The organism is Azospirillum sp. TSH20 (genome assembly GCF_003115935.1).
Lineage (GTDB): Bacteria > Pseudomonadota > Alphaproteobacteria > Azospirillales > Azospirillaceae > Azospirillum.
Map to the genome: position 1 here is coordinate 1 of NZ_LGQU01000070.1, position 54,079 is coordinate 54,079.

Sequence of the window (54,079 nt, forward strand, 5' to 3'; positions counted from 1 at the left end):
GGAGGCGTCGAGCATCGCCCACCGCGTCGAGGCCCTGCCGCCCCGGACCCGCCTTGTGATCGAGGGGTTGTTGGCCGGGAAGACCAACAAGGAACAGGCGCGGGCGTTGGGGATTGCGCCGGAGACGGTGCGCACCATGGCGAGGACCGGGCTCGCCCGCATGGGTGTCCCGAACCGGCGGGAACTGATGGCCGGCGCGCTGAAGCTGCCCGAAGATCTGAAGGTGCCGGGCGATCCGGTCGATCTGGCGATTGTGCGCCGGACGGCGGCCGGCATGACGGACGAGCAGATCGGCGCCGAGCTGGGCCTGTCGAGAACCACGATTGAGAACCGCGCCAAGAAGCTGCGCCTTCGGATGGGGGCGCGCAACAGGCTGCACATGATCATCCTTTTGAGCACGGGAGCACAGCATGCAGACCTCATTGAATGAGGCCGGCCGCGATGTCATCACGCCGACACCGCCCAAGCGGGAGCTGGCCGGGCGCATGGACGAGTGCGCTGTCCGGGCCGCCGCCGGCAAGTCCAACAAGGTGATTGCCAAGGAACTCGGCCTGACGGAGGCAACCGTGAAGGTGCACCTCAAGCATGTGTTCCTGCGGCTGGGGGTCCGTCACCGGAGCGAGCTGGTGCGGCGGTATCCGGTCAGCCTGTATGAGGAGCCGATGCCCGAGCTGGGCGGTCGGGTAACCGATCCCGATCAGCTCAGCCCCACCGACGTGGTGGTGTTCGAATGCATCAGCCGCGGCATGACCAACAAGGAGATCGCCGCGAAGCTGGGGATCGCGGAAGGCACGGTGCGGCAGAAAGTCCGGCACGCGCTGAGCGCGGTGGGAATCGACAACCGGGTGGTGGGTGCGCGCTGGTGGGTGATGGTATGCGGACGCTGACCAAGTGGGACCGTCGGTTTCTGGAGCTGGCGCTGCTGGTGGCGAGCTGGTCCAAGGATCCGTCAACGAAGGTGGGCTGCGTGCTGGTGGCGCCAGACCGACGCATCGTGGCGACGGGATACAATGGCTTCGCCATGGGGGTGGTGGATGATCAGGCCGCCCTGGACGACAGAGACGGCCGACTGAAAAGGACGCTGCACGCAGAGTTGAATGCCCTGCTGACGGCAGGCCGGCATGGGGCGAGTGTTGAAGGCTGCACCGCGTATGTCACGCGGCACCCTTGTGCGAACTGCGCGGCTGCTTTGATCCAGGCCGGGGTGAACGCCATCGTCTTTGTGCAGTCGGATCCAGCATTTGCAGAGCGTTGGGCCGCCGATATCGCCGTTGCGCAGGAGATGCTTGCGCAGGTGAGGGTAACCCATATTGGTTGCGACCCCGACGCGCTCCGGTGTATGCAGGGTCAGACGGGCGATGCGCGCCCACAGGCAACTTTGGAGACGGGGCAGCATGAGGAAGCGGCGCGTGGATGACCCTACCAGCAACGCGGTGCGGCTGCCCACCTGCGGCTGCCCCTACTGTGGGGCCACGCTGAGCGGTGCTACCGAAGTCACCGGCAAGCGGGTGCAGCCCAAGGCCGGCGACTTCACGCTCTGCGCCTACTGCGGCGCGCTCTGCGTCTTCAAAGAGAACGGCACGGTGCGGCGGCCGGTGCGATCGGAGCAGAGGGAGGCCGACCGCGACCCCCTGCTGGTCCGGGCGCGGCAGGCGTTCGCCAGACACCCACTCGAATTGGGCGGCAAGGGCCGCCTGCACTGAAAGGATGCACCATGAAAAGCCAGTTGCCGGAGGGCATCAAGCTGCCCGAAGGGACGCGCCAGGGTGATGACCGCGCCCTGTGCATCGTGCCGGGGCACATTGTCGTCAGCGTCCGGGTGAACGGCGACACCCTGCTGGAGGTGGCGGTTTGCGAGGAGGCCTTCGACAGCGCCATGCAGGCGGCGCTGGGGCTGGCCGCCGACTTCGGGCGCACGCTGGAGCCGCCGCTCGGTGCCCTGGACCTGTCCAGCCTGACGCTGCTGGAGGCCTACGAGCGGGGCGTGGACCAGGAGGACGAGGCCGAGAAGGCGCAGATCGCCATATCGGCCATGGTGCTGATTGACCATGGATCGGAGGCATCGAAATTCCTGGCGCAGGGTGCGCGGCATCTGGCGCTGGACCTGAAGAGTGGCAACGGCAAGGGCTTCCATCTTGTCGTCAGCGCCGGCTGGCCAGCCGAGGACGGGCCGCATTGACAGAGCTGGGGGACAGGGCGCGCACCATCATGGAGGTGCACGCCAAGGCCGTGACCGCCTCGCTGGTGGGCGACATGGCCTTTGCCCTGGAACACCATGCCCGCCTGCTGGCGGACGAACAGGTTCAAGACTACCGGGTCCGCGTGCAGCACATGCTGCTGGACCACCGCGACGCACAGCCCACCGGCTCCATCTTGTGGCGGCTCCACGACGAGTTGGCGAAGGAGCTGGGGGCGCTGCCGCGGCGGGAGCAGAAGACGGTCGCGCCGTCGGCGCCGGCCGAAGCCAAGCTGCGCAGGATCGGCCAACTGAGGCTGAGCGCATGAAAAGCATACACGACCTACCGCAGGCCGAAGAACAGGCCCACATCGAACACCTGTTCCGCTCGGCCTATCGCTGGGCACAGAGCATCCTGTTACTGCCGAGCGGGCAGACACCGAGCGGATTGTTGGGAGTGGTGGCGGCGAGCTGGAGAAGCATTGACGAAGACATACAGGCGGTGACCAAGGCCAACACCAACGTCACGCCGGCCTGCAAGATAGGGTGCTCCACCTGCTGCGTGCAGGACGTTCAGGTCAGCACGCCGGAGCTGCTGCTGCTGGGCATGGAGCTGCATGACAACCCGCACCACGTCATCGTCCGGGACCGGGCGCGGCGGATCGTGGAGCTGAGACAGGCGGGGCGGCTGAGCCCGGCGCAACGGTATGCCGGTGGGATCGCCTGCCCGCTGCTGATCAATCGCCAGTGTTCCAGTTACGACCAGCGGCCGACGCCGTGCCGCGGCTACTTCAGCGCCGACCTGGGCGCGTGCAAGGCCGATTGGGCGCAGAGGAAGAACCCCGAGAAGAAGGCCGGCGTGCCGATCATCGCCTCCGTGGCGTGGCGCGCGGCCACCATCAGGATGGCGGTGGACGCGGCGATGCTGGACGTCGGGCTGGAGGTGGAGCGGGTGGAGCTGAGCGCCGGGCTGCATGCCCTGGACGCCGCCGAGCCCGACATCATCGAGCGCTGGGCGCGGGGCGAGCCCGTGTTCAAAGGGCAGTGCGATTTCACCGGGGACTACCCGGCGATCCTGCGCCAGTCGACCAAAAACTTGGGGGTGTGATCATGGCCGCCAATCCGATTGAACGACAGCTTGCCGAACAGTACCGGGCGCTCGGGATCACGAGCGTGATGGTCACGGTGGAGGGCCGCCGGCAGAACATGAAGCGGATGACGTGCAGTTGCTGCGGGGCACGCGATCAGGTGAAGCTGTCCGTGCACATGCCGCCACCGCAGGCCGCGCGCCGGTTCACGAATGCCGGCTGGCAGGTTGGGCCGGAGCCGGTGTGCCCGGACTGCGTGGAGCGCAAGCGCGAGAAGCGGGGCGAGGCGGCGGAGCTGCGCCAGCAGATCGTCACGCTGGAGCGCGAGGCGCATGGGCTGAAGGAAATGATCCAGGAGCTGGAGGCTGCGGCGCACACGTTGCGCTCGCGCGTGGACGCCCTGGTCTAGGAACGTAGGGCCGGGGATCGCATCCCCCCGTCTCTCGTCGGTGCCGGCCTCACGATATGACCGGCCTCCTCAAGGCAGGGGAAGGCACCGCAAACTGAAAGGGGGACCGCGAGGCCCCCCTTTTTTTCGTCCTGGCGCCGGCGGTCAGCGGGATTGCGCCTTCAGGATGATCGCCAGCAGGCCGGCGCCGGCCGCGATGAAGTCGGACGCGGCGGTGAAGACTTCCGGCTTGATGCCGAAGAGGACGGCCAGCACGCCGAGGCCGGCATAGGTGGCGGGGTCCTTCAGGGTGGTGACGATGCGGTCCATGGGAATCCTCACAGTGGCTTGGTGATGAGGCCAAGGGCGGATTGGGCGGCGCGGCCATAGGCCTGCGTCGGATACCAGTCAGCCGGGTGGGTGGAGGGGGCGCGGCCATTTTCAAAAGCCACGATGGCCTTGGCGAAGGACACCAGCATGTCGGGCTCGGTCAGATTGATCCGGCCATCAATGGCGACGCCGAGACGGCGGGCGACGAAGGCGGCATAGGCCGACGTGGGGTTCTTATCCGACGGCGGGGCAAACTCCGCCATCAGCTTCTCCACCGTGTCGAAGCCCTTCTTCTTGTAGTCGTTCACCAAGTCCTTCATGCCGGCGCGCAGGCCGTTCTCGGGCTTGTCGAACACGCACATGCCCTTGCCGTCGTTGCCGACCAAGCCGTTCCAGTCGATCCCGAAGTCCTTCAGGTTCATCGGGTTATTGTTGCGGATGCCGCGGGGCAGCGCCTTGCTCATGGTCACTCCTTGCACGGGCAGGGCGCGCGGTAATCGCGCCACGCCTTGGCGATGCGAAGGCCGATCAGGATCAGGCCGCCGAGCACGAACAGGACATGCGCCACGCCGTCGAAGTGGGGGAGCCACCAGTACGCGCTGACCGCCCCGGTTGCAGTCGCAGCGTCGATAACTGCCGTATCTGCGTCCATGATGGGCCTCTTGTGATGGGGGTCACGGCCCAAAGTTGCATCCTGGGACATGGTGCGGTCGTCCTTTCCGGGGGCCGATCAGCTCGGCGGTTGGTCGTAGAGGGCGTCGAGGGCGCGCGCCTTTAGTGCCATCGCCGGGCGCGAGGCATAGACCGGCTTGGTCGGATCGCGGTAGGCCCAGTCTTTGAGATCGGGCAGCATCGGCAGGGGGTGTTGCGGCGGCGTCAGGAACAGCCGGGCCTCTGCGCGGCGGCGCGCGGTCAGGCCCTTGCCGACGTTGCAGTCCGTGCGGTTCCAGCGCGGGATCTGCTCGGCCGCCTCACGGTGCAGGCCGGCGTTCAGCAGCGACAGCACGGTGGAGCAGGCGAAGGGACCGAGCCCCAGGTCTGAGGCGAAGCTGACCAGCGCATCGAACTCGTAGCGGTTGAGGGGCACGGTCACGAGCTGATCGACGCCGGCCTCCACCGGGGCCAGCCGCTCCAACATGTCGGCCTCGGCTTGTTCGATGGTCCATTCCAGGCCGGGGGATTTCTCCACCTCTTCCCACGAGAGCACGCGCCCGTAGCCGATGACGTAGACGCCATTGGGGCGCCACGAGGGCGTCAGGAACAGGCCGTTGAAATACCGCAAGATCGACCAGCAGCCAGGACCAGAGCGACGCCGGGAGGCAGCCGGCGCCGGCAGCTCCAGGAGGGTGGCCGGATCGCCCTGGTGATCGCCCAGCGGCATCGCGTGGTACTGCAAGAGGGGCTTCATGGGCAGGGTCGGCGCTTCAGTTGGGTGCAGGGGCGACGCGGGTTCGCGCGTGAGCGCGAAAACCCGCGTGTCCTGGGAGCCTAAAGCCGGCCTATGAAGAGGGTCGTCCGTCGCGAAGTCATAGCGTCATGGGGTACTGGTCACTTCACCGGGTAACCGCGCCCCTGCGCCCACGCGCGGTAGAGCTTGATCCAGTCCTTGGCCCGCATCACGACCAGACTGTCCTCGGTCGTCATGTTGTTGCGCCGTGAGAAGACGACGGGCGTGTCCGGGCAGCGGCTCGCCGTCTTGCCCCGCTCTGCCTGCGCCATGGCGGCATGGGCGGCGAAGCTCTCCGTGCGCTTGGCCTCGGGCCAGAAGCCGGGCAGGCCGGTCAGGTCGGACCCGCCGGCACCGCAGAAGGTGCGACCGCCACCGGACAAGATGGCGCGGGACACATCCAGCCCCAGCTCCCCCGAGAGGTAAGCCGCCAGCTCCCGCTCGTATTTGTCGCCCTTCTGCTTGGACCCGCGGGGCGAGACGCGCCGCTTGGCCTTCTTCACCAAGTCGTCCTTGGTCGGTTCAGTAGATGTCACGCGCTCGCTCCAGGCAGGGATTGCATCGGAACTGCATCCGGGGGCGCGTGACGTTTTTTCCGCAACAGAGGCAGGGCCGGCTCCACATGGCGGGCTTTGGCCGGGTGCCGCCGGAGACTTGATACTTGGCGGCATAGTGCGCGCCGTTGATCAGGTTCAGCCGGATCATGATCCGCAACGCGGTGTCACGATGGATCGACAGCCGGGCCGCCAGATCGTTCGGCCGGCGGGGTTCCGCGTTCAGCCACGACAGATCGTCCGGGGTCAGCTCAGTCACGCGCGGCATGGCGCCCTCCCGCAATGCTCGTTCGTAGAGGAACATCGCCATAGAGCGCAGGGTTGCAAGAAGGTTGCTAGAAAAGATGCATGGCGGTGGGGAAACAGGGGATGCGGCTGTAAGGGTATTGACCACCCGGTTTCAGCCGGTCATCCTGCCCCTAGGGCGATGGGGCGAAAGGTGCTGCTCCTCGGCCTACGGCCGGTCGCAGCCACCCTAAGCGCCCTACGGAATCCCTAGGGTGTGCGCGCGCGCGATGCGGATTTTCCCGGCGCCAGCACGACCGTCCCGCCGAACTCCCACAGATACCAGCGCATCGCCGGCCAGCCTCGCGAGGTCCGGGTGAAGCGCACGGCCACCGGGCCGACGGGCTCCCCCTCAAACTCGTGCGTTCCGTCGAGCGACCGGCCCACGAACATGCCGAGCCGCCACCAGCTCCCCAGCACCATCCATCCACGCGGCGGCATCATTCCCCCTCCCCTTCGGTCTGGCCGCTCTCCGGCGGTTCCTCGTCCTCGTTCAGCCCCAGCGCGTCGGCCGCGTCGAAGGCCGGCTGCGGCATGTCGATGCTTGGCACCGCCTCCATCTGCGTCCGCACGACGCTGAGCGCGTCGGCCACCTGCGCGATGGTGATCCGGCCCTGGCGCAGGGCGTCCTGAATTTCGGGGCTCTGGCGCACGTCCTCCGGCGACCGGCCGGCCTTCAGCTCGTCCGCGATCCACACCCGCAAGGTGCGGGGCTTGCCGCCCAGGAAGACGATGGGACCGAACCCGTAGTCGGTCTGCGTCCAGCCCATGTAAATCGGCTCGAAGTCCACGGGGCACTCGCGCACTTTGCCGAAATCCATCTTGATCGCATGGACCAAACGGGCGCCGCGGCGCGCGGCTTCTGCCGTCAGGAGCGCCCATTTCTCCGGCTCGCAAAGAAAACCCTTGTCGATGCAGCGCTGTTTGTCATGGTGCACGCCCATGATCTTCACCTGCGTCTCGATCACGGTGAGCTGGTTGGAGCTGCCGGCCTCGCGCCCCAGCGTGCCGTCCTGCGTCGGCTTGTTGGTGTGATGGACCACGACCACGGTCAGGCCGGCGTTGCGCAGGCGCAGCAGCAGCTCGTTGATCATCGACCAGCTCTCGGCCTTGTTCTCCTCCAGGCCGGTGAAGGCGGTGCGCACGGTGTCGATCACCACGACATCAGGCTTATGGTGGTACAGCATGGCCTCCAGCAGCGCCCGCCCCTCGTCGGTGCGGAGGTTCAAGGTGAACTCGCCCCAGGATGAGGCCTGCATGGCGAAGTCCTCGCCGGGGTCACCGAACATTTGCAGCAGCGACGGCAGGCGGTTGTGCAGCGTCGCCCGCCCGTTCTCCAGGTCGATGTAGAGCACGCGGGCCTTGGCCTTGATCAGGTACGGCCCCAGGCTCTTGCCCATCGCCAGCAGCCACATCAGGCACGACAGCCACAGCGATTTGCCAGATCCGGTGTAGCTGACCACCTGGACGATGGAGCGCTCCGGCAGCCACGGATGGATGAACACCCGCTGTTCCGCCACCCGCTTCGCCAGCTCCCCCAGGTCGCGGGCGTAGAGGGGCCGCGGCACCTTGCCCCTGGCTTCCTGCGTCTTCACCTCGGCCACCTGCGCGTCGGCCTCGCGCCGGGCCTCCACCCGTAGGGCGTCCCGCTTGGCGAGGATCTTGGACACCGCGCGTTCCACCGACCGCTCGTCCAGCTCCTCGGCAAACCAGTCGCTCTGGTACTTCTGAACGCCCGCCTCCAGCTCGGCGCCGTCCAGGCCGGCGGCCACCAGCTCGCGGATGCGGGCCATCAGCAGCCGGTTGCGGCCGCAGCCATCCTCCAGCAGCACGCCATGCCGGCGCTCCACCGCCAGCCGCGCCCGCTCGTCGGCGCTCAGCAGCAGCTCGGGATCGGGCAGCGGAATGTGAGTGAGGTCGAGGCGCGCGAAATCCCACTCCTCCGGGCGATCAGGCGCGCCGGGCCACGTCGGCAGCTCGTCCCAATCGAGATCCATCACCAGCTCGTAGCGGAACGGGTTGGCCGGGTCCGCCTCGTTGATGCTGGGCGGCATGACGACATAGCCGCCGTCGCCGCGCAGATCGAGGTGCTGGCCGCCGATCTTCGCGCGGTTGCGCGTCTCCACGCCGGGGTGCCCGAAGTAGCGGTGCTCGCCGCGCCGCGTCTTGACCCGCACCGGAGAGCGCAGGCCGTGCGCGTCGGCCCACGCCATGGCGGCCTCGTCGTCGCAATCCAGCACGATCACGCCCGACACGGCGCCCGTGGCGATCCCCAGGTTGGCCGGCTTGCGCCCGTCGTCGGGCCACCAGTCGATCACCTCCTCCTCCGTGGGCAGGCGCGACTGGTAGTCCTTCCACTTGATCACGGGCGTCTTGCTGTCCTGGTCGGCGCTGATCGTGTGGAAGATCGGGATCACGGAGAAACCCTGATCGAGATAGCGCAACGCGGCGTCCAGGAGCGCCCGGCGCTGGTCCTGTTCCGTCATGTCCTGTCGATCCATAAAAGTTGCTTCCCGAAGGTACGGGCTCGCTTGACAGCCGTCCAGCCTCGACGCATCCTAGAGGCAACTTTTATGCATCGACGGGACAAGACATGACCAAACGGGACAATTGGACCTGGGACACCTGGGCGAAGCCCGAAGCCACCCCCGAGAGCGACGCGCTGACCGAAACCGCCGAGCGGCTGCTGGCGCTGAAGGCGAGCAAGGAAGCCATTGAGACGCAGATCGACCAGTGCGAGGGCGTGTTGGCGGCGGCTTTTCCCGAGGAGCTGGGCACCTTCAGCCACCAGTTCGGCTCCGCGGTGGTGACCGTGAAGCGTGGCGAGAAGTGGGAATGGGACCAGACCGCGCTGGAGAAGAAGTTTGCCGGCGTGCCCGTCCCCGATTTCGTCGCCGTGAAGTACGGCATCAAGAAGACGGAGTTCCTGAAGCTGCCGCCGGAGGAACAGGCGGCGCTCGCGGACGCGCTCAACAAAAAGATGGGCTCGCCCTCTGTCTCCGTGTCGCCCGCGCACAAGGCGGTGACGCCGTGAAGGTCATGAACACGGGCAACGATGAGGTTGCCGAAGCGCAGAAGGCGCTGATCATTGGCGACCCCGGCGCCGGCAAGACGTCCATTGCGAAGCACTATGCCGCCCGCTTCGGCAAGGGCCTGATCCTGTCGATGGAATCGGGCCTGTCGTCGGTGCGCTCCGCCGGCCTGGACTATGTGCCGATCACGAGCTGGGACGGCACCCACGCCCCGGACGATGGGGTCTATTCGTTCAAGGGCGTGTGCCGCTTCGTCGCGTCACCAGAGTTCAAGGCCGCCGGCTACCGCTGGGTGATGGTCGATAGCCTGACCGAGCTGTCTGACCTCTGCTGGGAACCGATCGAGGCCGACGCCAAGGCCAAGGCCGCGCTGAAGAACAAGGACCCCGACGGCTTCAAGGTCTGGAACGATTACGCGGCTGCCTTCGTGGGCGGGTGCAAGTGGCTCCGGGACCGCGGCTGCCACGTCATCATGACGGCGCTCGCCAAGTCCAAGGACGACGACAACGGCGAGCCGCAGGTTCTGCCGCATGTCCGGGGCAACGCTGTGGCCGCGCAGGTATGCGGGCTCTACGACTATGTGTTCGGGCTCGTGCGTGTGTCGGTGCCGGCGAGCGAGGGCCAGGAAGCCCGCGTTGACCGCTATCTGATCACGGGCGCCTACAAGGGCTGGGCCTGCAAGGCGCGCGACGAGCACGGCCGGCTGAAGCTGGTGGAGAAGACCAGCGACGTGGCCGAGCTGATCACCCGCGTCACCATGACGCCGGAGGAGTTCGCCGCCCAACGCTGGGCCAACCCGCTGGCCGGTGACGAATGAGCCCGGCCGACATCGCTGCCGGCCGGTGGGAGTGCATCGTCAACGGCCCCGGCCCGGTGGCCACCGTCCGGGTTTTCGAAAGCCTGACGGATCGGCGCATCGCCCGCTTTGAAACCCATCCCCATGACGGCGCGGCTCCGCGCGTCGAGTTCCGCGTGGTCGGCATCGACCATGATTTCCCCACCGTCGGCGCCGCGTGCGCCGCGATCAACGTGAGTGCAGCCCATGTCTGATTGGTCCTTCCGCAACCTCGATCTCTCTGGCGTCGACATGGCTTCGGGCGCGACCGTGCTCAAGCCGGGCCGCTGGGTCTGCAAGGCCACCGAGGTGGAGCTGGACATGAACTCCGGCAAGACCGGCCGGATCCTGAAGGTGAAGCTGGTCGAGGTGAACGGCCAGGGCGTCATCACCGCGAAGCTCAACGTGCAGCACCAGAACGCCGACGCGCAGCGCATCGGCCTGGGCGAGCTGAAGGCTTTGCTGACGCACGGCGGCCACCCGAACCCGGAGAAGCCGGGCGACATCAAGTCGGTGAAGGGTCTGGTGACCGGCGTCACCGTCACCCACGACAGCTCCACCTACGTGGACAACAAGGGCAAGACGCGCGAGCGCGGTTCCCAGGTGTCGGGCTACTTCGATCCGGCCGAGGCGGGCTATGTCCGCGGCGCCGGCTCGGCCGGCGGCGGCTCGGGCGACGGCGCAGACATTCCGTTCTGAGGGTGATAGCGTGACCGCAGCCCCGCCTCCTTTCCCTGGTGCCCAGCAGTCGGGTCAGGAAAAAACGGACGCTCACGAAGCGGGGGTTCCTTCGGGTGCAGGGATGGGCGTCAACGCTGCGCAGGAGGCCGGGGGTAACACCCCGGCCTTTCCGCTCACGCTGGACGAACAGGTCACGCTCGGCTACGCCAGCCTGCCCCAGCGCACCCCGCGCGCCTACATCGGCGCCTCCATCGTCGGTGATCCGTGCGAGGCCCTGCTGGCGCTGAGCCTGCGGGGATTCCCCGACGACCCGCCCGCCGGCCGTCAGCTCCGCATCTTCCGTGACGGCCACCGGATCGAGGACGACGTTCTGTTCGATCTGCGCCTCGCCGGCATCCCGGTGCAGGCCGTCGATCCCGCCACCGGGGAGCAGTGGGAATGGAAGCTCTACGGCGGCCATGTCGTCTCCCATGCCGACGGCAAGGTGGAGTGGGAGGAGCGGCTGCGGGTTCTTGAGGTCAAGTCGATGAACAAGGACCGCGCACGCCGGGCCGAGAGCAAGGGCGTGCGGGTGTCCGATCCCAAGTATTACGCGCAGATGCAGTTCCTGATGGGCATGAGCGGGATACCGTCCTGCCTGTTCGTCGTCTACTGCAAGGACAATAGCCGCTACAACCCCGCCGAAGTGGTCGAGTTCGATCCCTTCTTTTACGCCGCGCTGCTGGCGAAGGTGGAGCGGGCGCTGAGCAATGAGGCCGTGCGGCTCGGCGCCACGCCGGAGGCCTGGACGTGCGAGCTGTGCTTCAAGCGCTCGTCCTGCTGGACCCCGCCCGCCATCGCACCCGACTGCGCCAAGTGCGCCGATGCGGTCCCGGTGGTCGATGGGGACCGGCAGTGGTGGTGCAACCGACACGACCGCGAGGCGGTGAAGCCTTGCGAGGCCTGGACCCTCTATCGACCGAGGAACCGGACATGAGCGAGCAAACCGATTTGGAGGGCTGGCTGGCCGAGCGCGCGATCTACGGCTGGCTCGGCAAGCTGCCGGAGGAGCTGGTGGACGCGCCGCCCGATCTGATCAAGCGGTGGAAGGCGCTCAGCCGGCGGGCCAAGGCGGTGGCCGAGAAGCGCTTCAGCCCGCGCAAGGTGGACGAGGCCAAGGCCGTGGAGCGCGACCGCGCAGCAATCATTCAAGAGGCCAAGGACCGAAAGCGATGACGAAGCTCACCCCCATGCCCCTGGCTGACCACATTGTCGAGCTGCGCAAGCGGGCCGCCGATCTGGCCGAGCGGATCGAGGTGGATGAGAGCGAGTGCAACAGCCTGCGCCGCCGCCTCCAGCTCCTCGCCCGCTACCCCAACCTGGAAGACGAGCGCAACGCCTGCGACACCAAGCTCCGCGCCACGGAGGCGGAGGTCGCCGGCATGCGGCGGCGCCGGGAATACATGCTGGCCGAGCTGGAAGGCGCCCGCATGACCTGGAAGGAAGTCAGCCGATGATGGACGATCAGGAGCTTGGCACCCTGAAGGCCGGCCCCGGCGGCACCGTGCTGGTGGAGCATGAGCCCACCGAGCTGAAGCACGACGCCGGCAAGGATCCGTGGCACCTGCTGCCGTTCGACGCGATCCGCTGCGCGGTGAAGGTGCTGGCCTTCGGCCGGGCGAAATATGGCAGCCGGTCGTGGGAGCGCGGGATGGAGTGGAGCCGGGTCTATGACGCGGCGCTGCGCCACCTGACCGCGTGGCACGAGCGGGAGGAAGCCGATCCCGAAACCGGCTTCTCCCACCTGTGGCATCTTCTGGCCTGCGTCCTGTTCTTGACGGCCTACGAGCTGCGGGGCAAGGGGACCGACGACCGGCCCCCTCGCGATGAGCTGGTGGGGGGTTAACTCCCCCACCCGCCTCCCCAGCCGTTGCTCCAGCCGGCACCCCAGCCGCCGGCCGTCTTCTTCCGGCCCTGCTTCTCGCCGGCCAGTGCGTCGACAATCCCCTCTCGCCATCCGGCCTGCTGGCCGACGAAGGGGATACGGGCCACCGCAGACCGCGCGCCCGTCCGTTCCTTGCCGTTGCTGCCGTCGCCCATCAGGGCCTGCTGAAGGCCTGCCGCGACATTGACCCCATCGTTGAAGATCAGCGAATAGGTCGGGCCGAGGAAGGTGCCGGCGATCCGCTGCTGGCCGAACGCGCCGTTGTCCATCTGGTCGGCCGTGTTCCACAGGGCGTCCGACACGAGGCCAAGCCCGCCCAGGTGGATGATGCTCTCCAGCCACCAGCCCGCCATCTTGTCGTAGGGCGTATTCGGATCCAGCCCGTCGATCCCGAACTTCTCCGCGATCTTCGCCAAGCTGCGCTCGCGCGGCGAACGGGCCGGCGTCTTGCCGTCCTCCTCATAGCCGCGCGACTGCGCCACGTCCTTGATGGTCGCCGCCGCTGCGCCGCCGGCCGCACCCACCGTCCCGAGATACAGCAGCGGCCATGGGTTGCCGTCGCCCGTCGGCCGGCGCAGCGGCCCCCAGGCGTGGCGCCCGTCGCCCGGCAGCGCGTCGTAGGCGTCCACCAGAATGTCGCGCATGGTGCGGCCCATCAGCAGCGGGTAGGATTTGAGTTGGAACAGGAGCCCGCCCCACCACGTCTGCGCCCACATCGGGATCTGGTCGCTGTTCGGCTCGAAGATCGTGTTGTTGGAGAACTTGATGAGCGCCCGCTGCACGGTCGGATCACCGAACGCATCCTCCAGCGAGGCGTTGCCGGTAACGAAATCCTCCAGGCCGTAGTCGCGCAGGAAGCGCATCGACTGCCGGAAGGCGCGGTTCTGCTGAACCTGTCCCGGCACGTAGTTGCCGCGCGCCCGCCGCACCTCCGCCTTCATCGCCTCCCATCCCACGATGGCCGAGATTTCCCGGTTCATGCGGGTCCACTGGTTCAGGCCGGTGGCGTTCATGAAGGCCTGCTGGACCTTGTGGGCCAAGGCGCCGCCGGGCTCCGATCCGCCCATGCCCTCGATCTGCGAGCGGACCAGCTCGCTGATGCTCACGCCGATGTTGCGCATCGCCACGCGCTGTTCGGTGTCCTGGCCAATGTGGCGGATGCCGGCAAGCCACGCCCGCATGTTGCCCGAGCGGATCAGCGGCATGACCAGATCGGACAGCGAGGTCAGGGTGGTGTAGCTCAGCAGCGTGATGGAGTTGATGGTCTTCACCGCTTGCGCGCCCTGGCGCAGGGTCCGGTTGTCGCCCATCACCGGCCGGCCGGCCGCCCGCTGCGCCGCCGCCAGAATGTGATCGGCCTCCACCGGGGGCAGGCCGTGCGGCTCGCCATCGAAATCGCGCAGCGCCGCGGCGATGGCTTCGGCCCGCTTGGTGAAGGTCGGGGTGGGGTCGTCGGCCTCGCGCACGATCAGGTCGCGCGCGGCCTCCATGCCGTTGGTGCGCACCTCCTGCATCGCACGGGTGATCAGGTCGATGGCCTTGGGCCGCACCATCGGCGCCGCCAACACCTCGGTCGTCTCCTCCGTCTCGATCCCGTTGGCCGTGATGTAGCGGGTGGCGTGACGCATGCGCCGGCCCGTCTCCAGCAGCTCAATCGCCGCCTGCGGCCCGAGCTGGGCCACGCGCAGGTAGTCGTCAACCGCGTGGCTGTTGATACCGAAGCGCTTGGCATTCTCTACGCGGAGAGTGGAGTTGCGGGCGTAGCGCGTCACGGTCCCCATCAGGTGCGGGTTCATGAACCGCTCCAGCTCGTCCAGGTTCGCCTGGAACCGGGGGTCCTGAAGGCGCAGCATGCGCTGGAACTCATGGTCGGCACGCGCGCGGTTGGTGCGCGCCGGCCCCGGCAGGTAGACGCCCTCCTGGTCGATCAGCTTGGTCACCAGATTGCGGGCGCTCAGCAGCGCCTCATCCGGGGTCAGGCTGCCGCGACGGTAGGGGTCCAGGCTGGCCTCCGCCATGAAGTAGTTGGCGAAGCCCTGCGCCGCCCCTTCCGGGTCGCGCGCCAGCAGCTCCGGCCCCCACACCTGCGGGAAGTAGTGCTCTCCAGCATCGCCCACGGCCAAGCCCGCCTCACGCTGGCGGGTCAGCTCGTCCCGGAAGAACTGGCGCACGTCCTGTGCGACGGCCCGCTCCTGCGCCGACAGCTCGTTCCAGGCCGCGGCGTCGCCCGGCCGGCGCAGCGCCCGGACGATCCGCGCGTGGCTGGCCGGCTGCGCCGACGGCGAGGTGATGGAGTTGAAGTAGCGCCGCATGACGCCCGGCGCGTCGGGCAGCTTGATGGCGGCGTTCCACAGCGGCATGATCTTGCGCGCCACGCCATTGTCGACCGCCTCATAGATCCCGGTGCCCTCCACGGGCGAGATCATGTCGGCCATCCAGTTGGCCCCGAAGCGACGCATGCGCTCCGATCCGCTCAGCAGCAGCCGGCGGCCGAAGGCGCGCACGGCATTGACGTCCGCCTCGCTGGCCGTCCCGCGCGCCGCGCGCAGAGCGGCCCGGACCATGGGAGCGTCGGCGCCCACCTGCTCCAGCGCGCCGATCATCGACAAGGCCGAGTTGACGGACAGCTTGTCGCCGGCCTCGGCCATCGCCTCCAGCGCGCCGCCGGTCAGCGTCGGGGCGGGAATGTTGGCGCGCACCTCGGCCTTGGAACGGTCGAAAGCCTTGGCCTCCACATGCTTGATATGCTCGGGCTTGAAGATCACCACCTCGTCGGGGTGGATCGCCCGGCTCACCTCCGATCCGGTGTCGGTCGAGGTCGCGACCAAGCCGTGATAGCCCAGCTCCGACAGGGCCTCGTTCAGCGCCGCGCGCGCCTGCACGTTGTCCGGGTCGCTGCCGTACTGGCGGGCGAAGGCGGATACCAGTTCGGTATAGACGCGCCCGCCGGAGAACTCGTCGCCATCCTCCAGCAGCCGCCCGGCCAGGGCGTTGACTTCCTCGGGGTCGAGGATCTGGTGCCCCTCCAGCTCGTTCAGCAGGCGGGCCACCGCGCCGTCCTCGTCGGCGCCGTAAAGCGTTTGCTCGCGGAAGTCCATGTAGCGGGACATGCGGACATAGACCGGCATGACGTAGGGCTCGGGCGTCACCTTGAAGCGGCGCTCCAGCTCCTCCGCCAGATAGTCCCGGCGCCGGGTCAGGCGCTCGGCGCCGGCACTGCCGGCCTTGGCCTTCCCCATGCGATCGGTGGTCGCCAGATAGTCGGCCATCATGTCGGCCGCCTCGCGCACCGCCTCCTCGCCGCCTTGGGCGCGCAGGCGCGCGGTGTCGGACGGCGACAGGGCGCCGCGGCGCGAGTAGGCGGTGGCGAGGCTTTCACTGGTGGTCAGGTAGATGCCCGGCCCCAGCTCCCCGGTTTCGGAAGGCTGGAACGCGAAGTCGTTGCGCGACAGGATGCCGCCGTTGGGGCTGCCATGGTAGAGCACCTTGGGCTTGCGCCCGTCCCACCCATAGCCGCGGTCGGTGAACACCTCGATCAGCTTGCGCCGCGCCGGGTTGACGGCAGCCGACACCTGCTCGGCCACGGCCGCCGCCTCGCTCGCCGGCACCCGCGCCCGCTCGCCCACGCTGTCCGCCGCACGCCGGCCGCCGCCGATCATGTCGCCGTAGAGGGTCAGCGAGCGGTAGACCTGACGCATGCTCTTGCGCCCGATCAGGCCGTTGGTGAGATAGGCCACGCGCTGCACCACGTCGTCCAGCAGCCGGGAGAGCCGGCCGCGGACAGCCAGGTCGAAGTCGCCGCCGCTGTTGCGCTTGGCGAACACGTCATCCTTGACCACCCGCTCCTGAAGCCAGCCGGCCATGCCTTCGGAGAACCATTCCTCCGCCCGGCCCATGTGGTCGAGGTTGCTGTATTCCCGCTGGATGCGGGTCGCCGTGGCGTCGCCGTTGGCAACCGCCTGCCGGTAGGCGTCGCGCACGAACACCCGGTCCTCGTCCGACAGGGTGCGCATCGCCAGATGCCCAACCTCGTGGATCGCGTCGCCGGCCGTCGCGACGCCACGGGTCAGGCCGATGGCGGTGTCCGCGAGGCCCTTGCCCACCCGCCCCAGCTTGCGGCGGATCGCCGCCACGGCCGGATCGGTCAGGTCGAGGAAGGCGGCCGTGACGCCGGCCGGCGGGGTCTGGCCGGCCAGCCGGTAGACGGTGGACGCGCTCATCACCAGCGAGCCGTCCAGCTCCCGCCGCATCTGCTGAGACAGCAGGTTCAGCGCGCGGTAGATGATGGTGCGCTGCGTCGCCTGCACCCTCGGGTCGCTGTGGGTGATGAAGTCGGCCAGCACCTGCATGGAGGCCGGCGCGCCGCCGGGGATGCCGTCCATGGTGGCGCCGTCGCCACGGTGGCCGCGCTCGCGGATCGCCGCCTTTGCGACCGGCCCACCGGCCGGCGGCTGCATCGGCAGATCCTCGCCGCGGCTCCAGATCGCATAGCTCACCTCGTCGATCCGCTTGCTGTCGGCCGCCCGGATCGCGCGGCTCAGCTCGCGGACCAGCTCGGGGCCGGTCATCTGCGTAGTTTCCCAATCGAGGCGAACCGCCTTGATTTCCGGCTTGGCGAGCTGGCGCCGGTACAGCTCGGCCGCGGTGTTGCGGTAGCCCTCCGATCCCGGCTGCGCGGTCAGCAGGCGCTCGCGCAGTTGCGCCTCGTTGGCGTCGATGTCGGGCAGGCGGGTTACCGGCAGCTCGCGCTCCGGCGCCGGCTTGCTCGGGCGCGGACGGGTCGTCTCGGCCGCGGCGTCTTCGGTCGCCTGCCTGACCGCCTGCTTGGCCTTGCGCTCCACGACCTTGGTCACGGTCTGCGCGGTCTGGCTCGGCCGCACGGTCGCCAGATCGAAGGCCGGCTTGACCTTCGCCATGCCACGGGCCGCCCGCTCCAGGGCGCTCTCCGTGACGTTCAGCAGCTCGGCCGCCCGGCCGGCGAGGTCGATGATCCGGTCCTCGCGCGCCACGGCGTCGTCGGTCGCCAGCGACCGCTGAAGCCGCTCGGCCATCACGTCCCAGGTGCCCAGGTCGCCGTTGTCGTCAATGTGCCGGGCGATGGCCTCCTCGTCGTCGGCCGAGCCGATATGGCCCAGCTCGCCGTCGTCCATGGCCTGCTCGCGCTCCAGGAACTCCAGCTCGGCGTTCCGGTCCATCTTGGTGTCGGCCGGCTTCTCGCCGCGCAGCTCGGGCAGGGCGTCGTGGATTTCGCGCGAGAGCCCGAACGCCAGCCGGCGGATCGTGTCGCCGCGGCGCAGCGAGCCGTCGGCCGCCTTGGTGGTGAACTGGCCGTCGGGCACCTTGCCGCGCAGGACGCCCAGCTTGGAAATCATGTCCAGGCGGACCTTGATGCTGTCGCCGCTGGCGCCGATCAGCTCGTCCAGCACGTCGTCGGCGGAGAGCTGGCCGGCGGCATAGCCGCGCAGCTTGTCCTCCAGCCGCTCACGGTCGGCGCCGATCCGCTTCGCCAGACCCTCGGTGCCGGCCGCCATTTCCCGGCCCACCCGCGCCGGCTTCACGGCAGGCGCCACCGCCGGCACGTCCTCGCCGCGGATCGCCGCGAAGGACATGCGGGCCTCGTCGCCAAAGGCGCCGTCCTTCACGGTGCCCTGGACGAAGCGCTCCATCGGGCTCCTGCCCGCCAGCCGCGCGTAGGCGGCCTGCGCGTCGGGCGCCTCGGCGTGGGCCTTGTTGGACAGGACGCGCAGGGTCTGCGTCTGCTTGTCGAGCAGCGCGAACCGCTGGCCTACCGGCGCAGGGCCGGCCGGCAGTACATCGCCGCCAGCAGCAGCAGGACGAGCGGCAGGTGCAGGGTCAGCAGCAGGGCGCGCAGCAGCAGCGACCGGCTGGGCAGCGGGTCGAGCGGGGGCGCCGGCCGGCGCACTGGCCGGCTGAGCGCGGGGCTCGGATCGGGAAACAGCGGCATTGATCTCCTCCCGCAGCTTGATCGGATCCTGGTGCGTCTTGAAGCGCTCGTAGGCCTGCTCGATCAGCGTCTTGCGGTCGGGCAGCGAGCCGACGGCGGCCTGGGTGTCGGGGGTGATTTCACCGCGGCCGGCGCGTTGGGCCAGCGTGTCGGCAAGCGCCTTGCCCTCCAGCGCCGGGGCAGCCTCGCCGGCACGCGCGGCGGCGGCGACGTTCTGCCCGTGCTCGGCCAGGGCGGTGGAGACGCCGGCCGTCTTGCCGCGGCCGATGGCCTCCGCGACCTGACGGTTGTAGTAGGTCTTCGTCATCGAGCTGGGCACGAAGCGGGGGCCGTCCTTGCCCTCGATCTCCGTGCCGAGCACGTAGACGGTTTCGCCCTTCTTCACCCGCACCCCGTCCTGGGAGACGTGGCGCTTGGCAGCCGTCACCTCGCGAACGACGCGCACCTGCGGCTTCGCGATCCGAGCGGCGTTCTTCTCCGCCTTGCCCGCATCCTCCCGCCCCTTGTCGCGGCGCAGGATGCCGCGCTCGTCGCCGGCCGCGTCGGTGAACGTGAAGTCAGACGGCTTGACGATGTTGGAGACGGCTTCACCGGAATCGGTGTCCGGGACATAGCCGTTTTCCAGCATCTGCGCGGAAGTGCGCGGCTGCCCCTTCACGCTGGCGCGCTCGGCCTCGGCCGTCGCCAAGTCGATCCGCTGCATCGCCTCGGCAATGCGCATGCCGGTGGCGCGCTCTGCGAGCTGGCGCTTGACGGCCGGGGAGACGGTGGCGCCCTTGATGTTGCCGAGAGCCCGCACCAGCTCGGCCCGCAGCTCGGCCTTGATCGGGTGATCCGGGACGTTCTTGATCAGCTCGTCCACGTCGGCGCCCAGCGGGTCCTCGCTGGCACCGGCCCGCTTGTTGGCCTTCACCGGCCCATCGGCCGGGGGCTCGTTGGACAGGATCCGGTCGAAGATCTGGCGCATCGGCCCGCCGTTGCCGCGCTCCAGCAGCGCGTCATCCAACACGCGGGTGGCGCCCGGCGCCGGCTGGCCCGGCTCCGGCATGGGCGACGCCAGACGGTTGGCGTCCACCTCCTGGCCCATGGTGGTGGCGCCGATGGGCTCGCCCTTGGCGGCGGCCGGCGGGTTGGCCTGAAGCTCGTCCAGCGCCCGCGCCATGGGGCCGGGCTCCTTCGGCGCCGCCGTCGGGGCTCCGACGCCAAGGGCCTCGGCCTGGGCCAGCTCGTCGGCATACTTGGCGCGCACAACGTCGTGCAGCGCGTCGATCACGTTGGGGTCGTCTACGTCGGGCGGCAGGAGGTCCAGCACCTCCCGCTCAATTTCGGCCTCGATCTGTTCGACGCTGCGGCCGGCCGGCGCCGGGGTGGCCTCTGCCGGAGCCGCCGGCCCCGGGCTCGCACCTGCCGGTGCGTCGGCAGGCGCGGCGTTCTCCGCAGGCGCATCCCCCGTGGTGCGGCTGCCGGCGCCGCCAAGACGTTGGCGCAGCTCCTCGTCACCCATCGTCATGAGACGGCGCTGCTCGTCCTTCATGGCGATGATCTGCAATTCCAGCTCGGCCGCCTCGCCGGGCTGCGCCTTGGCCTTGCGCTCCTCCAACGCCGCAATGGCGTCGGGCATGCGGCGGGCGGCTTCCACCTGCGCCTTCAGGCCGGCCAGATCGTCGCGCCGGGCCAGCAGCTCCTCGTTGGCCGGATCGTCGCGGAGCTGGTCGAGAATGTCATTGCGCTCGCGCTCAATCTCCAGGGACATGGAGCCGTAGCGGTCGCGCGCGAGGTCCACCGCGGCGGTGTCCGGGGCCTGGGGCGCCGCGGAACGGAGAGCGTCTTCCTCGTAGGCGCGGTCACGGATGCCGGCCTCGCGCGTGGTGTCGGCGGCCAGGGCCTCCTCGTGCAGGGCGGTTCGGCTCGGCGCCTCGCCAATCCCCTCGGTGTTGGTGCGCAGCAGGCCCACGCGCTCGGGATCGACGGACGCAATGTCGGCGTCGCTCCAGCCGCGGGCGCGGAGGTCAGACGCCAGACGGGAGGCGTTGCGGGCGCCAATGCCGCCGGCCGCCCCGCCCAGCACGCCGCCGACCACGCCGCCGAAGATGCCGCCGGCCACCGCATTGCCCGCGGCCTCGGTCAGATTGGTTTCCGACCGCAGGCCCAGCTCCTTGTCGCGCTGCTGCTGCAACAGGCTGGCGACGCCGCCGGCACCCGCGTTGATCGCCGCATCGGTGGCGGCGCCGCGCTTCATCGCCTGCCACGCCGCCTGCCCGACGGTGCGGCCAGCCATGCCGGCGCGCGCGCCGACCTTCAGGCCGGCCGAGCCGGGGATGAGGTTGGTGGGGTCGAGCAGGCCGGCGGCCACGTTGTCCAGGACCGATTCCGACAGGGGCCGGCCGCCGGGCTCGCCGGCATCGGGCATGCGCTCCCACACCCGCTGCAACACGGCCAGACGGGCGGCGTCCTGGTCGCCCATGGTGTTCTTGTCGTAGATGTCGCGGCCGATGGACCAGATATTGCCGTTGCGCCAGCGGCGGTCGCGCGCGAACTCGCGGCGCACCTCTTCGTCGTCCGAGAGATTGATGCCGTCGCGGCGCTGGTAGAAGGTGCGCAGCGTGTCGAGGACGCGCTGGTCGTTCAGCAATTCCTGCGGAGCGATGTTGTCGATGTCGGCCAGCGACATGGGTTTGCCATGCTGGGCGTCAGCATCGGCTGCGGCGGCGTTCATGATTTCGACGATGCTGCGCACGGCGGACCATCCTTGGATCAGGGATGGCCCACCGTGCCGCCAGATCAGGGACGGGTCGTCCCTCGCGTCACTGTCCGCGCAGGAAGGCGGCGAGCTGCTGCGGCGAGACGCCCACCCGCGCCGCCTCTTCGGCCAGCACCTTGGCGGCGCCGGCCGTGTCCCTCGGCTGGAGGTCGCCCATGCGCATCTGCGCGCGCGTGGCCGCCTGTGCCAGCGGGTTGCCGGCCGCAGACGGGAGCCCGCCCATCATCGGCAGGGTCGACACGGTGTTGCGCGGCACCCCGAAGTCTTGCGACGTGACCGGCGCCGGCTCGGGGTAGCTCCCCGTGGCTCCGGTATAGGTCAGCGCGTCGAGGCGGCCCTTCAGCGCGTTGACCGCCTCCATCGCCTTGGCGAGCTTGTTCTCGTCCACGATGACGCGGCTGCCCGCCGCATGCTCGCGGTAGCTCTGCAACTCCGCCTCGGCCGTCCTGATTTCCGCGCGCAGCTTGTTCTTGAAGCTCTCCAGGAACTCGCTCGGCGTGGCCTTCTCCGGCTCCTTGAACCCCTCAACGCTGCCGCGCATCAGGGCAAGGGCGACGTTGGGCGGCTGCTGCGCCAGACGATCCACCGTGTCGAGGGTGGCGGCGGTTTCGTTGAGCCAGGACAGCCTCTTTTCCACCTCCGGGGTGGCGAAGGGTGGCGGCAGCTTCATGCGGGCGTTCAGTTCCGTGCGGTAGGCGTCGCTCGCTGGGGTGAGATCCTTCACGTTCTGGAGCACGTAGGCCTGAATGTCCTTCGGCGTCTTCTTGCCCTGGCGCAGGGCGTCCTGGATCGCCGGCACGATCTGGCTTGCCATGTGCGGCGCGGTCTGGCCGAAGCCGGCGGCGACGGAGAGCGCGGCGGAGCGGGCCTGCGGATCCGTGGTGGCCCCTTCAAGGATCGAAGCGGCACCCTTGGTCAGGTATTCCTCCCCGAACTTGACGTCCTTCGCCCACTGCTGATCGAAGCTCTTGGACCGCGCTTCCTGCCAAGCCTGCTGGTTGGCGACGACGCCGAGCGGGCCGGTCATGGAGGTGGCGCTGATGATCTGATCGGGGGTGATCTTCGTCTGGTACTGGCTGTTCACCAAGTCGATCACGCCCTTCAGCGCCTGCGCCTTCTGGTCCGGCGGCAGGGCGGCGGTGGACGGATCGGTCAGCAGCTTGGCGGCCGGGCTGTTCAGCACCGCGGTGGTGGCGGCCAGCTCGCGGCTCATGCGCCGCTCCTCCTCACGCTCGCGCGCAGCCCGCTCGCGCTCGGCCCGGCGCTCGGCCATGTCGGCAATCCGCATGCGCTTGTCGAACTCGCGCAGCTCCCAATCCTGGGCATTCTTTGCGACGTGGGCCTGGATCGCCTGCCGGGCAATCTCGGCCGAGCGCGGCGACAGCTTCGACAGCATCGGCTCGGCCGCTGCCATGTCGCGGGCGCCCGGCGCCATCGCCATGAAGTCGGTGGCGGCGGTGCGGGCTTCCGCGCGCGCCAGATCGTCGCGCTTGCGGTCGAGGCGCGGCAGATACTTCTCGTCCCAATAGCCGCGCAGGGTGGGGTTGAGGTTCTTGACCGCCTCGGCCGCGATGGCGGAGGTGTCGTCATTCGACAGCAGCTTGTCCTTCAAGAGCTGGTCGATGTAGGCCTCGCGCTGGGCGTCGGCTTGGTAGCCGGTCATTTCGCGCTGGAGCTGTTCGTCGGCCAGCTTGGCGGCGTTCTCGTCCGCGATGCGGCCAAGCATCTGTTCCGCCGGCAGCCCGCCCCGGAAGTAGTTCTGGCCGTCGGACAGCTTGTCGGCCATGCCGCGCAGATCGTCCAGCGTGGCGTGAGGATTGTTCTTCCTGAACTCCTCCCACACCCGCATGTTCTCAATGCGCCGGTTGCGCGAGCGCGTGTCGTTGTCATCCATGCCCTGAAGGAATGCGGGCGCAAACATAGCGAGGCCCATGGCTCAGCTCCCCAGCATGGATTGCGAATTGCCCGACATCATCCAGGTGTCGGTGTACGGACTGCCGGCGGCATACTGGTTGGTCATCCCGCCGCTATCGCTCAGCGAGCCGAACCACTTGTCCATGCTCGGCCCCAGCTCCTTCATCAGCGCATCGAACCGGCCGCCGGCATAGCCCACCGCGGCGTCGGCGCGCTTGGTCATGTTGGACGCATAGTCGCCGTAATAACCGAGCGACCGGGAGCTGGCCTGATCGCCCGAGAAATCCAGGCTCGGCATGCTGGTGTCCAGCCGCGCGATCCCGAGATAGGGGTTGGTCGGCAGGCCGGGCAGGCGCGGGCTTTGGGCCATGGAGAGGTTGGGCGCGGAGACGGTGGGCACATAGCGCATGCTCTCCGGCTCGATCTGCGCCTTGGGTGCGATGGTCGGCTTGCGGTCGCCCATCATCTTCAGCATCGCCTCCATGGAGGCGCCCTGCCCGGCCGTGGCCTCGCGCACCACCCGGCCGCGGTCGTCCACCCGCGCGCCTCGGTTGGCGAGGTAGGACTGCTGCTGGCCGGTGATCAGCGCCAGAGCCTCCTGCGCCGCGCGCATGCGGGCGTCCTGATAGGCCTTGGCCCCGGTGGCGGCCAGATCACGCTCCCGCTCCACCTCCAGCGTGGACCGATCGAGGCCCTTGCGGATCATGTCGGCCGCGCCCGTGGAGCCCGCCCGTTCCAGCGCGCGGTCCACGTCGGCCTGATAGGCGGCGGTGCGGCTGGCCGTCTCGCCCTGAAGCGAGGAGAGGAAGTCCGGGATATCCTCCATCTGGCCCAGCGCCGCCATCACCTCGTCAATGGTGCCGCCGTACCGGGTCGCCATGTCCAAGAGGTTGGCGCGCAGCTCCATGTCCTGATTGATGCGCGCCTGCTCGCTCGCATAGACCGAGCCGAGATAGCCCCGATCCTGCGCGTAGCCCGCATTGCGCAGCGCCCGGTCGGCGCCGCGCTCGTCGTAGAACAGATCCTGGTTCTGCTGCTGGTCCTGGTAGACATCGCGCTGGTAGCCGCGCACCTCTTCCGCGAGCTGTTGGGACATATCCCGGTCCTGGACGGCCCACCCGCGCTGCGTCAGGTAGTCGTCCATGCCCTTGGCGAAGAGGTCCTTGTTCGTCGCGATCTGCTTGTCCCGCAGGTCGGACATGAAGGCGTTCTCGGCCAGCTTCGCCTGCATTTCGTCGCGGTAGCGCTTCTCCGCGAACTCCTGCTGGCGCTGCCCGAGCTGGTACTGCCGGGCGGCGGCGGCGCCCGCCTGGGCGTTCGCGCGGTTGGCCGCCGACGCCGACATGGCGCCGGAGGCCAGGGACACACCCGCCGCAATGACCATCGGCCAAATCATCCCGCCCCTCCCCTTAGAACAGCGACTGCCACCCGCGCTGCGACTGCGTGGTGGCGTTGTTGGTGGACGCACCGGCCGCGGCGGCGCCGCCGAGCGAGGCGCTGAAGGCGGCGTTGCCGTTGACCGAAGTCCCGCCGGTCCCGGTGCCCGTCACGCTGCCGCCGCCGCTCGGCGTGGCCGCCGAATAGCCGGAGCTGGTCGGGCCAAGGATCGGCCCCTTGATCACAGATCCCACGGAACCGGCCGCCGCGTCGTCCGCCGCCTTCTTGGTCGCGGCGTCGTTCGTGATGCGGCCCCGCTGCTGGTCGAGATAGGCCTTGATCTGCGCCACCTCGTCGGAGGCCTGCGTCGCGCGATACTTGTCGATGTCCCCGAACATGGAAGCGTAGCCGTTGGCGATGTTGTCGATGTCGGCCGCGGTGTAGAAGTCCGTGCGCTTCCGCAGCTCGCCATAGGCGTTGCGCGCGTCCAATTCGAACTGGTTGCGGCTGTTGTTCAGGGCAGTGCGCCGGCCCTGCACTTGGTTCAGCAGATCCTGGATCGCGGCGGTCGAGCCGCTGTCGGCCGCGTCCCCGAGCTGACCGAACAGCGAGCTGGCCGAGCTGGCGATCTGGTTGAACACGTCCTCATCCCAGGCATTGGCACCCTGGAGCTGGGAGAGGTAGCTGTCCTTCTGACCGAGCACGCGGGTGCGCGTGGCGCTAAGCTGCTCCTGCCGCCTGCGCTCCGCCTCCGCCGCGGCGGCCTGCTGGCGGGCCAGCTCCTCCTGCCGCAGTCGCTCCTCGCGCTCCCACTGCGCCTGCTGGGCAGCCTCGCGCGCCCGGCGATCCGCCTCGGCCTGCGCCGCCTGCTGCTCCATCCACTGCTGCTCCCACGTTTTTGTCGGCGTGGTGGGCTGCGGCTGGGGCTGGGGCTGGGGTTGCGGCTGGGGTTGCGGCTGGGGCTGGGGCTGGGGTTGCGGGCCGTTGCCGAGCGCACGCTGCCCGTTCGCCACCTCGGCCGCGCCGTGGTTGGTGTACCAAGCGCGCAGATCGAAGCCGGGGTTGGCCTGCCGGGCGGCAAGAATGTCGGGCTGCGAGCCGAAGTAGTATTCCAGGTCGGCGTCGGAGTAGTTCTGGACCGGGGACTGCTGCCAGTTGCCGGTCCCGGTCTGGCTGCCGCCAAGGCCGGGGTTGGCGGCGGTGTACTGCTGGAAAGCCTGCCCGTACTGCTGATTGAAGCGGTTCTGGTCCCACAGGTTCTGTTCGTTCCCGAGATATTCCCACGGGCTGAGCGGCTGCCCGCCGTTGTCGGGAACCCAAACCCCCTGCTGCTGGAGGAAGTTGCGCTGGGCCGGCGTCAGGTCGTCGATCCAATTGCGGTCTTGCCACGGCATATCGGTTCCCCCCTCAGAACAAGCTGGACCAACCCACCTGCTTGGTGGGGTTCTTGGCATTGACGGCTCCGCCGAGCGAAGCGCTGAAGGCGTTGGCGCCGACGGCCGGCGCGCCGCCGGCCACGTTGGTGCCGACGGCCGCGGTCGGCGTGGTGGTGGCGATCTGGTTGGGGTCGACCAACTTCACCTGCGTGCCGGCGGCGGCGGCGTCGGCCGCGGCCTGCGCCTTCTTGGCGTCCGCCTCCGACTGCAAGCGGGTGCGGTTCTTATCCAGGAAGGCCTTGATGCTGGTGATTTCGTCGTCCGCGTTCGTGGCCTTGTACTTGCCCGCGTCATCGAACAGCGATGCATACTGTGCTGCGATCTGATCCACCATGTCTAGCGAGGTGATATCGTTCCGCTTGCTCAGCAGCTCGTAGTTGGTGCGGGCCTGCCGTTCCAGATCATCGCGGGTCCGGTTGAGCGCGATCATGCGCTGCGTCGCCGCGTTGTTCAGGTCCGTGATCGCGGAATAGGCCGTGTTGTCGGTGCTCTCCCCGAGCTGGCCGTAGAGGCTGGAGGCGGCCATGGCGATCTGGTTGAAGATGTCCTCGTCCCAGGCGTTGGCCGCGTCGAGCTGCGTGCGCAGCGCGCCGGCTTGCCCGGTGGCGCGCAGCATCTGCGCCTGGAGCTTCTTTTCGGACAGCGCGTCGGCCGCGGCCTTGGCGGCGTCCTGGCGCGCCCGCTCCTCGGCCGCCAGCCGGTCGGCCCGCTCCTGTGCGGCGGCCTGCTGCTGAGCCTGCCACTCCCGCTCCGTCCGCGCCTGCGTGTCGGCCTGCGTGAGCTGCATGAGCTGGAACTGGCGCTGCTGCTCGGCCGCCTGCCGCTCGCGCTCGGCCGCCGCCGCGGCTGCCGCCTGCTGCGCCTCAAACTGGCGCTGCTGAAGGGCCAGCTCCTCCTTGCGCATCCGTTCTTCGGACGCGATTTGCGCCGCCGACTTCTCAGGGACGCTCTGCGATCCGCCGCCACCGCACATCTCAAACCTCCATCCGCAGCTTGTAGATCGAGCCGGTGCGCTTGAAGCGGAGCCGTTCCAGCACGCCACCCACCGGCCCGTCGATGTCCATTCCCGTGGTGATGCCAACGCAGATCTCGGCCACGCCCTGATCCTCCGCCCAGGCGGCGAAGTCGATCAGCATGCGCACGGCGACGGAGGACCCGCGCCGCTCCGGCGTCACGTACCAAAAGAGCTGTTCGGCCAGCAGCGCGTCCCCGAAGATGAAGGGCGTTGTGTGGCCCAGCAGCATTCCGACGATCCAGCCGTCCTCTTCCGCCACCCGGAAATAGCACTCCGGTTGCGTGGCGTAGCGGGCGGCCAGCGTGCGCAGCTTCTCCTCGTTCACGGGCAGGCCGGCATAGGCGCTCTCGCCCGCGAACCGGGCGGCCATGTCCACGCACACCAGCGTGTCCAGTGGCGTGACCGGCCGGATCTTCACGGCAGCACCGAATAGGTGATGCCGATTTCCAGGTCGGTGGCGGAGGCCTGATTGGCGACCGCATAGCCCACCGTCAGCGAGGCCTGCGTGGCGTCCAGCTCGATCTGCGAGGGGAACTTCACCGCGCCCACGGACACGCCCGCGGTGTAGGTGGCGCCCTGCGTCGTGCCGTTGATCTGGAGGCTCACGTCGCACTGGCCGGTGCCGGTGCGGTAGGTCATGGCTTCGATCCGCACCCGCATGTTGAACACGCGCTGGATCAGGAAAGAGCCGTTCGCCACCGCGCCCGCGATCCTGTGCCAGAAGACGCCCTTCGACACGGCCGGGAGCTGGCCCACCGGCACCTTGCCGTTGGTGTCCAGCGTCGCCACGCCGTCGGCAATCCCCATCTTCTCCTTCGCAATGAGCGTCGAGTAGTCGGGATCGGCGTAGATCAGCGCGGTGCCGGTGCCGTTGAGCTTGACGATCTGGTTGGCGTTGGCCGTGGTGAACTCCGGCAGCGCCGTGATCGCGCTCGCGCGCAGCCACTGCACCCCGTCGTAGAAGCGCAGGACGTTCGGCACCTCGGTGGTGTCGATCCAGAGCTTGCGGTAGTTGGGCGAGGTCGGCGCCGTCGGCCCGATGCTCGCCAGGGCGGCCTCCGACACGACGCTGCCCAGGCCGAACACCTTGTCGGCGCTGATCGCGCCGTTGGGCACGGACACCTTGGACCAGGGAATGAACCCGTTGACCACCCAATCCTCCTCCATGAGGAGGCCGGCCACGCGCGTGAGGGCGGTGTCCTCCACGCGCATGAAGGTCACCATGTCGCCGTCATCGAGCGGCTGCATGAAGGTGATGGTGCTGGCGTCGGGGGCGAGCACGTAATCGTAGGCGGCGCCGTCGCGCTGGAGCACGCCGTCCCGGAAGACCAGGAAGCGCTGCGTGGCCGTGTTCGCCAAGGGGAACACCGCCTGATTTTGCGACGCGCGCATGTCCTCGCGCTTGAACCCGCTCGCCTCGTCCGCGCGCACGGAGTAGACGGTCACCCGGTCATTGTTCAGCAGCGGGTCGGTGAAGAAGATCTGGTTGAGGGTGCGGTCCCCGACATAGGCGTTCTCCTGCAACAGAAGGCCGTTGCGGTAGATCACGATGGTGGAGCTGATCGGGCTGAAGTCGTAGGGGAGCTGGGTGGTGCCGAGCGGCGCGTTCGACACGACGTATTCACGCCGGTTGAAGAACAGCGGCCCTTCGATCAAACCGACGTCAATGCCCGACGGCCCGCGCAGATCGGCAATCCCGGCCAGCGTCTGCCACCCCGCCTGGGGGTCGGCATAGGTGCCGATGCGGACCTGGAACCCGTTCACGCTGTCGAGGCGGAAGGCGACGGGGCCGGCGAAGTTGCCGGCGTCATCGAACAACTGCGCGATCAGCTCGCCCAGCGTCTTGTTGCCGCGCTCGCTCGCGTTGAGGTAACGGACGATCTGTTCGAACTCGTCGCTGATCGTGCCGCTGGAGCGGTAGTTGCTGGGGTGCTGCTGCCGGAGACGCGCCATGGTCAGGACTTCCTCGTGTTGAGGCTGAAGCCAATCAGGCGAGTGCGGGCCTCGCCCTGGATGGTGAAGCGGAGCTGCACGCCCCGGAAGCGGTGGGGGAACTGGCGCTCGTACTGGCGTTCCAGCGGAATGTCCGGGAAGGGCTCGCGGTCGTCGGCGTCGATCTCCACCACGAGGCTGGTGAGCGGCCGCTGCTCGTCGTCAATCACGTCCACCTGGACGGCGCCGACGCCCGACGCCTGGAGGATCAGCGAGTGGCCTTGCTTGGTGTCCTTCAGCGAGCCGGTCCACAGCATCGGCGTGATGATCGTTGCCGTGGGCTCCTGCTCGCCCACCACGTCCTCATCGCGCACCAGCGACCAGATGCCGCCGGAGGTGCCATAGACCAGAGCCCCGCCCAGCGCGGCGCCGCAGCGCGCGTTCAGGAAGCTGCCCATGCTCCACTTCGGCCCACCCTCGACGCCGGCCGGCGGCAGGGTCATGGTCAGGCGCGTGCAGTAGATGCCGGCCTGGGGAAAGAAGACGTGATACTGGCCGGTGTCCTGATCCCACACCGCCGAGATCCGGCGCGGGTCCGGGACCGAACGCACCAGCCGGCGGTAGAGGTTGTCGATGCGGGACGACAGCGGCTCGGCATAGAGCACCAGACCGTTCTCGGCCGCGCGCTTCAGCGAGTAGATGCCGTCCCGCGCGCAGAACAGAAGGTCGGTGCCGGCACGGCAGATCGTGGCGTGGGAGATCGTGCCCACCTGCACGGCGGCGCGGTCCTCCACGCTCCACTTCGTCAGGTCCGGGTCGATGATGTAAACCCACACGCTGTCGTTGGTGAAGACGGCGAGCCGGTTGTTCTCCACCGTCCCGATGCCGGTGATTTCGTCGTTGGTGCCGAGAAGGTTGCCGATGTCGATGGTGCCGGCGCGCAGCACGTTCGTGCTGTTGGCAGGCTCATCCGCGACATGGACGCCCTCCTCGTCCACGCGGGACAGCCAGATCTCGGTCGGCTTGCCGGGGATTCCCGCCACGGCGAGCCGGCGCTGGATGGCCGTCCCGAAGGCCGGCTTCAGCTCGACGTTGCCGGTGAAGCCCTCAAACTTCGCGCCGTCAAAGCGCAGGGGAACCGAGCCCGGCGAGAGGAACAAAGCGCGGCGGTTGAAGGCGGCGGTGGTGACGCCCGCCCCCTTGGGGAAGGCGCCGGGCAGGCGCGAGCCGCGCGAGCTGCCCAGCGTCACGCCGTCGCCGCCGTCCTCCGCCCAGGCCAGCGTGTCGCGCGTCGCGAAGGTGACGCAGCGGATCAGGCCTTCGCCGCCCGCCACCTTGTTCGCGCCAGGGTCGCGGACAATCTGCCCGCGCCAATCGCAAAAGGCGTTGTCGAGCGCGAGGAGCGGCTGCCCCTTTCCGATATCCAGGCTGTTTTTATCGCGCGTCGCATCCAAGCCGCTGAAGTCTTCATAGGCGTTGGTCCGAAGCTGGACGCCGGCAGGCGCCTTGGAATGATCCGTCACCGGCCGCCCTCCCGATCATAGGCCCGCAGCTCGGGGCGCTTGTTGTCGGGATTGGTCAGGCCGTTCAGCGTGCGGTTGAGGGTGTGGAAGTAGAGCTTCAGGTAGCCCGTCGCCTTCCCGCTGTCCTGCTGCACGGCGTAATAGGCCAGCAGGCCCGACTGCACGATGGCGTCGGGGATCGGCCGGCGATCCGTCTCATGGGTGTAGTAGGGCAGCCGGTCGCCGGAGCGCAGCGGGTGCTCGTTGAAATCATCGACCACCTGCTGCGACAGGTCGAGCATCAGCGCCGCCGCCTCGCCGCTGATCGACGCCGGGTTCATCTCGCCGTAGCGACGGAAGGCGCGCCGCGCCAGCTCGTCCAGGGGCGAGAAGTCGTCTGCGATGTGAGGGCTGAGCGACGGCTGCATGACGGTTACTCCGCGCGCCCGATGCGGCCGGTCACGACGTAGTGGTGCCGGTCGATGTTGTCCGCGAGGTCGGCCGGGACCGCCCACTCCACCGCCGTCTTGCCGGTGTTCCAGGCGCCGACGATGCAGGTGCCGTCCACGTAGAGGTCAAAGGGCACGCTCTCGCGCAGGAGGGTGTGGAAGCGCACGGTGCCGGCGGGCGCCGGGGTGGCCTTGACCTTCTTCGCCGGGGTGGCGGCCTCGGCCTCGTCGGCTTCGGTACGGGCGCGCGCGGTGCCGGTGCTGGCGCCGCCGACGGTGACACGGGACATGCGGGAACTCCTCGGTTGATCCGGGCGAGGGTGCGCCAGATCGGGAGGCCGGTCGTCCCTCACGAGAACGGGGCGCCCCGTGAGGCGCCCCGCTATCACATAAATATCGGTCGTCTATGCAACCGATATACGAACGCTATGCGTCCGTTAGCTGACCTTGGTCCAGCCCTTGACGATGGTGTGGACCTTGCTCTGCGTCATTTCCAGGCCGGCCTCGGTCAGGTACTCGTGCGTCACGCCGTCGGCGCCGTTGCCCTGTCGGTTCGGCAGCAGCTTGGTGTCGCGGTTGGCGAGGTAGCGGTAGCGGAGCTGCGGCAGATCCAGGATCAGCATGGTGCTGTCCATGCCGGGGAGCTGGCGGAACTGCGGGTGCAGGTAGACCAGCAGATCGCCGGCAAAGGTGGCGTAGCCGGTGAAGGACACGCCGTAGGCGCCCGTGGAAATCTGCGTCGGCTGCCAGCGGTTCTTCGCAATCTCCATCATGTTGGAGGCGATGCGCGGGCCGCAGAAGGCGATCTTCTGCTTGGAGCCGTAGGCGAAGATGTTCTCGATCAGCGTCCGGTCGAAGTCCTTTTCCGTCATCACGCCGGGGGTGGTGGCGGCGCCCACGTCCACGACGTTCGGGATCATGGTCATCAGACCGCCCGTGTAGCGCGTCGGCTGCGAGGAAGTGCCGTTGACCTCGGCCCGGCGGCCGAAAATGAACGCGCGCTCGATGTCCTGCATGTGCAGCTTCAGCGCCTTTTCCTTGTACTCCTTTTCCTTGTCGCCCGTGCGGGTGTAGGTGTTCTTCAGGGTGTTGGACACGCTGAAGGGAGTACGGAAAATCTGCGTGTAGTTGTAATCCAGGGTCGGATCGAACGACACGGGCGTGCCGACATCGCCGCCTTCAGGGTTGGCCGAGCCGGCGATCACCAGCTTGTCGGCGTCCAGGATGGCGAGGTTGGTGCCGCCGACGTTGCGGATGACGGTCAGCGTGGTGTCGGTGGTGTCGGCCGTGACCTGCATCACTTCGTTCGTGCGGGCGTTCACCAAAACCGTATTTTTGGTGATGAAGCCGGCGTTGCCCGACGCGGCGATGGTCAGCGAAGTGACGCCCGCGGCGTAGCCGGCGGCGTTGCTGATCGTCACGACACGATCCGGCAGCTCGTCCAAGAAATGATTAAATTTCGGATCGTCCACCTGCTCCGACTTCGACATGGCCAGCAGAGCGTTGAGCGGCGCGGTGCCGTTCGGCTCCAGCAGCGTATACAGCTCGCGGTAGTTGGTCGGGCGGAAGTCGGTGCTGAACTGGCCGGTGCCGCGCAGGCCCAGGATCGCGTTGCCCATGAGAGAACTCCATCAGTGCGAGGGGTTGCGATGACGTCCGAGCCCCCTTGGGGCTCATGGCCTTCGGCTGTCCGTCGCGGACGGAGCGGCTGCGGAGCGGCGACCCCTCGGGGTGGCGGCAGAAGCGGCTCGTTCGCTTGGTTGCCTTAAAGTTGCCTCCTGGTTGTGTCCCATAAAAAAGGCGGTGCGTATTTCCAAATACGCAACCGCCTAAGTTCCCGTGGGAGGAAACGCCCCGCGTGGGGCCTCTGTCACCGCTTGCTGTAGACGTGATCCAGCATGCTGGCGAACTCTTCGTCCCCACCGCCCTTGGGCTTGGTGCCACCTGCGGAGGGGGCGCTGCCGATCCCGCCCGTGAAGGCTTGTCGGCGCTGATGGATGCCGCGCAGCCGCTCCATTTCCGGGGTGGAGCGCACGGCAGAGAAGTCGCCCACCACCTTGTCGGTGAGGGTCGGATCCACGAAGTCCTCCATCGTGAAGCCGCGCTCGGCCGCGAAGGACAGGAAGTCGTTCTGGCTGTCGTCGGGGAGCTGGTACTTCATCTGAGCCGCGCCCAGGTTCTGGCCGATGGCGGCGCGCAGCGCGTTGGTCTGCATGCCGGTGGCCTGCTGCATCGCCTGCCGGCTCGCATCGACCATGCCGGCGCCCTGGCCCAGCACCTGCTGAAGCATGCCGCTCAGCTCGCCCACCTGCCGCTGAAGGGCGGCGATGGTGCCGGCGCCTTCCTTGTAGCCGGGCGGCAGGGTGACGGCGTTCTCCTTCTCCCACGCATCGAGCGCGGTGGGATCGAACGGATGGGCGCCGCCGGGCGCGCCCTCGCCCTTGGCCGGGTCCTGGCCGCCCGTGGTGCCTGTGCCCTTGTCGATCTTCCCCTTCAGCGCGTCGATCAGGAAGGCGGTCACCGCTTCGGGCGGCTGGCCGCTCTTGTCGATCAGCGCCTGCATCAGCTCGATGCCCGGCTTCAGCGTGGCGTGGCGCTGGTTCAGGGCCGAGTAGCGTTCGAAGGTGGACTTGATCTGCTGGGGCGAGAGCTTGCGCTTGCCGCCGGCCGTCTCCCCGAAATCAATCTCGTAGGCCACCGCGTCGGCGTCGTCATTCGGGGCGCCGGCCGTGATCGCCGCGTCCTCCGGGCTGGACTTGGCCGCTTGGCGCCGTTCGCCGGCTTCCTCGCGCGCGTTGTCGCCGCCGGGCTCTGCCGGCCCCTCCAGCTCGCCGCCCATGCCGGCCGGTGCCGGCGCCGAGGCGGGAGCCTGGGGGGCCGGGCCGAGATAGTCGGCGGCGATGTCCATCACGTCTTGCGGAACGTCGTTCATGCGTCGGTGTCCTTGTGCGCGGCCGAAGCGGCGCTTGCTTTCTGGATGGCGGCCTCAGTCTCGTAAATCGGGGCGAGGCGGCCGGGGAGGTTCACGAGCTGCTCGGCGGCCCAAATGGCGCCGCGCCGGAAGTGGATTTCGTCCATGGTCATGGCGCGATGGGTGGCGAGCTGACGGGCAGCCGCGACCATTTCGTCCTCCATGATCTGCACGAGGAACTTCCATCCGTCGGAGGCCTGAAGGTCGGCCAGCAGCCGGAGCGCGTGGGTGGGGTCGATGCTCATGACCCCATCCTGCCGCGCGCCGGCCTGCCGGTCGTCCGCGTCAACCAACCGTGATCGAGAAGGTGTCGACGTAGAAGGTGCCGGCCATGTTGGCGACGATTTGCAGATCCATGGTTCCGCCCGGAGGTCCGATGAAGCGCAGGACGTAAGCGGCTTCCGTGGTGGTGGTGTGGGCCTGCGTGACCAGCTTGGTCTGGTAGTCGCTGTTCGCGTTGTAGGCATTCACCGTCACCTGCCCGCCGCTGGGCGCAGTCAGGCTGATCCGCAGATCGTAGGCGACGCCGGGGGTCAGGTTGGTGATCCAGGCGCCCACCGTGGCGTTGTAAGCGGCGGCCTGCACCACCTCCAGCTTGCCGTTGACCACGGTCGTAGAGCCGCTGGTGCCCCGGTGCGAGAAGGGCGCCATGGCCGACGCGAAGTCCTGGGACACGAAGACGGTGCCCGCGGGCGGCGTCTCCGGCGGCGGCGGAGGCGGAGACGGCGTGGAGCCTCCGCCCCCGGTGCCGGTGCCGGGCTTCACGATGGTGCCCGTGAACAGGTGAGGCACGAGCGGGTCGTAGCGCTCATGGTTGACGGTGGTGAAATCCGTCGTCTTCACGATGCCCAGCGTGTCGTCGCTGTTGTCGGTCCACTCCCACCGGAACCAGCTCATGCCCTTGTCGTCACCAACGAGCGAGCTGGTGTTGCCCGACGGGTCGCGGATGCCGCTCATGTACTTCAGCAGCCGCGTCTCGTAGGTGATCGAGTCCGCGGTGCTGGTGGTGTAGCGGATGCCGAACTCGCCGCAGATCATCGGGGTCTGCTTGTTCCAATACTTGTCGGCCCAAAAGCCCTTGAACCGGGTGCCCTTCGCGTCGGTCACCACCGCACCTTCCCAGGTCTGCGGCAGGCTGTCCGGGAACCCATACTCGGCGGTGTAGCGGTGCCAGTATCCCAGCTCCGGCCCGTAGGGGTGGGCGGAGAGGACCAGCTTGTTGTTGACCGCGACCGTCTGGCCGTTGGCGTCGGTGCGGGTCAGCTTGAGCGGGCGGACGTTGTAGCCGCCCAGGTTGGTGCCGGGGCCGCCGAAACCGTCCTCACCCCAGGCGCCGTTGGTGTCATAAGACACCCCTTCTACCACGATCAGCCAGTCAGGATTTGCCGTCAGAATGGCGTGCGCGCAGCGCTCGGCCGCGAGCGCCCAATCATGCGCGGGGTTGCCGCCGCCCCAGGCGGCGCCGGCCACATACGGCGAATCCTGCACCTTCTGCGAGGGCTCGTTGTGCAGGTCGGCGCCGATGATGATGCCCCGGCCCTTGTAGCGCGTGGCGAGGGTCACCCAATTCTGGATCCACTCTTCAGTGGTCCACAGCCGGCGCCCGAAATCGGACCTCGTTTCGTACCAAAGGCCGTTTTTTTGCATGCCCCATTCACCATTGATACCCTCGCGGTTGGACGAGTGGTGATCAAGCAGGACGTAGAGGCCGATGCTGTCGCAGTGGTTGATGATCTGGTCCAGGTGCTCAAGCGGCGTCTTGCCCACCATGTCGCTGGCCCGGCCCACCCGGTCGAAGGCATAGCGCTCGGTCGAGGTGATGAACTCGTCGGAGAGCGGCAGGCGGATCGCGTTGAAGCCCAGCTCCCTGATCTGCGAGAGCTGTTCCTTGTAGGTGCGCGCGGTGTAGCCGACGAAGATCCGGTTGGGGCCGGACAGGCCCACGATGTTGACGCCCGTGAACCGGATCTTGTTGCCGCTGCCGTCAAGGATCTGGTTGAGCGAGGTCGTGAACCCGCCGGTCAGCGCCGTGGTCGGCGGCGGCTGGGTGTCGGGCTCGTCCGGGTCGGTGGTGTCGGGCGGCGGCACCGGGTCGGTGGTCGAGGCGTAGCTGACCAGCACCCACCGCGCGTTGGCCGGCGTCGCGTCGCGGCACACATACTCCTGCCCGTTGGCGCGATACCAGCGGCAGCCGATGAAGTAGCCGAGCGTGCTGTCCTCGTTCGGCGTCGGCGCCACGGCGGAGGAGGTAACCAGGCGCTCCAGAAAGGAGACGTGGGCCGGTCCCATGAGGCCGGGCCTGTTGTTCGTGGCGAAGGTCATGGCAGGGGCCTCACGCAGAAACAGAGGAAAGGGTCATGGCATTCAGGTGCGCCTCGTCCCTCGCCGTCCGCCAATAGGCGAAGCGGCGCAACGGGCCGTTCAGGTGGGAGCCGGCGACGGGCGCGCGGCCGAGCATCACACGGGTGATCGCCGGCATGGGGCCGGCGGCGGTGGCCGTCCCGATCGTCGTCCCGCCTTGCGACACGAGCTGGCGGCCGGCGGCGTAGGACAGAGCCACGCGGATGGTGGTGCCCTTGGTCAGCGCGCCGACGCCCGACGCGAGCACGGCCTGATCCTTGACCGCGGTCCAGATCGTGCCGGCGCCGTTCTTGCCGCCGAAATAGCCGTTGGACTGGCTGCCGTCGTCCAGCTCGAAGACGACATGCTGGCTCACCGGCACGCCGCTGATGGCGCCCGTGGCGAAGTCGTCGACTGCGAACTCCGCGAAGATCGTGCCCTCGGTCGAGTTGAGCCACGGCGCCGACGGCGGCGCCAGCTCGTCCGCCGCGCGCGTGACGGGCTCGGTCCCGGTCGCAATGTAGCTGGTGGCGTAGGGGCCGTCCTCGATCTGGATCGCCCGCGGCACGACGGCGCCCTGCGCCACGGTGATTTCCACCACCGCTGTGGCCGCAACCACGAAGGTCTGCGGCGTGTTGGACAGCACGAAGTCGCCACCGGGCGCGCCCGTGAGGCTGACGCCGGAGGACTGGCCCCACACGCGCGCCGTATAGGTGCCGGGCTGGAGGGTGATCGACTGCGCCACGAGCGCGCCGCTGTTCAGGACGAAGTTGGTCCGGCTCGGTTCGATCAGCAGGCCGCGGCCGATGCCCCCGGCGCCGGCCAGGAAGCGCGGGCGGCCGGCGGCGTAGGGCGTGATGATGGCCGGCTTGGTGATATCAGCCACCTCGGCCACCGTGGCGGCGCTGTCGCGGCGGAACCAGCCGGGCGGCAGGCCGGCCTCGGCCAGCAGCAGCAAGTCCAGATCCGGCTCGCGACCGGCGAGCGTCGCCAGATCGTTGGCAGCGGCGCCGCCGCCGCCCCCGGAGGTCTGCTGCGCGAAGCCTTCAGCCTGATCGCGCCATTGCTTCGCCAGATCGGCGTATTCCTTGGCCGACTTGTGACCGCTCGGCACCTCCGCCCCGCCCTCTGCCCAGGCCTTGGCCGCGTTCACGAGCCCGCCCAGCGAGCCCAGGTTGGTCCAAGTGGCGCCGTCGCTCGACACCTCGTAGCCGTCGCCGGCCGCGTTCAGCCGGAACTGCGTGTTGGACTTCGCCGTGCCGTCGGCGTTGACCAGCAGCGTCATGAGCTGGCCCAGCGTCTTGCCGCCGCGCTCGGCCGCCGAGAGATAGTTGCTCAGATCGTGCGTGCCGCTCGCCGTGCTGACGAGGCGCACCTGCTTCGAATTGACCCTGGTCTGTGCCATCTGTCCGCCCCCTTATCCCCGCTGCTGCATCGGCACGAGATTTCCGCGCTCGGCCTCGCGCTGCACCTGATCGGCGGGCATCACGTTGGCGCCGCGCATCTTCTCCATGAGCATCATCTGCTGCGCAGGCGTGGGCTGCTGCTGCTCCTGCTTGCTCACCCGGAAGCGGTCCAGGTCGGAAATGCCCATCGACCGGATCGCTTCCTCGGCAATGAGCCCGCCCTTGTATTCCATCAACAAGCCGGTTTGGTTGAGCACCTGGAGCATGTTCATCCAGGTTTCGGCGTTGCGCATGGGCTCCACCGGAAGCGTACCGTCGACAATCAAGTAATCAATCTCGCCCTGCAAGTCGCCTACTTGGAAGTCCAAATAGTCGTCCTTCACAGCGTCTGACAACAGAGACGGCAGCGAGTAAGGGTCGATTTTCACAGACCCCGAATAGTTGATGCTGTCCTGAATGTTGCCAACCATCTGGCCCACGAGCGGGCGGATCGTCGTGGCGGACAGGACGCGCGACAAGACGCCAAGCCGCTGGCTGCCGAGCTGCGTCAGGCGCTGGATTTCCGTGGCGGTGCGCACGCCGTCGGCGGTGGGCATGCCCTGCTGCGCGTCCGACGCGGCCGAAACCCGCTGCTTCAGGTCGGACAGGGCGGCGATGTCGTTCCAGTGGCCGCGCGTCACGTCGGGCACCTGCGCGATGAAGACGCCCTCGCCCGGCTTCACGCCCGGCATGGTGCGCACGACGCCCCACGGGTTGCGGTCGATCAGGTCGGGGATCACCACCTGCGTCGGGTCGGCAAAGATCAGGTTGTTCAGCGCGGCCTGCACGTTGTCCACGCGCGAGCGGAGGAGCCACGTCGCGATGTCGTGCAGCGGCAGCAGCAGATCGTAGAGGCTCTGCGAGAAGGTCTTGTTGCTGTCGTTGTAGAGGCCGCCGATCACGCAGGGGAAGTGCGCGCCGTAGGGGTTGAGCTGGAGCCGGATGCAGACCTGTTCGTCCAGGATGGTGGCGACCATCCAGACCTGATCGAGCTGCGGGATGCCAATCTCGTAGCCGCACAGGCGCAGCCACACCTCGTCCACCACGCGCGCGTCGCCCAGGCTGAAATACTGGTGCGTGTCGGCGCGGTCGGACGGCTGAAGCGGGTCGATGTTGTAGCCCCTGCCCTCTTCCTTGGCGAACTGGTGGCAGTCCCATCCGGCCATGGGCGAGGCCAGCCGATACCGCAGGGCCGGGTACTTCTTCAGCTTCGGATAGAGGTTGCTGGCGTAGAGCGCATTGAAGCTCGTGGTCGAGACGAAGCCGATGAAGCTGGCGTTCTCCCAATCGCCCCAATTGACGCGCGGATCCGGGAAGCACCTTCTCGGGTCGAAATTGACCAGGACGTTGGTGTTCCGCTTCGCATCCCAATGCAGCTTGGTCGGGCTGAAGCCGTAGCGCACGCAGTCCAGCAGGAGCTGCGCGATCCGCGCCTCGCCGGCACCGCGGCGGAGCTGCATGTGCAGCACGCGCTCCAACACGGCGGCGGCACGGCGCGACTTGCGCGACATGCCTTCAAGCTGGAACATGGGATTGCGGCCGGCGAGCGCCGCCATCAGGTAGGTCAGCACCGTGTCGGAAATCGCGCGCGTGTCCGCGATCACCACCTTCTCCCGGAACTTCGTGGCGTCGGGCGGCACCCAAACGTCGTGCGCCCGGTCGGCCTCGCGCCAGTGCGAATATCGGCGCGACACCTTGTCGTAGCTCATCTGAAGGCATTGCTTCAGATACTGGACCAGCTTGGTTTCCTCCTCGGCACTCAGCGTGTCGGAGAGGTCCTGGTAGCCCATGAGCGCGTCCACGCGGTCGGAGAGGTCAATGATGACCCCGGCATCCGGGAACGGGCTCTGATCGGTGCGGTAGGATGGAGCGCTCATGGCTCCGGTGTAGGTCCAATCCGCCGGCCGGTCGTCCGCGTCGTGCTATGCTGACGCCGGGAAAGGAGGCCCCATGAGCCAGCTCCACGAAATGCTCGCGCTGTTCCACGACGGCGCGGAACAGGTGCCGCACAGCGCCGTGCCGTCCCGCCTGCTGGTGGATGCGAGGCGGGCCTATCTGCGCTCCAGCCGGGAGTGGATTGACCAGACGCTCGGGGAGCTGGTGCGGCTCGGGTGGATCGAGCCGGCCACCGGGCCGCGGGGCGGGAAGGCGTGGCGGATCACGCCGGCCGGCCGGACGGTGGTTCAGGATGAGGCGGTGGCGGCCAAGCGACGCAGCGCCGCGACTAAGCGGCGGGCGGCGCGCAGGCGGGAGGCCGAGCGGCGGAGCATCGCAGCCGGGTGGGCGAACCTTGCCGACATGCCGGGCCTGCGGATCGACGGGGAGCGGGTGACGGTGGAGGTGTCCACGAGCGAGGCGTGGGAGCTGACCGCGCTCGCGCGCAACCTGATGATGGCGGCGGAGCTGATCCAGCAGCGGGTTAGGCTCGACGCAGAGGAACGGATGGCGTCTGAATAGCGGTTGTGTATCGGATGCATATCGCTGCGATTGCTACCCGATTGCGTTAAGCCGGAGAAGCCGATGGACAGTGGCGGCGGGGGATCGGACGATGGCACCCCCATTGAAGGAGGTAACCGTGTTCCGTATCGCCCTTGCCGCCCTGATCCTGACCCTGGCCGGTCCCGCCGTCGCCCAGCAATGCGGCTTCCCGCCGATGGGCACGGTGAACACCATGAACTGCACGCCGATCTGCATCTGTGACGCCAGCGGCCAGAGCTGCTACTGGCGTTGGGAGTGCCCGCGCTGACGGCTGCGGTTGTATATCGGTTGCATAGCGGGGTGATGGCTTCCCGCTATCAACCAGCTTTCGGTTCGTCGTCGGGGTCCATTGCACCCAGCTTGCCCAGCAGGCTGTCGTTCCGGGCGATGCGCTCGCGGATTTCCGCCAGAGCGTCCGCCTGCCCCTTGGCGAAGCGGGCGTGGCGCGGGTCCTCCTCGGCGTAGGGCTGCACCTTGCGGTGTTTGAAGCGGCCGGCGGCGCGGACATCGTAGCCCAGCAGCTCGGCGCCCTCCCCGTCCAGCTCGGCCGCCGCGGCGATCCGCCGGTCCAGCTCGGCCGTCAGCTCGGCCTCTTCGCGTTCGATCTGTTCAGCGCGCATCTTCATAGTCCCATGTCCTCCAATGCCTTGTTGAGCTGATACTGCACCCACGACGAGCGGCTGATGCCGGAGCGCTTGGCCGCCTTGTCCACCCGCTCCAGCAGCACCGGATCGAAGCGGATCATCACCTGTTTGCGGCCGGTGGGCTCCGGCTCCGGCGCCGGGGCGGGCGTGTCCTTGCCGCTGATGAAGGCCTCGGCCGCGGCGTCGCTGGCAGGGGCGGGCTTTGGTTTCTTTGCGATAGCCATGTGATGCTCCTCCGATACCGTGTGTGTATCAGACCGCAGCCACCAGGGCCAGCAGCTCCTCCACGGCGCGCGCGTCGCGGTCCCGGCCCACCTGCTCGGTCACGCCCAGGCCGGCGGCGATGGCGTTGGCGAAGCTCTTGCGGCGCACGAGCATGGCGTCCAGGGCCTCGATGCCGGCCGTGTCGCGCAGGGCGGCGAGGGTGTCCCGGTTGTCCTTGCCGGCGAGGCCCTGCGGGTCCGCGAGGTTGACGAAGGCGAGAGCCCGCAGCTCGGGGTTCACGGCGCGGGCCTCTCCCACCAGCTCCACGATCTGGTCGGTTGCCCACACGTCGAGGGTCCGCGGCTGGACGGGGATCAGGACGGCGTGCGAGACGGTCAGTGCCGCGCGCAGGGATCCGGTGTTCTGGCCGCCCACGTCGATGATGATGGTGTCGTACTTCGGCGTGAGCGCCCGCACCTGTGTGCGCAGGGCGGCGCCTTCCAATCGGACGCAGGTATAGCCGGGATTGCGGTCAGGCCGGCCGGAGGCGCGCAGCTCCGTGAAGGTCGCGGCGCTGCCCTGTTCGTCGCCGTCCACCAGCAGCACGTCGCCGCCGGCATTGGCGTGGTGGATCGCGAGGTTGGTGGCGACGGTGGTCTTCCCGACGCCGCCTTTGGTGTTGCCCACGGTGATGATCATCGCTTGCGCTCCGCTGCTCACCCGACTTCGGGGTGATATACAGTCGAGACACAAGCGATGCCGGAACGCAAGAGTTAAGACTTTACCGCGGCGCCGATCCATTCCAGGAGCCAGGGGTTGTCCCGGTAGACCTGAACCCACGCGGTCGCGAGGGCGGAGACGGTGCGCTCCTCCGCGTCGGCGTCCTCAATCCCGTAGGCCCAAAAGATGGCGTGGTTGATTTCGTGGATCAGCGTGTCGGCCGCCTTGAACGGGGTGGCCATGTCGGCCTGGATGGCGATCTGCTGTTCCACGGCGCTGAAGAAGCCGAACTTGCGCTCGGCCGACGCCCGCATGGGGTCCATCTTCAGGATCTCGAAATCGAACGGCCCCACGCGGATCGAGGCGGGCAGGGCGCCGATCAGGCTGAATGCGCGCTCGGCCGGGAGCATCAGAACGTCTCCGGTCGGGCAACGCCGCGGATCGCGGCCATGAAGCCCTTCTGGAGGTCGGTGCGGCCAATCGACAGCCACCGGCCGTCCACGCCGGGGATCGCGGCGATGGTGTCCAGCAGCTCGCGCACCTCTTCGGCCTTGGCCTTCAGCGCGTTCATCGCGTCGATCTCCATCTGCGACAGGTCGCGGTAGCCCTTGATCTGGCGGTGCTGGTTGTCCACGGGGGGAGTTCCTTCAGAAATCGCCCAAGGCTTTGGGCAGGGTGGGGGAGTTGAGGGAGCCCCATTGGAAGGGGTCCTTGTGGAGCGGCTGGTGCATGGCCTGCGCGACAGCCCACCCCTGCGAGTTGAGGGAGCGGGTCGGATCGAAGGCCATGGCGCCGGGCATGACCGTCTGGCGCGAGAGCACGTCGAGGGCGAGGGACAGGGCGTCCACTTGGTCGTCGTGGGCGGAGGCGGGGAACTGGCCGCATTCCTCTTCGAACGCCTCCAGCCACGGCGCGAAGGAGGGCAGGAACACCCGCCCGCCTTCGATCAGGGGGAGGACCGCGTTCACGCGCGCCACCTTGTCGTTCACGACCTTGTGCGCGATCACGCTGATGCCCGATTGGGTTTTCAGCTCCTGGATCAGGGACTGACCGGAGGCCTTGTCTTCGATGTAGAGGCCGCGCAGGCCTCGGCCGCGCCAGAGGGCGTTCAGGCTGATGGCCCGCCGCTTCAGCTCGGGGAACTCCAGCTTGAGGCGGAGGAGATCGAGGAGGTGAATGTCGCCGCCGGCCGTGAGGCCGGCGATGAGGAAGACGCTGAAGTCGGCCTGCTCGGTCTTCTTGAACGCGGTGTCGGCCGCGATGATCAGGGACTGGTAGGCGTGGTCCGCATATTCGTTCGGGTCGTAGCGCTGCCACCAGTCGGACTTGATCAGGTTGCCGCCCTGGACGACGGGGTTCTGCTGGTACAGGGCCTCAAAGTCGCGGCCCGATCGTTGCTTGTGCAGCAGCAGCTCCGACACGGGGAATCGTTCCGGCCAGAGCGCGCGCAGGGTTCCGTCAGCCAGCTCGGTGAGGGCGGGCTGGCGCAGGTGGTGCCACAGGCCGCCGGCCCACTCCGGGGAGGCCTGAAGCCGGCCGCCCAGGTCGTCGGGGTGCCAGCGGGTCATGACCACGATTTCGATGGGCACGCTGCCGTCGTCGTTGGAGGGTTCCTTACGATTGGCGAGCGACCCCACGTACATATCCCACACACGGTCGCGGTAGGTCGCGCTCTCGGCCTCGGTGCGGTTCTTCACCGGGTCGTCAATCAGCAGCAGGTTGGCCGGCTTGCCGGTGGTGGAGCCGCCGATGCCGACGCCGTAATAGGAGCCGCCGGAGGTGGTCGACCATTCGTTCTTGGCGCGGGCATCGGCACGCAGGGCGAGGTCCGGGTAGGCCTGCCGCAGCTCGGGGCGCTCCAGATAGCCGCGGATATCGTTGCCGAACTTCTTCGCCAGGGCGTCGGCATAGCTGGACGACAGCACATGGCGGGTCGGGTGGCGGGAGAGGTAGTAGACCACGAACAGGGTGGTGATCAGCGCCGACTTGCCGTGGCGCGGCGGCATGTTGACCATGATGCGGGTGATCAGCTCGCCGGCCGGGTTGCGCAGCTCGCCCTTCTCCAGGAGGTCGAGGGTTTCGATGATCTCCAGGTGGTGGGGCTGAAGGTCCCACTCGGGATGCATCAGGCGGACGAAGCCCAGGAAAGAGGATTGGGCGGCGCGGATCGCGAGGAGGTGGGCTGCCGCTTCGGCGGGCGTCAGGGGCATTGGGTGTCCACCGGGATATAGCCCTTGTGCGCGGAGGGCGCGCGGGACGGGTTGCGGGCGTGGGCAGTCGCGAGGGTCGAGAGGCGCTTGTGGTCGAGGCCATGGGTGCGCGCGAACTCGCGGAGGTCCGCCACGTAGAGGATGGAGTTGCCGGGGGTCAGCACCTTGAAGCGGTGGGGCGGGCCGGCAGGGGGATCGGGCAGCAGGCGGGGATCGCGCGAGCCACGCGGGACGTGAGGGGCATGGAGGAAGGCCGGCCCCTGGTGGGGCTCGGGCGGAAGGGCGGCGATGAAGGCGCGCAGATCATTGGTGGTAGGGACGTTTTGAAAATGGTCGCTGGTGTCGGGGTGCCGGGGAGGTAGAACATCGCGACACGTCGTCGGCGGGGCGGCCCCTACGCCCCCGGCCTGCGCGGACAGGGGGGTGGGGGTGGGTGCGGCATGCACGTCGCGCGAGTGGGCGACGGGCGCGACAGACAACCGCGCGTCGTGTGCCGCGGACTGCGCCGTCACAGTGTCGCCGTCGGCCTCAGAAAATCCCTGCAATTCCAATGCGTTAGCCGTTTGGTCAACTCCCCTGTTAGGGGACTGACCGGCTGCAATGGCCTCCAGCTCCTCGACCGATAGGTCGCGGGGATTGTCCGACGAATGCCGAATGTGAGCGAAGCTCACACTCATGGAGGGGGCAGCCCGGTCCATGAGGGCGCAGAACAGGCGAGTTTGCGAGGGCGTCCACGGCTTCTCGCCGCGCATCGCCGCTACTGCCTCCGGCAGTAGAGCCCTGAATAACCGATTGCACAACTCCAGGTTCTCAGCGACCGCTGAGAGGTGGCTGCCGCCTGGATAATTCGAATTTCCGCCCCGTTCGTTCCCGGCCATCGCTCGCTCGCATGCATCCCGCATGCAACCTGCACCCATCGCCCGGACGGGTCGTCCCACACGCGCGCGCGCCATTCCCCGGAGGGGAAAGGGGGAAGAAGGCTGGGACCGATTGATGCCCTGGCCGTGGTGGTCAGGCCGGTCCCGCTCTCGCTTCACACCCACCCACACGATTCCCCGGAGGGGAAAGGGGGAAGCGGGATGCCGGCCAATCACGGTCGGCCCAACCCCGAAAGGACGCACCCCATGTCCCACTACCTGAACACCACCGTGACCGTGATCGCCGTCGCTGCCAACGGCAGCAAGACCGCCGAAAAGAACCGGCCGCTGTGGACCAATGGCTCGGCCTTCGCCGTCAAGTGGAGCGGGAAGCTGGCCCAGGTCACGTTCGTGGACCAGCACACCTGCGCCTTCGAGCTGCGCGCTCCCCGTGTCGCCCCGACGAACGAGGGGAAGGGGGGTCGCGGTGCCGTGTACGCCGGCTGGAAGCCCGCGAGCACCACGGACGTGAAGTCGATCCCGGCGGTTCCGGTGCCGGTCGCATCGCAGCCCGCCAAGGGCCGCAAGGCGCAGGTGCAGGCGACGCTCCCGCTGCCCGAGACGGCTGCCGCCTTCCTGTCGGCTGGCGTGACTGAGGCCCCGAAGGGCAAGGCCAAGCGCCAGACCGTTGCGGCGCCGGTTGCGGCCGAGCCCGCTGCCAAGCCGCGCTCGCCGGCCCAGCGTGAGGCGACGGTGCGCCTGTGTGAGGCGAACCTGCGCAAGGCCATGGCGACGGGGGACGAGGGCCGGATCGGCCGTGCCCGCAAGGCCCTGCACAGTGCCCTGGTGCATGCGGGGCGTGCGCCGGAGGCCGAGGCGGCGACGGCGGCGCCGGTCCCGACGGTGCGCCAGCGTGCCGCCAAGGCGAAGGCGAAGGCGCAGCCCGAGGCCGCGCAGGACCTGCTGGCCGGCAAGAGCCAAGCCGATCTGCTGGCCCTGCTGGAGACGGTCACGAACAAGCTGGCCCAGGCCAAGGCGTGATGCACACGGGGGCGGCGCATGGGCGCCGCTCCCACCCACCCGACAGCCCACAACCCACAACCTGAAAGGATGCACCCCATGGACGCCACTGTGATGGACGGCGTGATCGCCTCCCTGCGCGACGAATGCGTGTTCGCGCTCCGCACCAAGGACAAGGGCCGCTTGGCCGAGGCCAGCCGTCGGCTGAAGGCGGCGACGATGTGCCTGCGCTCTGGCGTGAGCGCGGAGGCGGCGCTGGAGGCCTGCACGCCGAAGGGCAAGGACAGCAAGGGCAAGGGGAAAGGCGGCCGCAAATGAAGGTCCCCTCGTATTTCGACCATGTGGCGCGCGAGTGCTTCGCTGCGCTGGAGCGTGGCGACACCACGACTGCGGCCAAAAAGCTGGGGGTGCTGCGCTGTCTGAATGCCGACGGCGTGGAGGCAGGCGAGTGCATGGAGGAGCAACGCGCCAGGACGCGACGGCTCGACCGGCTGTGGGGCCTGACGCAGGTCAAGGCGGAGTTGGCGTCTAAACCTTTCGACTAGGAACCGGCATGTGGAAACGGGGATGCAGGCGCGATGGTAGCGCTTGCATCCCGCAAAAGAGGCAGGCAACTATGCACGCACAGATGGGGTACTGGCATGGGGCTGGTGCACATGAGGCGGGCATGAGGAAGGAGGCACAGGCATGAGCGGCAAGCGTGAGCGCAGCAATCGCTCTAAGCGTGGCGGTCCCACCACCATGCCCCACCCGCTGCCATGGGCAGCGAACGACCACGCGGAAATGCTCGACGCCAACGGGGTGTGCGTTGGGCTGATGGGCTGCCCGGACACAGACGCAAGTGACATGGACCGGACGCTTGCGTATGGCGTCGTCGCGCGCGTGAACCTGCACGATGGGCTCGTGACGGCGTTGCGCGCGGTGCTGCACCCGAACCCGGAGGAGCCCTTTGCCAACGTCGGGCAGGAGATCGTGGCGCGACGGGTGTTGCGCGAGGCCGAGGCCCTAGGTGCCCTAGGTGCCCTAGGGGCAGGAGGGAAGGCATGACGGAGGGCAGGGAGGAGCTGCGGGCACGGGCGGAAGCGGTGCTCGCGGAGGAGCCGGGCATCACCGTGAGCAAGATGGCTCAGCGGTTGGGATGCAGCAAAGACAGGCTCTACAGCATGGCGCAGCAGTATGCATGGCGGCTCGGCACCACGGGCTCCACGCGGGTGGCCTGGGACGATGCGTTGCTGGAGGCGCTGGAGGCCATGGCGCTGAGCGACATGAGCATGAAGGACGTGGTGCTGCGCATGGGCATGAGCCCGCATGCCCTGGCGTCTGGCCTGCGTGAGCTGGTGCGGCGTGCTGCGCCGGATCGCAGGCTGGCCGCGCAGGTGCGTGAGCTGGTCGACCAAGCCACCAACCCACAACACTGACCGGGGGCGGCCTGCCGGCAGGCGGGCCACCACCATGCGAAAGGACACCCGATGGGGATCACGAAGGACGAAATGATGGAGGCCGGCGTCAGGGCCGCGCGCGACAGCATGCGCAACAAGGGCGAGATACGGATCCAGGTGGTCGGCTTCTCGCCCGAGCATGGCATGGTCGCCATGGACCTGAATGACGCATGGGGCTATGGCGACGAGGCGAAGGACGCGGCGCTTGCGCAGGTGCGGGTCCTGTTCCAGACGCACGGGGTCGAGGCCTTCATCGTGACGAGCGAGGCCTGGGTGACGCGGCACACGCTGCCCAAGGGATCGACGGCCAAGGACGCGGTGCGCAAGGCGGAGGAGCTGACCAAGGCCGGGCACCGTGCGTCACAGTCGGCCGAGCGCAAAGAGGTGGTCATGATCGGGGCCGGCGACGGCGACGGAATCACCTGGAAGAACTTCGACATCAAGCGCGATGCGAAGGGGAAAGTCACAGACCTCGTTGAAATGCGCGAGGCCTGCGTGACGATGGCGCGTTTCGACATGCTGTGCGTGCCGACCAAGAGCAAGACACACTGACACCATCATGGGGACGCGAGCGCAATGCTCCGTCCCCTTTTTCATGAGGACAGACACATGGGTGCGAAATTCATAAGCGCGGCAGCCATGAAGGCATCGTGGTCACCGAAGGACATCAAGTGGCCGAAGCAGAAACAGATCATCGACGACCTGTTAGAACAGCCCGGCATGAGCGACATCGTGCCGGCCACCGGCATGGGCAGGCCGCCCAAGCTGGTGAACATCGACAAGTCCCTCCTCTTCATTGAGCCCACATACCAGCGCCTGCTGAACACGCGCGCGTCGCTCAAGCTGATCCGCACCATGATCGAGGGGTGGAACTGGGACAACTTCGTGCCGCCGCGCGTGAGCCCGAAGGATGATGGGACCTATGCTGTGATCGACGGTGGGCACACCACCAGGGCGGCGTGGCTGATCCCGGCAATCACGGAGCTGCCCTGCCTGATCGGTGAGAAGAAGACCATTGCCGAACAGGCCGCGGCCTTCATCACCATGAACACCAGCCGCGTGAATGTGACGGGCTTGACCCTGTTCCATGCGGCGTGCGCTGCCGGCGAGCCCGACGCCGTGGCGGCCAAGCAGGCGGCCGAGAAGGCGGGCGTCACGATCCTGTCCGCGCCGGTCCCGGTGCGGAGCATGGACATTGGCGAGACGGTGGCCTTCAAGGCGATCCAGGTCTGTGTTCGCACGCACGGCGCCGAGCCCACCACCATCGCTCTGCGGGCGCTGAGAGAGGCGTGGGTGGAGCCGGGCCGGCTGAAGGGTGACTTCATCAGCGCCGCCACGCAGGTGGTCAGGCGGGTGCAGGATGCCGACGAGGGCTTTGACTTCGGCCGCTTCATCCGGGTGCTGCGGGCAAAGAGCATGCAGCAGCAGCACGCCGAGACGGCAAGGCTGACGATGAGGACCGGCGCGACCGGCACGCAGGCGTGGTTCATCTACTGGCGCCAGCAGTACGACAAGGCCAAGTGATGAGCTTCGATCCCTGGCCCGCCATCGTGGAGCGGCACAACGCCGCCCTGGAGGCCGGCGACCTGCTGATCTGGACCATCTACGACAACCCGTCCGATGCGCCGGGGCGCTTTGTGCTGCGCCCCTTCAGCAGCAGGAACGGACAGCCCGACACCTGGGCCTGCACCAGCAAGACGGCGGAGGCCCTGCGCGAGCTGATGCAGCGGCTGGGCCTGACCTGCATGCCGCGGCAGAACGGCGACGATCCGGTGATCCTGGAGAGCTGGCTGTAGTCCCATAGAAGTTGCTTGGGGGATGCATGACGTCCCCCTTTTCCCTTGCCGGTCATGCGTCTTCGTACTAGCCTCTTAGGCAACTGCGACGGAGACACGACATGACCGATGCCGAGCTGGCCGCTCGTCTGCGACAGGCCATCACCGACCGCGAAGCGGTGCGTCTCAAGTATACCCACGGGCTTGTCGAACCGGACATGGCGACACGCCTGTACCGCTGCGTGGATATCCCGCCCCTCTACAAGATCGTGCGCACCCCCGGCAACACGTTGTCAGGCTGGGGCAAGCCGCGCGTGACGTGGTTCCTTGAAGGCCGGGAGTTGCGGGAGTTCAAAACCCCCGGCGATGCTTGCGCCTTCCTGGAAATGATTGCCGGTGCGGCTTCGGCACAGCCTGCTGAACCGACCGAAGACGGCGCCGAACAGGCCGCTTAACCAACCGCCATTTCCCGCTGCCGCACAGACGCATGGTGCCAACTGCCATGCGTCTCCCGTGCGTGTGTCGCCATTCCCCGAAGGGGAAAGGGGGAAGCTGGCTGCCCTCAATTTGAAAGGAGCAACCCGATGCTTTCTGAAACCGTCAACGCCCTGTCGCTGGGCGACAAGATCAAGCTGCACGATGCCCTGGTCAGCCTCTTGCTGTGCAGCTCGGGCAGCATGATGCCGCCGACCGTGGACGAGGCCGAAGCCATGGCGGCCGACGCCTTCCGGGCGAACGTGGGCGACGACGTGGCCCGCCCGATCCTGGCCTTTGCCGAGCAGCGCAAGAGCCTGGGGCGGCAGCCGCAGCAGAGCGATCTGCCCGACCCGTCGGCGCTGGAGCCGAAGCTGTGGGATCTGCTGAAGCTGATCCAGCCGGCGTCCACCACCACCACCACCACCGCCAGCAACGGAGCCCCGGCCATGGCCGCCAGTGTGACCCTCGACCAGCAGTTCCTGCCCGCCTTGAACAGCCTGATCGGGCCGGCGACAAAGGGCCAGTTCGCCAGCGTCGATCCGCTGATCCAGGCCTTCCGGGAAGCGGCCGAGCTGCGTGGTCAGGTGGCGGACCTGTCGCACAAGCTGGCGACCCGGCCGGCGGCGGCGCTGCCGGCGGAGGTGAAGGGCACCGGCAACCTGCCCACCGGCAAGGTGAAGGAGGTGACGGCGGCCGACGTGTTCGTGGGGCCGGGCGGACAGAAGGCCGGCATCCTGAACTTCAAGGTGCCGGCGATGGAGTGGGACGCCCCGCACCCGCTCGTGGCGGAGGTGGACCCGGACTACCAGTTCGATCCGGTCACGCTGGCGGCCTACGCCTGGGCCTACCAGCAGAACAAGAACCCGCTGCTGGTGGGGCAGCCGGGCACAGGGAAGACCTCGTTCCTCGAACAGTTCTGCGCCCGGCTCGGCATGCCGACGATGCGGATCAACTGCGACAGCGAGATCACGAGGCTCGATCTGATCGGCCGTGACGTGCTGGCGAACGATCCCGCCACCGGGCACACCATCAGCCGGTTTGTCGACGGCATCCTGCCGCAGGCGATGCAGGCCCCGTGCGTCCTGATCGTGGACGAGGTGGACTACATCAGGCCGGACGTCGCCTATGTTTTCCAGCGGGTGCTGGAGGGCAACGGGTTGCTGGTCAATGAGGACGGCGGCCGGGTGATCGTCCCGCATCCGCTGTTCCGCATCGCCGCCACCGCCAACACGAAGCTGCAAGGCAACTCCACGGGTGCGTTCCAGGGCGCCCGCCCGCAGTCGGCTGCCTTCCGGGACCGCTTCCCGATCTGCATTGAGTTCGACTACCTGTCGGAGGATCAGGAGGTGGCGCTGCTGGTGGCGAAGGTGCCGGGCCTGAAGGAGCCCGACGCCCGCCGGCTGGTGAAGTTTGCCGACGAGGTGCGCACCGCGCGCAAGGCCGGCGACATCATGGAGACGCTGAGCCCGCGAGGTCTGGTGACGCTGGCGAGCATGATGGTCAGCTTCTTCGCCATCGGCACCGGCACGAGCGGCACGGCGGCGGCCGAGCGCAAGAAGCTCATGGACTTCGCCCTGAACATGACCGTGTTCAACAAGGCCGAGACGGCGGACGCGCTGGTGATCCGCGGTCTGGCCGACCGCTGCATCCCGTCGGCGTGAGGAGGCTACTTTGGGCTACACGCATTATAGCACCACCCACCGGGACTTCACGGACCTGGAGTGGGAAGCGATCTGCCGCAGCACGGAGCTGCTGCTGCGCAATCTGCCGAACCACAGCCTCTCGGCCGGCGCCTACTACAAGGACGACCCGCTGATGCTGCACGGCAACGGCCCGAACACCACCGAGCTGGCGCAGTTCGGGGACGATCTGGTGCGTGACTGCATCGACACGACCCGGATCTGGATCGAGGGCACCGGGCCGGCGGGCACGGACCTGGGGCACGAAAGTTTCGTGCTGAACCGGACGAAGGACCGGGCTTTCTGCAAGACGGCGCGCAAGCCCTACGACTTGGTGGTCTGCGCGGTCCTGGCCGTGGCGCAGATGGTGGCGCCCGACGCCATCAGCGTGACGAGCGACGGCGACAGCGACGACTGGTGGCCCGCCATCGAATGGGCGTCGCTGACGCTGGACATGGTGGTTTTCCTGCCGGCCGGGATCAACCGGGCAACCCGCACATAGGAGGGAGCGATGCGAGCTGTAGAGCTGGAGCAGGAATGCCGGGGCGTGTCCCGAACCATCGGGCGGGCTGCCGGCATTCGCGTTGTGTTCCGGGGGAATGAGGCCTCGACCAACGGCAAGGTGATTGTCCTGCCGGCCCTGGATCACACGGTCGATTACACGAAGGAGCAGGTGCAGGTGGCCCGTGGATACACGGATCACGAGGCGGCCCACCTGATCCTGACCGACATGGCGCAGTACCAGGAGGCGGCGGCGCAGGGCGGTGAGCTGTTCGCCTTCACGCTGAATGCCATGGAGGACATTCGGATCGAGCGGGAGCTGACCAAGAAGTATCCGGGCACGGCGCAGAACCTCTGCGCCACCACGGTGGCGGTCAACAGCGAGTTCCTGCGGGAGTATGCGGGCAAGCCGGAGGTGACCGGGAACGCCAAGCGGATCCTGCCGCTGGCGATCACCTGGGAAGGCAGGAAGCGGCTCGGCTATCCCACGAGTACGAACGACGAGTGCCTTGCCTCCGTGAGTGAGGAGGTGCGCAAGGCAGCGAGCCGGATTTGTGATGCGCTGGAGGCCTGCCACTCGACCGGCGACTGCATCACGCTGGCCGGCGCCGTGTGCGATGAGCTGGATCCGCAAGGCCAGCACAAGCAGGTGCGTGTCGTGGGCAAGAGCCGGCCGGGCAACCCGGCGCGGGGCAACGTCAGCAGCGGCGCGGCGAAGGGCAAGGGGAAGAAGGACGGCGAGGCGCCCGGCGGCAAGGGTGGCAAGGGCGACCAGCCCGGCGAGCTGCCCGGCAGCGGCGGCGGGAACCCTGGCACGGACAGCCCGCTGCCGGTGGGGCTCACGCCGGAGAAGCTGGCCGAGCTGCTGGGCAATGATGCCGGGCCGGGCGAGAGCCTGGACCCGTATCTGGCCGAGCCGTACCGGCCCTTCACCACGGAGGCCGACGAGCTGGTGGACGCCGTGCCGAGTGCCGACCCGTCGCTCAGCTATGCCGATCTGCTGCCGGCCGGTGCCGTGAGTGTGATGCGGCGGAAGCTGGAGCGCGCGCTGCTGGCGAAGCAGAACCGGGCGTGGCTCGGCGGGCACCAGGAAGGGAGGCTGGACAGCCGTCGGCTGGTGTCTGCGCTCGCCGGCCGGCCGAACGTCTACAAGCAGCGGGAGGAAGACGAGGAGATCGACACGGCCCTGGCCCTGCTGGTCGATCTGTCCGGGAGCATGCGCAACGGGGACGGCGCCGTGAGCAAGGCCGAGTGCGCGGCCAAGACGGCGGTGGCCCTGTCGGAGGCGGTCGACAAAACCGGGGTGGTCTATGGGGTGTTCGGCTTTCAGAACCGCGGCTTCACCGGCCAGCTCGCGGACGATCTGCGCAACGCCACGGACAGGGGCGAGCGCTTCGGCAGGCTGAGCCGGCTGCGGACCATCATCTTCAAGGGCTTTGATGAACCGCTCGTGCGGGCGCACCGCAAGCTGGTGACGATGCCGACCCTCGCCGGCGGCGACAACTCGGATGGGGACCATGTGGCGATCATCGCCGGCCTGCTGAAGAAGCGGCCGGAGCGGCGGAAGATCCTGATGGTCCTGTCCGATGGGCTGCCGAGCACCCGCACCAGCTTCGACACGGCCCACCTGGGCGGCCACCTGCTGGCCGAGGTGGAGGCGGCGGAGCGGGCCGGGATCGTGGTGGTGGGGATCGGAATCATGACCGACGGACCCCGCCGGTACTACCAGCGCTTCGCCCTGGTGAACAACCCGATGGACCTTGCCGGCACCGTGATGGACGAGGTGGCGCAGGTGATGCTGGGCGAGCGCTCGGCCCTGCTGATGCGCAAGGCAAGCTGAAGGAGGAGGACATGAAGCAACCGATTGATCTACGGCGCTTTCCGGTGGGCACCACCATGCGGATGCGCAACGGCAGGCTCTACCGTCTGGAGAGCACGCAATGGCGTGACGGGGAGGTGCTGCTGAAGGTCGTGGAGCAGAAGATCAAGGAGCGGAAGGCAGCGAAGAAACAGCTCTACCGCCGCACCAGCGTGGGCTTGGTGCCGGAGGGCGTGAGTGGCTGGGACGATCCGCAGCACGATCAGGCGGTGGACACCACCACCGTCTCGCCGGGCTGGGCGAAGATCGCGGAGGTGGACCTGACGATCCTGCCCGCCGGCACGAAGATATGCACGGTCGATGGCCGGGACATGGAGCTGCTGGAACCTGACACGGAGAATGCCGACAA

General features: G+C 68.2%; 62 protein-coding genes (1 of these 62 cut by a window edge). 31 read left to right on the plus strand and 31 right to left on the minus strand.

Features of this window, described 5'->3' with window-relative positions:
• From TSH20_RS19245 to TSH20_RS19280, 8 genes are all read left to right on the plus strand, one after another.
• Positions 1-430: LuxR C-terminal-related transcriptional regulator (locus tag TSH20_RS19245; protein ID WP_247871256.1), on the plus strand; the 430-nt coding region annotated here is incomplete at its 5' end.
• The gene (locus TSH20_RS19250) at positions 411-887 is read left to right on the plus strand and encodes a helix-turn-helix transcriptional regulator (RefSeq protein WP_109076223.1); all 477 of its coding nucleotides are present in this window, start codon (positions 411-413) and stop codon (positions 885-887) included. The genes TSH20_RS19245 and TSH20_RS19250, both read left to right, overlap by 20 nt.
• Positions 875-1,417: a dCMP deaminase family protein gene (locus tag TSH20_RS19255; RefSeq protein WP_109076224.1), complete on the plus strand. Its 543-nt coding sequence runs from the start codon at positions 875-877 to the stop codon at positions 1,415-1,417. The genes TSH20_RS19250 and TSH20_RS19255 overlap by 13 nt, the downstream gene beginning before the upstream one ends.
• Positions 1,410-1,703: a hypothetical protein gene (locus TSH20_RS19260; protein ID WP_146205358.1), complete on the plus strand. Its 294-nt coding sequence runs from the start codon at positions 1,410-1,412 to the stop codon at positions 1,701-1,703. Before TSH20_RS19255 ends, TSH20_RS19260 begins: the two co-directional genes overlap by 8 nt.
• An 11-nt stretch (positions 1,704-1,714) precedes the next feature.
• Positions 1,715-2,179 (plus strand): hypothetical protein, encoded by a 465-nt coding sequence (locus TSH20_RS19265; RefSeq protein ID WP_109076226.1) that lies wholly within the window; start codon positions 1,715-1,717, stop codon positions 2,177-2,179.
• Positions 2,176-2,505, plus strand: a complete 330-nt coding sequence (locus TSH20_RS19270) for a hypothetical protein (RefSeq protein ID WP_146205359.1) — start codon at positions 2,176-2,178, stop codon at positions 2,503-2,505. Before TSH20_RS19265 ends, TSH20_RS19270 begins: the two co-directional genes overlap by 4 nt.
• Complete coding sequence (locus tag TSH20_RS19275) at positions 2,502-3,284, plus strand: hypothetical protein (protein ID WP_146205360.1); 783 nt, start codon at positions 2,502-2,504, stop codon at positions 3,282-3,284. The genes TSH20_RS19270 and TSH20_RS19275 overlap by 4 nt, the downstream gene beginning before the upstream one ends.
• A 2-nt stretch (positions 3,285-3,286) precedes the next feature.
• On the plus strand, positions 3,287-3,673 hold the full coding sequence (locus TSH20_RS19280; RefSeq protein WP_146205361.1) for a hypothetical protein: 387 nt from the start codon (positions 3,287-3,289) through the stop codon (positions 3,671-3,673).
• A 144-nt stretch (positions 3,674-3,817) separates the two neighbouring features.
• On the opposite strand, the gene TSH20_RS35000 is transcribed toward TSH20_RS19280, so the two are convergent.
• The 8 genes from TSH20_RS35000 to TSH20_RS19315 form a co-directional block, all read right to left on the minus strand.
• Positions 3,818-3,982, minus strand: coding sequence for a hypothetical protein (locus tag TSH20_RS35000; RefSeq protein ID WP_158282020.1), 165 nt, complete (start codon positions 3,980-3,982; stop codon positions 3,818-3,820).
• Positions 3,983-3,990: 8 nt separating this feature from the next.
• Positions 3,991-4,446 carry a structural protein P5 gene (locus TSH20_RS19285; RefSeq protein WP_109076230.1) on the minus strand — a complete coding sequence of 152 codons (456 nt, stop codon included), beginning with the start codon at positions 4,444-4,446 and terminating at the stop codon, positions 3,991-3,993.
• A 2-nt stretch (positions 4,447-4,448) separates the two neighbouring features.
• Complete coding sequence (locus TSH20_RS19290; protein ID WP_146205362.1) at positions 4,449-4,634, minus strand: hypothetical protein; 186 nt, start codon at positions 4,632-4,634, stop codon at positions 4,449-4,451.
• A 78-nt stretch (positions 4,635-4,712) separates the two neighbouring features.
• A complete protein-coding gene (locus TSH20_RS19295; protein ID WP_109076232.1) occupies positions 4,713-5,390 on the minus strand; it encodes a lysozyme in 678 nt (225 codons plus the stop codon).
• A gap of 140 nt (positions 5,391-5,530) precedes the next feature.
• Positions 5,531-5,965 (minus strand): hypothetical protein, encoded by a 435-nt coding sequence (locus TSH20_RS19300; RefSeq protein ID WP_146205363.1) that lies wholly within the window; start codon positions 5,963-5,965, stop codon positions 5,531-5,533.
• Positions 5,952-6,251, minus strand: a complete 300-nt coding sequence (locus tag TSH20_RS19305; protein WP_109076234.1) for a hypothetical protein — start codon at positions 6,249-6,251, stop codon at positions 5,952-5,954. The genes TSH20_RS19300 and TSH20_RS19305 overlap by 14 nt, the downstream gene beginning before the upstream one ends.
• Before the next feature lie 227 nt (positions 6,252-6,478).
• Positions 6,479-6,712 carry a hypothetical protein gene (locus TSH20_RS19310; protein WP_146205364.1) on the minus strand — a complete coding sequence of 78 codons (234 nt, stop codon included), beginning with the start codon at positions 6,710-6,712 and terminating at the stop codon, positions 6,479-6,481.
• On the minus strand, positions 6,709-8,754 hold the full coding sequence (locus tag TSH20_RS19315; RefSeq protein ID WP_158282021.1) for a bifunctional DNA primase/polymerase: 2,046 nt from the start codon (positions 8,752-8,754) through the stop codon (positions 6,709-6,711). Before TSH20_RS19315 ends, TSH20_RS19310 begins: the two co-directional genes overlap by 4 nt.
• 107 nt (positions 8,755-8,861) lie before the next feature.
• Between TSH20_RS19315 and TSH20_RS35005 the strand changes: the two genes are divergently transcribed.
• The 8 genes from TSH20_RS35005 to TSH20_RS19350 all read left to right on the plus strand — a co-directional run bounded on the left by TSH20_RS35005 (position 8,862) and on the right by TSH20_RS19350 (position 12,701).
• Positions 8,862-9,302 (plus strand): hypothetical protein, encoded by a 441-nt coding sequence (locus TSH20_RS35005; RefSeq protein ID WP_158282022.1) that lies wholly within the window; start codon positions 8,862-8,864, stop codon positions 9,300-9,302.
• A 5-nt stretch (positions 9,303-9,307) separates the two neighbouring features.
• Positions 9,308-10,117, plus strand: coding sequence for an AAA family ATPase (locus tag TSH20_RS19320; RefSeq protein WP_247871260.1), 810 nt, complete (start codon positions 9,308-9,310; stop codon positions 10,115-10,117).
• A complete protein-coding gene (locus TSH20_RS19325) occupies positions 10,114-10,350 on the plus strand; it encodes a hypothetical protein (RefSeq protein ID WP_109076238.1) in 237 nt (78 codons plus the stop codon). Before TSH20_RS19320 ends, TSH20_RS19325 begins: the two co-directional genes overlap by 4 nt.
• Entirely contained in the window at positions 10,343-10,834 is a 492-nt protein-coding gene (locus tag TSH20_RS19330) for a hypothetical protein (RefSeq protein WP_109076239.1), read from the plus strand. The genes TSH20_RS19325 and TSH20_RS19330 overlap by 8 nt, the downstream gene beginning before the upstream one ends.
• A 103-nt stretch (positions 10,835-10,937) precedes the next feature.
• Positions 10,938-11,792: a hypothetical protein gene (locus TSH20_RS19335; RefSeq protein ID WP_109076240.1), complete on the plus strand. Its 855-nt coding sequence runs from the start codon at positions 10,938-10,940 to the stop codon at positions 11,790-11,792.
• Complete coding sequence (locus tag TSH20_RS19340) at positions 11,789-12,031, plus strand: hypothetical protein (protein WP_109076241.1); 243 nt, start codon at positions 11,789-11,791, stop codon at positions 12,029-12,031. Before TSH20_RS19335 ends, TSH20_RS19340 begins: the two co-directional genes overlap by 4 nt.
• A complete protein-coding gene (locus tag TSH20_RS19345; RefSeq protein ID WP_109076242.1) occupies positions 12,028-12,312 on the plus strand; it encodes a hypothetical protein in 285 nt (94 codons plus the stop codon). Before TSH20_RS19340 ends, TSH20_RS19345 begins: the two co-directional genes overlap by 4 nt.
• Complete coding sequence (locus TSH20_RS19350) at positions 12,309-12,701, plus strand: dATP/dGTP diphosphohydrolase domain-containing protein (RefSeq protein WP_109076243.1); 393 nt, start codon at positions 12,309-12,311, stop codon at positions 12,699-12,701. Before TSH20_RS19345 ends, TSH20_RS19350 begins: the two co-directional genes overlap by 4 nt.
• On the opposite strand, the gene TSH20_RS19355 is transcribed toward TSH20_RS19350, so the two are convergent.
• The 16 genes from TSH20_RS19355 to TSH20_RS19435 form a co-directional block, all read right to left on the minus strand.
• A complete protein-coding gene (locus TSH20_RS19355; RefSeq protein ID WP_109076244.1) occupies positions 12,698-21,442 on the minus strand; it encodes a hypothetical protein in 8,745 nt (2,914 codons plus the stop codon). The two genes, TSH20_RS19350 and TSH20_RS19355, sit on opposite strands and share 4 nt — an antisense overlap.
• A 67-nt stretch (positions 21,443-21,509) precedes the next feature.
• Positions 21,510-23,360 (minus strand): hypothetical protein, encoded by a 1,851-nt coding sequence (locus TSH20_RS19360; RefSeq protein ID WP_146205365.1) that lies wholly within the window; start codon positions 23,358-23,360, stop codon positions 21,510-21,512.
• A 42-nt stretch (positions 23,361-23,402) separates the two neighbouring features.
• Positions 23,403-24,776 carry a hypothetical protein gene (locus TSH20_RS19365; protein WP_109076246.1) on the minus strand — a complete coding sequence of 458 codons (1,374 nt, stop codon included), beginning with the start codon at positions 24,774-24,776 and terminating at the stop codon, positions 23,403-23,405.
• A gap of 13 nt (positions 24,777-24,789) precedes the next feature.
• Positions 24,790-26,151 (minus strand): hypothetical protein, encoded by a 1,362-nt coding sequence (locus TSH20_RS35010; RefSeq protein WP_158282024.1) that lies wholly within the window; start codon positions 26,149-26,151, stop codon positions 24,790-24,792.
• 13 nt (positions 26,152-26,164) lie between these two features.
• A complete protein-coding gene (locus TSH20_RS19380) occupies positions 26,165-27,166 on the minus strand; it encodes a hypothetical protein (RefSeq protein WP_109076249.1) in 1,002 nt (333 codons plus the stop codon).
• A gap of 1 nt (position 27,167) precedes the next feature.
• Positions 27,168-27,626, minus strand: a complete 459-nt coding sequence (locus TSH20_RS19385; protein WP_109076250.1) for a GNAT family N-acetyltransferase — start codon at positions 27,624-27,626, stop codon at positions 27,168-27,170.
• On the minus strand, positions 27,623-29,161 hold the full coding sequence (locus TSH20_RS19390; protein WP_109076251.1) for a hypothetical protein: 1,539 nt from the start codon (positions 29,159-29,161) through the stop codon (positions 27,623-27,625). The genes TSH20_RS19385 and TSH20_RS19390 overlap by 4 nt, the downstream gene beginning before the upstream one ends.
• Positions 29,162-29,163: 2 nt before the next feature.
• Positions 29,164-30,663, minus strand: a complete 1,500-nt coding sequence (locus tag TSH20_RS19395) for a hypothetical protein (RefSeq protein WP_109076252.1) — start codon at positions 30,661-30,663, stop codon at positions 29,164-29,166.
• Positions 30,660-31,070, minus strand: coding sequence for a hypothetical protein (locus tag TSH20_RS19400; RefSeq protein ID WP_109076253.1), 411 nt, complete (start codon positions 31,068-31,070; stop codon positions 30,660-30,662). The genes TSH20_RS19395 and TSH20_RS19400 overlap by 4 nt, the downstream gene beginning before the upstream one ends.
• Before the next feature lie 5 nt (positions 31,071-31,075).
• A complete protein-coding gene (locus TSH20_RS19405; protein WP_109076254.1) occupies positions 31,076-31,381 on the minus strand; it encodes a hypothetical protein in 306 nt (101 codons plus the stop codon).
• Positions 31,382-31,528: 147 nt separating this feature from the next.
• Entirely contained in the window at positions 31,529-32,710 is a 1,182-nt protein-coding gene (locus TSH20_RS19410; protein WP_109076255.1) for a DUF5309 family protein, read from the minus strand.
• Positions 32,711-32,961: 251 nt separating this feature from the next.
• On the minus strand, positions 32,962-34,023 hold the full coding sequence (locus tag TSH20_RS19415) for a hypothetical protein (protein WP_109076256.1): 1,062 nt from the start codon (positions 34,021-34,023) through the stop codon (positions 32,962-32,964).
• Positions 34,020-34,307 carry a hypothetical protein gene (locus TSH20_RS19420; RefSeq protein WP_146205366.1) on the minus strand — a complete coding sequence of 96 codons (288 nt, stop codon included), beginning with the start codon at positions 34,305-34,307 and terminating at the stop codon, positions 34,020-34,022. Before TSH20_RS19420 ends, TSH20_RS19415 begins: the two co-directional genes overlap by 4 nt.
• A gap of 40 nt (positions 34,308-34,347) precedes the next feature.
• Positions 34,348-36,384: a cellulase family glycosylhydrolase gene (locus TSH20_RS19425; RefSeq protein ID WP_109076258.1), complete on the minus strand. Its 2,037-nt coding sequence runs from the start codon at positions 36,382-36,384 to the stop codon at positions 34,348-34,350.
• 10 nt (positions 36,385-36,394) lie between these two features.
• Positions 36,395-37,807: a hypothetical protein gene (locus TSH20_RS19430; RefSeq protein ID WP_109076259.1), complete on the minus strand. Its 1,413-nt coding sequence runs from the start codon at positions 37,805-37,807 to the stop codon at positions 36,395-36,397.
• Between the two features lie 12 nt (positions 37,808-37,819).
• Positions 37,820-39,724 carry a hypothetical protein gene (locus tag TSH20_RS19435; RefSeq protein ID WP_109076260.1) on the minus strand — a complete coding sequence of 635 codons (1,905 nt, stop codon included), beginning with the start codon at positions 39,722-39,724 and terminating at the stop codon, positions 37,820-37,822.
• Between the two features lie 73 nt (positions 39,725-39,797).
• On the opposite strand from TSH20_RS19435, the gene TSH20_RS19440 reads away from it, so the two are divergent.
• Both TSH20_RS19440 and TSH20_RS35015 read left to right on the plus strand, forming a co-directional pair.
• Positions 39,798-40,304: a hypothetical protein gene (locus TSH20_RS19440; RefSeq protein WP_109076261.1), complete on the plus strand. Its 507-nt coding sequence runs from the start codon at positions 39,798-39,800 to the stop codon at positions 40,302-40,304.
• Between the two features lie 118 nt (positions 40,305-40,422).
• Complete coding sequence (locus tag TSH20_RS35015; protein ID WP_158282025.1) at positions 40,423-40,593, plus strand: hypothetical protein; 171 nt, start codon at positions 40,423-40,425, stop codon at positions 40,591-40,593.
• A gap of 49 nt (positions 40,594-40,642) precedes the next feature.
• On the opposite strand, the gene TSH20_RS19450 is transcribed toward TSH20_RS35015, so the two are convergent.
• The 7 genes from TSH20_RS19450 to TSH20_RS19480 all read right to left on the minus strand — a co-directional run bounded on the left by TSH20_RS19450 (position 40,643) and on the right by TSH20_RS19480 (position 44,855).
• Positions 40,643-40,951 (minus strand): hypothetical protein, encoded by a 309-nt coding sequence (locus tag TSH20_RS19450; RefSeq protein ID WP_109076263.1) that lies wholly within the window; start codon positions 40,949-40,951, stop codon positions 40,643-40,645.
• Positions 40,948-41,193, minus strand: coding sequence for a hypothetical protein (locus TSH20_RS19455; RefSeq protein ID WP_109076264.1), 246 nt, complete (start codon positions 41,191-41,193; stop codon positions 40,948-40,950). The genes TSH20_RS19450 and TSH20_RS19455 overlap by 4 nt, the downstream gene beginning before the upstream one ends.
• 28 nt (positions 41,194-41,221) lie before the next feature.
• Complete coding sequence (locus TSH20_RS19460) at positions 41,222-41,860, minus strand: AAA family ATPase (RefSeq protein ID WP_247871257.1); 639 nt, start codon at positions 41,858-41,860, stop codon at positions 41,222-41,224.
• 86 nt (positions 41,861-41,946) lie between these two features.
• Entirely contained in the window at positions 41,947-42,303 is a 357-nt protein-coding gene (locus TSH20_RS19465; RefSeq protein WP_109076266.1) for a hypothetical protein, read from the minus strand.
• Entirely contained in the window at positions 42,303-42,527 is a 225-nt protein-coding gene (locus TSH20_RS19470; protein WP_109076267.1) for a hypothetical protein, read from the minus strand. Before TSH20_RS19470 ends, TSH20_RS19465 begins: the two co-directional genes overlap by 1 nt.
• Before the next feature lie 13 nt (positions 42,528-42,540).
• Positions 42,541-44,103: a phage terminase large subunit gene (gene terL, locus TSH20_RS19475; protein ID WP_109076268.1), complete on the minus strand. Its 1,563-nt coding sequence runs from the start codon at positions 44,101-44,103 to the stop codon at positions 42,541-42,543.
• Positions 44,094-44,855, minus strand: coding sequence for a hypothetical protein (locus tag TSH20_RS19480; RefSeq protein WP_109076269.1), 762 nt, complete (start codon positions 44,853-44,855; stop codon positions 44,094-44,096). Before TSH20_RS19480 ends, terL begins: the two co-directional genes overlap by 10 nt.
• A 372-nt stretch (positions 44,856-45,227) precedes the next feature.
• On the opposite strand from TSH20_RS19480, the gene TSH20_RS35020 reads away from it, so the two are divergent.
• The 13 genes from TSH20_RS35020 to TSH20_RS19545 form a co-directional block, all read left to right on the plus strand.
• Entirely contained in the window at positions 45,228-46,001 is a 774-nt protein-coding gene (locus TSH20_RS35020) for a hypothetical protein (protein WP_158282026.1), read from the plus strand.
• A gap of 78 nt (positions 46,002-46,079) precedes the next feature.
• Complete coding sequence (locus tag TSH20_RS19490) at positions 46,080-46,298, plus strand: hypothetical protein (RefSeq protein ID WP_109076270.1); 219 nt, start codon at positions 46,080-46,082, stop codon at positions 46,296-46,298.
• Complete coding sequence (locus TSH20_RS19495; protein WP_109076271.1) at positions 46,295-46,525, plus strand: hypothetical protein; 231 nt, start codon at positions 46,295-46,297, stop codon at positions 46,523-46,525. The genes TSH20_RS19490 and TSH20_RS19495 overlap by 4 nt, the downstream gene beginning before the upstream one ends.
• Before the next feature lie 142 nt (positions 46,526-46,667).
• Positions 46,668-47,027, plus strand: coding sequence for a hypothetical protein (locus tag TSH20_RS19500; RefSeq protein WP_109076272.1), 360 nt, complete (start codon positions 46,668-46,670; stop codon positions 47,025-47,027).
• The gene (locus TSH20_RS19505) at positions 47,024-47,398 is read left to right on the plus strand and encodes a hypothetical protein (RefSeq protein WP_109076273.1); all 375 of its coding nucleotides are present in this window, start codon (positions 47,024-47,026) and stop codon (positions 47,396-47,398) included. The genes TSH20_RS19500 and TSH20_RS19505 overlap by 4 nt, the downstream gene beginning before the upstream one ends.
• Before the next feature lie 51 nt (positions 47,399-47,449).
• Positions 47,450-47,971, plus strand: coding sequence for a hypothetical protein (locus TSH20_RS19510; RefSeq protein ID WP_109076274.1), 522 nt, complete (start codon positions 47,450-47,452; stop codon positions 47,969-47,971).
• 57 nt (positions 47,972-48,028) lie between these two features.
• The gene (locus TSH20_RS19515; RefSeq protein WP_146205367.1) at positions 48,029-48,943 is read left to right on the plus strand and encodes a DUF6551 family protein; all 915 of its coding nucleotides are present in this window, start codon (positions 48,029-48,031) and stop codon (positions 48,941-48,943) included.
• Positions 48,943-49,215, plus strand: a complete 273-nt coding sequence (locus TSH20_RS19520) for a hypothetical protein (RefSeq protein ID WP_109076276.1) — start codon at positions 48,943-48,945, stop codon at positions 49,213-49,215. Before TSH20_RS19515 ends, TSH20_RS19520 begins: the two co-directional genes overlap by 1 nt.
• A gap of 101 nt (positions 49,216-49,316) precedes the next feature.
• Entirely contained in the window at positions 49,317-49,649 is a 333-nt protein-coding gene (locus TSH20_RS19525; RefSeq protein ID WP_109076277.1) for a hypothetical protein, read from the plus strand.
• A gap of 129 nt (positions 49,650-49,778) precedes the next feature.
• Positions 49,779-51,332 (plus strand): MoxR family ATPase, encoded by a 1,554-nt coding sequence (locus TSH20_RS19530; RefSeq protein ID WP_109076278.1) that lies wholly within the window; start codon positions 49,779-49,781, stop codon positions 51,330-51,332.
• 10 nt (positions 51,333-51,342) lie between these two features.
• Positions 51,343-51,852 (plus strand): hypothetical protein, encoded by a 510-nt coding sequence (locus TSH20_RS19535; RefSeq protein WP_109076279.1) that lies wholly within the window; start codon positions 51,343-51,345, stop codon positions 51,850-51,852.
• A gap of 9 nt (positions 51,853-51,861) precedes the next feature.
• A complete protein-coding gene (locus TSH20_RS19540) occupies positions 51,862-53,691 on the plus strand; it encodes a hypothetical protein (RefSeq protein ID WP_109076280.1) in 1,830 nt (609 codons plus the stop codon).
• Positions 53,692-53,702: 11 nt separating this feature from the next.
• On the plus strand, positions 53,703-54,079 hold the 5' portion of the coding sequence (locus tag TSH20_RS19545) for a hypothetical protein (protein ID WP_109076281.1). Its footprint extends 265 nt past the window's final position; only the first 377 of its 642 coding nucleotides appear in the window; the start codon lies at positions 53,703-53,705; the stop codon falls past the right edge of the window.

Excerpts from the sequence above, each read along its gene's own strand:
- TSH20_RS19250 (WP_109076223.1), top strand. The coding sequence starts at position 411 with ATGCAGACCTCATTGAATGAGGCCGGCCGCGATGTCATCACGCCGACA.
- TSH20_RS19255 (WP_109076224.1), top strand. The coding sequence starts at position 875 with ATGCGGACGCTGACCAAGTGGGACCGTCGGTTTCTGGAGCTGGCGCTG.
- TSH20_RS19265 (WP_109076226.1), top strand. The coding sequence starts at position 1,715 with ATGAAAAGCCAGTTGCCGGAGGGCATCAAGCTGCCCGAAGGGACGCGC.
- TSH20_RS19275 (WP_146205360.1), top strand. The coding sequence starts at position 2,502 with ATGAAAAGCATACACGACCTACCGCAGGCCGAAGAACAGGCCCACATC.
- TSH20_RS19280 (WP_146205361.1), top strand. The coding sequence starts at position 3,287 with ATGGCCGCCAATCCGATTGAACGACAGCTTGCCGAACAGTACCGGGCG.
- TSH20_RS35000 (WP_158282020.1), bottom strand. The coding sequence starts at position 3,982 with ATGGACCGCATCGTCACCACCCTGAAGGACCCCGCCACCTATGCCGGC.
- TSH20_RS19285 (WP_109076230.1), bottom strand. The coding sequence starts at position 4,446 with ATGAGCAAGGCGCTGCCCCGCGGCATCCGCAACAATAACCCGATGAAC.
- TSH20_RS19290 (WP_146205362.1), bottom strand. The coding sequence starts at position 4,634 with ATGGACGCAGATACGGCAGTTATCGACGCTGCGACTGCAACCGGGGCG.
- TSH20_RS19295 (WP_109076232.1), bottom strand. The coding sequence starts at position 5,390 with ATGAAGCCCCTCTTGCAGTACCACGCGATGCCGCTGGGCGATCACCAG.
- TSH20_RS19305 (WP_109076234.1), bottom strand. The coding sequence starts at position 6,251 with ATGCCGCGCGTGACTGAGCTGACCCCGGACGATCTGTCGTGGCTGAAC.
- TSH20_RS19310 (WP_146205364.1), bottom strand. The coding sequence starts at position 6,712 with ATGATGCCGCCGCGTGGATGGATGGTGCTGGGGAGCTGGTGGCGGCTC.
- TSH20_RS19315 (WP_158282021.1), bottom strand. The coding sequence starts at position 8,754 with ATGACGGAACAGGACCAGCGCCGGGCGCTCCTGGACGCCGCGTTGCGC.
- TSH20_RS35005 (WP_158282022.1), top strand. The coding sequence starts at position 8,862 with ATGACCAAACGGGACAATTGGACCTGGGACACCTGGGCGAAGCCCGAA.
- TSH20_RS19320 (WP_247871260.1), top strand. The coding sequence starts at position 9,308 with ATGAACACGGGCAACGATGAGGTTGCCGAAGCGCAGAAGGCGCTGATC.
- TSH20_RS19325 (WP_109076238.1), top strand. The coding sequence starts at position 10,114 with ATGAGCCCGGCCGACATCGCTGCCGGCCGGTGGGAGTGCATCGTCAAC.
- TSH20_RS19330 (WP_109076239.1), top strand. The coding sequence starts at position 10,343 with ATGTCTGATTGGTCCTTCCGCAACCTCGATCTCTCTGGCGTCGACATG.
- TSH20_RS19335 (WP_109076240.1), top strand. The coding sequence starts at position 10,938 with ATGGGCGTCAACGCTGCGCAGGAGGCCGGGGGTAACACCCCGGCCTTT.
- TSH20_RS19340 (WP_109076241.1), top strand. The coding sequence starts at position 11,789 with ATGAGCGAGCAAACCGATTTGGAGGGCTGGCTGGCCGAGCGCGCGATC.
- TSH20_RS19345 (WP_109076242.1), top strand. The coding sequence starts at position 12,028 with ATGACGAAGCTCACCCCCATGCCCCTGGCTGACCACATTGTCGAGCTG.
- TSH20_RS19350 (WP_109076243.1), top strand. The coding sequence starts at position 12,309 with ATGATGGACGATCAGGAGCTTGGCACCCTGAAGGCCGGCCCCGGCGGC.
- TSH20_RS19360 (WP_146205365.1), bottom strand. The coding sequence starts at position 23,360 with ATGGATGACAACGACACGCGCTCGCGCAACCGGCGCATTGAGAACATG.
- TSH20_RS19365 (WP_109076246.1), bottom strand. The coding sequence starts at position 24,776 with ATGATTTGGCCGATGGTCATTGCGGCGGGTGTGTCCCTGGCCTCCGGC.
- TSH20_RS35010 (WP_158282024.1), bottom strand. The coding sequence starts at position 26,151 with ATGCCGTGGCAAGACCGCAATTGGATCGACGACCTGACGCCGGCCCAG.
- TSH20_RS19380 (WP_109076249.1), bottom strand. The coding sequence starts at position 27,166 with ATGTGCGGTGGCGGCGGATCGCAGAGCGTCCCTGAGAAGTCGGCGGCG.
- TSH20_RS19390 (WP_109076251.1), bottom strand. The coding sequence starts at position 29,161 with ATGGCGCGTCTCCGGCAGCAGCACCCCAGCAACTACCGCTCCAGCGGC.
- TSH20_RS19400 (WP_109076253.1), bottom strand. The coding sequence starts at position 31,070 with ATGCAGCCGTCGCTCAGCCCTCACATCGCAGACGACTTCTCGCCCCTG.
- TSH20_RS19405 (WP_109076254.1), bottom strand. The coding sequence starts at position 31,381 with ATGTCCCGTGTCACCGTCGGCGGCGCCAGCACCGGCACCGCGCGCGCC.
- TSH20_RS19410 (WP_109076255.1), bottom strand. The coding sequence starts at position 32,710 with ATGGGCAACGCGATCCTGGGCCTGCGCGGCACCGGCCAGTTCAGCACC.
- TSH20_RS19415 (WP_109076256.1), bottom strand. The coding sequence starts at position 34,023 with ATGAACGACGTTCCGCAAGACGTGATGGACATCGCCGCCGACTATCTC.
- TSH20_RS19420 (WP_146205366.1), bottom strand. The coding sequence starts at position 34,307 with ATGAGCATCGACCCCACCCACGCGCTCCGGCTGCTGGCCGACCTTCAG.
- TSH20_RS19425 (WP_109076258.1), bottom strand. The coding sequence starts at position 36,384 with ATGACCTTCGCCACGAACAACAGGCCCGGCCTCATGGGACCGGCCCAC.
- TSH20_RS19430 (WP_109076259.1), bottom strand. The coding sequence starts at position 37,807 with ATGGCACAGACCAGGGTCAATTCGAAGCAGGTGCGCCTCGTCAGCACG.
- TSH20_RS19435 (WP_109076260.1), bottom strand. The coding sequence starts at position 39,724 with ATGAGCGCTCCATCCTACCGCACCGATCAGAGCCCGTTCCCGGATGCC.
- TSH20_RS19440 (WP_109076261.1), top strand. The coding sequence starts at position 39,798 with ATGAGCCAGCTCCACGAAATGCTCGCGCTGTTCCACGACGGCGCGGAA.
- TSH20_RS19450 (WP_109076263.1), bottom strand. The coding sequence starts at position 40,951 with ATGAAGATGCGCGCTGAACAGATCGAACGCGAAGAGGCCGAGCTGACG.
- TSH20_RS19455 (WP_109076264.1), bottom strand. The coding sequence starts at position 41,193 with ATGGCTATCGCAAAGAAACCAAAGCCCGCCCCTGCCAGCGACGCCGCG.
- TSH20_RS19465 (WP_109076266.1), bottom strand. The coding sequence starts at position 42,303 with ATGCTCCCGGCCGAGCGCGCATTCAGCCTGATCGGCGCCCTGCCCGCC.
- terL (WP_109076268.1), bottom strand. The coding sequence starts at position 44,103 with ATGCCCCTGACGCCCGCCGAAGCGGCAGCCCACCTCCTCGCGATCCGC.
- TSH20_RS19480 (WP_109076269.1), bottom strand. The coding sequence starts at position 44,855 with ATGCGCGGCGAGAAGCCGTGGACGCCCTCGCAAACTCGCCTGTTCTGC.
- TSH20_RS35020 (WP_158282026.1), top strand. The coding sequence starts at position 45,228 with ATGTCCCACTACCTGAACACCACCGTGACCGTGATCGCCGTCGCTGCC.
- TSH20_RS19490 (WP_109076270.1), top strand. The coding sequence starts at position 46,080 with ATGGACGCCACTGTGATGGACGGCGTGATCGCCTCCCTGCGCGACGAA.
- TSH20_RS19495 (WP_109076271.1), top strand. The coding sequence starts at position 46,295 with ATGAAGGTCCCCTCGTATTTCGACCATGTGGCGCGCGAGTGCTTCGCT.
- TSH20_RS19500 (WP_109076272.1), top strand. The coding sequence starts at position 46,668 with ATGAGCGGCAAGCGTGAGCGCAGCAATCGCTCTAAGCGTGGCGGTCCC.
- TSH20_RS19505 (WP_109076273.1), top strand. The coding sequence starts at position 47,024 with ATGACGGAGGGCAGGGAGGAGCTGCGGGCACGGGCGGAAGCGGTGCTC.
- TSH20_RS19510 (WP_109076274.1), top strand. The coding sequence starts at position 47,450 with ATGGGGATCACGAAGGACGAAATGATGGAGGCCGGCGTCAGGGCCGCG.
- TSH20_RS19515 (WP_146205367.1), top strand. The coding sequence starts at position 48,029 with ATGGGTGCGAAATTCATAAGCGCGGCAGCCATGAAGGCATCGTGGTCA.
- TSH20_RS19520 (WP_109076276.1), top strand. The coding sequence starts at position 48,943 with ATGAGCTTCGATCCCTGGCCCGCCATCGTGGAGCGGCACAACGCCGCC.
- TSH20_RS19525 (WP_109076277.1), top strand. The coding sequence starts at position 49,317 with ATGACCGATGCCGAGCTGGCCGCTCGTCTGCGACAGGCCATCACCGAC.
- TSH20_RS19530 (WP_109076278.1), top strand. The coding sequence starts at position 49,779 with ATGCTTTCTGAAACCGTCAACGCCCTGTCGCTGGGCGACAAGATCAAG.
- TSH20_RS19540 (WP_109076280.1), top strand. The coding sequence starts at position 51,862 with ATGCGAGCTGTAGAGCTGGAGCAGGAATGCCGGGGCGTGTCCCGAACC.